General features: G+C 39.8%; 68 protein-coding genes (2 of these 68 only partly in view). 56 read left to right on the top strand and 12 right to left on the bottom strand.

The window, feature by feature from the left end:
• The 3 genes from IGL17_RS00490 to IGL17_RS00500 form a co-directional block, all read left to right on the top strand.
• On the top strand, nucleotides 1–980 hold the 3' portion of the coding sequence (locus IGL17_RS00490; protein ID WP_016618556.1) for an NADP-dependent oxidoreductase. Its footprint begins 37 nt before the window's first position; 980 of the gene's 1,017 nt are visible here — the last part of the coding sequence; its start codon lies off the left edge, out of view; the stop codon is at nucleotides 978–980.
• A 209-nt stretch (nucleotides 981–1,189) separates the two neighbouring features.
• Nucleotides 1,190–3,697, top strand: coding sequence for an EndoS/ChiA family endoglycosidase (locus IGL17_RS00495; protein WP_016618557.1), 2,508 nt, complete (start codon nucleotides 1,190–1,192; stop codon nucleotides 3,695–3,697).
• A gap of 427 nt (nucleotides 3,698–4,124) precedes the next feature.
• Nucleotides 4,125–5,393: a RidA family protein gene (locus IGL17_RS00500; RefSeq protein WP_016618558.1), complete on the top strand. Its 1,269-nt coding sequence runs from the start codon at nucleotides 4,125–4,127 to the stop codon at nucleotides 5,391–5,393.
• 49 nt (nucleotides 5,394–5,442) lie between these two features.
• Here the strand turns inward: IGL17_RS00500 and IGL17_RS00505 are convergent, their stop codons facing one another.
• The 7 genes from IGL17_RS00505 to coaA all read right to left on the bottom strand — a co-directional run bounded on the left by IGL17_RS00505 (nucleotide 5,443) and on the right by coaA (nucleotide 12,194).
• Nucleotides 5,443–5,886 (bottom strand): MepB family protein, encoded by a 444-nt coding sequence (locus IGL17_RS00505; protein WP_025193385.1) that lies wholly within the window; start codon nucleotides 5,884–5,886, stop codon nucleotides 5,443–5,445.
• A 14-nt stretch (nucleotides 5,887–5,900) separates the two neighbouring features.
• Nucleotides 5,901–6,446: an ATP:cob(I)alamin adenosyltransferase gene (locus IGL17_RS00510; RefSeq protein WP_002385445.1), complete on the bottom strand. Its 546-nt coding sequence runs from the start codon at nucleotides 6,444–6,446 to the stop codon at nucleotides 5,901–5,903.
• Between the two features lie 166 nt (nucleotides 6,447–6,612).
• Entirely contained in the window at nucleotides 6,613–6,990 is a 378-nt protein-coding gene (locus IGL17_RS00515) for a hypothetical protein (protein ID WP_016618560.1), read from the bottom strand.
• Between the two features lie 9 nt (nucleotides 6,991–6,999).
• The gene (locus IGL17_RS00520) at nucleotides 7,000–8,868 is read right to left on the bottom strand and encodes a C39 family peptidase (RefSeq protein ID WP_016618561.1); all 1,869 of its coding nucleotides are present in this window, start codon (nucleotides 8,866–8,868) and stop codon (nucleotides 7,000–7,002) included.
• A gap of 102 nt (nucleotides 8,869–8,970) precedes the next feature.
• The gene (locus tag IGL17_RS00525) at nucleotides 8,971–9,258 is read right to left on the bottom strand and encodes a hypothetical protein (protein ID WP_016618562.1); all 288 of its coding nucleotides are present in this window, start codon (nucleotides 9,256–9,258) and stop codon (nucleotides 8,971–8,973) included.
• A 138-nt stretch (nucleotides 9,259–9,396) separates the two neighbouring features.
• Nucleotides 9,397–10,959: a glutamine-hydrolyzing GMP synthase gene (gene guaA / locus IGL17_RS00530; RefSeq protein WP_002356158.1), complete on the bottom strand. Its 1,563-nt coding sequence runs from the start codon at nucleotides 10,957–10,959 to the stop codon at nucleotides 9,397–9,399.
• A 311-nt stretch (nucleotides 10,960–11,270) separates the two neighbouring features.
• Nucleotides 11,271–12,194 (bottom strand): type I pantothenate kinase, encoded by a 924-nt coding sequence (gene coaA, locus IGL17_RS00535; protein ID WP_002361524.1) that lies wholly within the window; start codon nucleotides 12,192–12,194, stop codon nucleotides 11,271–11,273.
• Nucleotides 12,195–12,348: 154 nt separating this feature from the next.
• Between coaA and IGL17_RS00540 the strand changes: the two genes are divergently transcribed.
• Nucleotides 12,349–12,936, top strand: a complete 588-nt coding sequence (locus tag IGL17_RS00540) for an SGNH/GDSL hydrolase family protein (RefSeq protein WP_002383835.1) — start codon at nucleotides 12,349–12,351, stop codon at nucleotides 12,934–12,936.
• 14 nt (nucleotides 12,937–12,950) lie between these two features.
• Nucleotides 12,951–13,559 carry a class I SAM-dependent methyltransferase gene (locus tag IGL17_RS00545; RefSeq protein ID WP_002356162.1) on the top strand — a complete coding sequence of 203 codons (609 nt, stop codon included), beginning with the start codon at nucleotides 12,951–12,953 and terminating at the stop codon, nucleotides 13,557–13,559.
• Between the two features lie 32 nt (nucleotides 13,560–13,591).
• Here IGL17_RS00545 and add read toward each other — a convergent pair whose 3' ends face one another.
• Entirely contained in the window at nucleotides 13,592–14,605 is a 1,014-nt protein-coding gene (add, locus tag IGL17_RS00550) for an adenosine deaminase (RefSeq protein ID WP_002368573.1), read from the bottom strand.
• Between the two features lie 158 nt (nucleotides 14,606–14,763).
• On the opposite strand from add, the gene IGL17_RS00555 reads away from it, so the two are divergent.
• The 12 genes from IGL17_RS00555 (at nucleotide 14,764) to deoD (ending at nucleotide 27,533) form a co-directional block, all read left to right on the top strand.
• Nucleotides 14,764–15,771: a substrate-binding domain-containing protein gene (locus tag IGL17_RS00555; RefSeq protein WP_002356164.1), complete on the top strand. Its 1,008-nt coding sequence runs from the start codon at nucleotides 14,764–14,766 to the stop codon at nucleotides 15,769–15,771.
• Nucleotides 15,772–15,911: 140 nt separating this feature from the next.
• On the top strand, nucleotides 15,912–17,213 hold the full coding sequence (locus tag IGL17_RS00560) for a pyrimidine-nucleoside phosphorylase (RefSeq protein WP_002356165.1): 1,302 nt from the start codon (nucleotides 15,912–15,914) through the stop codon (nucleotides 17,211–17,213).
• Between the two features lie 27 nt (nucleotides 17,214–17,240).
• Complete coding sequence (gene deoC / locus IGL17_RS00565; protein WP_002356166.1) at nucleotides 17,241–17,903, top strand: deoxyribose-phosphate aldolase; 663 nt, start codon at nucleotides 17,241–17,243, stop codon at nucleotides 17,901–17,903.
• Nucleotides 17,872–18,336 carry a cytidine deaminase gene (locus IGL17_RS00570; protein WP_002387503.1) on the top strand — a complete coding sequence of 155 codons (465 nt, stop codon included), beginning with the start codon at nucleotides 17,872–17,874 and terminating at the stop codon, nucleotides 18,334–18,336. The genes deoC and IGL17_RS00570 overlap by 32 nt, the downstream gene beginning before the upstream one ends.
• 95 nt (nucleotides 18,337–18,431) lie before the next feature.
• Nucleotides 18,432–19,505: a BMP family lipoprotein gene (locus IGL17_RS00575; protein ID WP_016618563.1), complete on the top strand. Its 1,074-nt coding sequence runs from the start codon at nucleotides 18,432–18,434 to the stop codon at nucleotides 19,503–19,505.
• Between the two features lie 53 nt (nucleotides 19,506–19,558).
• Nucleotides 19,559–20,644 carry a BMP family lipoprotein gene (locus IGL17_RS00580; RefSeq protein ID WP_002356169.1) on the top strand — a complete coding sequence of 362 codons (1,086 nt, stop codon included), beginning with the start codon at nucleotides 19,559–19,561 and terminating at the stop codon, nucleotides 20,642–20,644.
• 205 nt (nucleotides 20,645–20,849) lie between these two features.
• Nucleotides 20,850–22,418, top strand: coding sequence for an ABC transporter ATP-binding protein (locus IGL17_RS00585; protein WP_002383844.1), 1,569 nt, complete (start codon nucleotides 20,850–20,852; stop codon nucleotides 22,416–22,418).
• Complete coding sequence (locus tag IGL17_RS00590) at nucleotides 22,411–23,544, top strand: ABC transporter permease (protein ID WP_002356171.1); 1,134 nt, start codon at nucleotides 22,411–22,413, stop codon at nucleotides 23,542–23,544. The genes IGL17_RS00585 and IGL17_RS00590 overlap by 8 nt, the downstream gene beginning before the upstream one ends.
• Nucleotides 23,544–24,497: an ABC transporter permease gene (locus IGL17_RS00595; RefSeq protein ID WP_002356172.1), complete on the top strand. Its 954-nt coding sequence runs from the start codon at nucleotides 23,544–23,546 to the stop codon at nucleotides 24,495–24,497. Before IGL17_RS00590 ends, IGL17_RS00595 begins: the two co-directional genes overlap by 1 nt.
• 309 nt (nucleotides 24,498–24,806) lie before the next feature.
• Nucleotides 24,807–25,973 (top strand): phosphopentomutase, encoded by a 1,167-nt coding sequence (gene deoB, locus IGL17_RS00600; RefSeq protein ID WP_002356179.1) that lies wholly within the window; start codon nucleotides 24,807–24,809, stop codon nucleotides 25,971–25,973.
• A gap of 16 nt (nucleotides 25,974–25,989) precedes the next feature.
• Nucleotides 25,990–26,808 carry a purine-nucleoside phosphorylase gene (locus IGL17_RS00605; protein ID WP_016618566.1) on the top strand — a complete coding sequence of 273 codons (819 nt, stop codon included), beginning with the start codon at nucleotides 25,990–25,992 and terminating at the stop codon, nucleotides 26,806–26,808.
• Nucleotides 26,809–26,825: 17 nt separating this feature from the next.
• Nucleotides 26,826–27,533, top strand: coding sequence for a purine-nucleoside phosphorylase (deoD, locus tag IGL17_RS00610; protein WP_002356181.1), 708 nt, complete (start codon nucleotides 26,826–26,828; stop codon nucleotides 27,531–27,533).
• Between the two features lie 38 nt (nucleotides 27,534–27,571).
• On the opposite strand, the gene IGL17_RS00615 is transcribed toward deoD, so the two are convergent.
• Complete coding sequence (locus IGL17_RS00615) at nucleotides 27,572–28,510, bottom strand: iron-hydroxamate ABC transporter substrate-binding protein (protein WP_002361532.1); 939 nt, start codon at nucleotides 28,508–28,510, stop codon at nucleotides 27,572–27,574.
• A gap of 230 nt (nucleotides 28,511–28,740) precedes the next feature.
• Between IGL17_RS00615 and IGL17_RS00620 the strand changes: the two genes are divergently transcribed.
• The 4 genes from IGL17_RS00620 to IGL17_RS00635 all read left to right on the top strand — a co-directional run bounded on the left by IGL17_RS00620 (nucleotide 28,741) and on the right by IGL17_RS00635 (nucleotide 32,871).
• Nucleotides 28,741–29,547 carry an ABC transporter ATP-binding protein gene (locus tag IGL17_RS00620; protein ID WP_002356183.1) on the top strand — a complete coding sequence of 269 codons (807 nt, stop codon included), beginning with the start codon at nucleotides 28,741–28,743 and terminating at the stop codon, nucleotides 29,545–29,547.
• Nucleotides 29,544–30,554 carry a FecCD family ABC transporter permease gene (locus IGL17_RS00625; RefSeq protein ID WP_016618567.1) on the top strand — a complete coding sequence of 337 codons (1,011 nt, stop codon included), beginning with the start codon at nucleotides 29,544–29,546 and terminating at the stop codon, nucleotides 30,552–30,554. Before IGL17_RS00620 ends, IGL17_RS00625 begins: the two co-directional genes overlap by 4 nt.
• A complete protein-coding gene (locus tag IGL17_RS00630; protein ID WP_016618568.1) occupies nucleotides 30,551–31,555 on the top strand; it encodes a FecCD family ABC transporter permease in 1,005 nt (334 codons plus the stop codon). Before IGL17_RS00625 ends, IGL17_RS00630 begins: the two co-directional genes overlap by 4 nt.
• Nucleotides 31,556–31,668: 113 nt before the next feature.
• Nucleotides 31,669–32,871 carry an iron-containing alcohol dehydrogenase gene (locus IGL17_RS00635; RefSeq protein WP_002408242.1) on the top strand — a complete coding sequence of 401 codons (1,203 nt, stop codon included), beginning with the start codon at nucleotides 31,669–31,671 and terminating at the stop codon, nucleotides 32,869–32,871.
• A gap of 56 nt (nucleotides 32,872–32,927) precedes the next feature.
• Here the strand turns inward: IGL17_RS00635 and gpmA are convergent, their stop codons facing one another.
• From gpmA to rpiA, 3 genes are all read right to left on the bottom strand, one after another.
• Entirely contained in the window at nucleotides 32,928–33,614 is a 687-nt protein-coding gene (gene gpmA / locus IGL17_RS00640; RefSeq protein WP_002359343.1) for a 2,3-diphosphoglycerate-dependent phosphoglycerate mutase, read from the bottom strand.
• A 174-nt stretch (nucleotides 33,615–33,788) separates the two neighbouring features.
• Nucleotides 33,789–34,364, bottom strand: coding sequence for a recombinase family protein (locus tag IGL17_RS00645; RefSeq protein ID WP_002356188.1), 576 nt, complete (start codon nucleotides 34,362–34,364; stop codon nucleotides 33,789–33,791).
• 41 nt (nucleotides 34,365–34,405) lie between these two features.
• The gene (gene rpiA / locus IGL17_RS00650) at nucleotides 34,406–35,086 is read right to left on the bottom strand and encodes a ribose-5-phosphate isomerase RpiA (RefSeq protein ID WP_016616706.1); all 681 of its coding nucleotides are present in this window, start codon (nucleotides 35,084–35,086) and stop codon (nucleotides 34,406–34,408) included.
• Nucleotides 35,087–35,430: 344 nt separating this feature from the next.
• Here rpiA and rpsL point away from each other — a divergent pair, with 344 nt between their 5' ends.
• From rpsL to rplQ, 35 genes are all read left to right on the top strand, one after another.
• A complete protein-coding gene (gene rpsL, locus IGL17_RS00655; protein WP_002356190.1) occupies nucleotides 35,431–35,844 on the top strand; it encodes a 30S ribosomal protein S12 in 414 nt (137 codons plus the stop codon).
• Between the two features lie 55 nt (nucleotides 35,845–35,899).
• Nucleotides 35,900–36,370 carry a 30S ribosomal protein S7 gene (rpsG, locus tag IGL17_RS00660; protein ID WP_002356191.1) on the top strand — a complete coding sequence of 157 codons (471 nt, stop codon included), beginning with the start codon at nucleotides 35,900–35,902 and terminating at the stop codon, nucleotides 36,368–36,370.
• A gap of 83 nt (nucleotides 36,371–36,453) precedes the next feature.
• Nucleotides 36,454–38,535: an elongation factor G gene (fusA, locus tag IGL17_RS00665; protein ID WP_002356192.1), complete on the top strand. Its 2,082-nt coding sequence runs from the start codon at nucleotides 36,454–36,456 to the stop codon at nucleotides 38,533–38,535.
• A 150-nt stretch (nucleotides 38,536–38,685) separates the two neighbouring features.
• Nucleotides 38,686–39,873 (top strand): elongation factor Tu, encoded by a 1,188-nt coding sequence (gene tuf, locus IGL17_RS00670; RefSeq protein WP_002356194.1) that lies wholly within the window; start codon nucleotides 38,686–38,688, stop codon nucleotides 39,871–39,873.
• A gap of 181 nt (nucleotides 39,874–40,054) precedes the next feature.
• Nucleotides 40,055–40,879 carry a bifunctional hydroxymethylpyrimidine kinase/phosphomethylpyrimidine kinase gene (thiD, locus tag IGL17_RS00675; protein WP_010713619.1) on the top strand — a complete coding sequence of 275 codons (825 nt, stop codon included), beginning with the start codon at nucleotides 40,055–40,057 and terminating at the stop codon, nucleotides 40,877–40,879.
• 271 nt (nucleotides 40,880–41,150) lie between these two features.
• Entirely contained in the window at nucleotides 41,151–42,317 is a 1,167-nt protein-coding gene (locus IGL17_RS00680; protein ID WP_033624286.1) for an SAM-dependent methyltransferase, read from the top strand.
• Between the two features lie 348 nt (nucleotides 42,318–42,665).
• Nucleotides 42,666–42,974 (top strand): 30S ribosomal protein S10, encoded by a 309-nt coding sequence (gene rpsJ / locus IGL17_RS00685; RefSeq protein ID WP_002389727.1) that lies wholly within the window; start codon nucleotides 42,666–42,668, stop codon nucleotides 42,972–42,974.
• A 21-nt stretch (nucleotides 42,975–42,995) separates the two neighbouring features.
• Entirely contained in the window at nucleotides 42,996–43,625 is a 630-nt protein-coding gene (gene rplC, locus IGL17_RS00690; protein ID WP_002356199.1) for a 50S ribosomal protein L3, read from the top strand.
• Between the two features lie 25 nt (nucleotides 43,626–43,650).
• Entirely contained in the window at nucleotides 43,651–44,274 is a 624-nt protein-coding gene (gene rplD / locus IGL17_RS00695) for a 50S ribosomal protein L4 (RefSeq protein ID WP_002356200.1), read from the top strand.
• On the top strand, nucleotides 44,274–44,564 hold the full coding sequence (locus IGL17_RS00700) for a 50S ribosomal protein L23 (protein ID WP_002356203.1): 291 nt from the start codon (nucleotides 44,274–44,276) through the stop codon (nucleotides 44,562–44,564). Before rplD ends, IGL17_RS00700 begins: the two co-directional genes overlap by 1 nt.
• Nucleotides 44,565–44,603: 39 nt before the next feature.
• On the top strand, nucleotides 44,604–45,434 hold the full coding sequence (gene rplB, locus IGL17_RS00705; RefSeq protein WP_002356204.1) for a 50S ribosomal protein L2: 831 nt from the start codon (nucleotides 44,604–44,606) through the stop codon (nucleotides 45,432–45,434).
• A 42-nt stretch (nucleotides 45,435–45,476) separates the two neighbouring features.
• On the top strand, nucleotides 45,477–45,755 hold the full coding sequence (gene rpsS / locus IGL17_RS00710) for a 30S ribosomal protein S19 (protein WP_002356205.1): 279 nt from the start codon (nucleotides 45,477–45,479) through the stop codon (nucleotides 45,753–45,755).
• 21 nt (nucleotides 45,756–45,776) lie between these two features.
• Nucleotides 45,777–46,124: a 50S ribosomal protein L22 gene (gene rplV / locus IGL17_RS00715; RefSeq protein WP_002356206.1), complete on the top strand. Its 348-nt coding sequence runs from the start codon at nucleotides 45,777–45,779 to the stop codon at nucleotides 46,122–46,124.
• A 66-nt stretch (nucleotides 46,125–46,190) separates the two neighbouring features.
• The gene (rpsC, locus tag IGL17_RS00720) at nucleotides 46,191–46,847 is read left to right on the top strand and encodes a 30S ribosomal protein S3 (RefSeq protein WP_002356207.1); all 657 of its coding nucleotides are present in this window, start codon (nucleotides 46,191–46,193) and stop codon (nucleotides 46,845–46,847) included.
• Between the two features lie 2 nt (nucleotides 46,848–46,849).
• The gene (gene rplP / locus IGL17_RS00725; RefSeq protein WP_002356208.1) at nucleotides 46,850–47,284 is read left to right on the top strand and encodes a 50S ribosomal protein L16; all 435 of its coding nucleotides are present in this window, start codon (nucleotides 46,850–46,852) and stop codon (nucleotides 47,282–47,284) included.
• Complete coding sequence (gene rpmC / locus IGL17_RS00730) at nucleotides 47,274–47,462, top strand: 50S ribosomal protein L29 (protein ID WP_002383858.1); 189 nt, start codon at nucleotides 47,274–47,276, stop codon at nucleotides 47,460–47,462. Before rplP ends, rpmC begins: the two co-directional genes overlap by 11 nt.
• A gap of 23 nt (nucleotides 47,463–47,485) precedes the next feature.
• A complete protein-coding gene (gene rpsQ, locus IGL17_RS00735; protein ID WP_002359348.1) occupies nucleotides 47,486–47,752 on the top strand; it encodes a 30S ribosomal protein S17 in 267 nt (88 codons plus the stop codon).
• A 57-nt stretch (nucleotides 47,753–47,809) separates the two neighbouring features.
• On the top strand, nucleotides 47,810–48,178 hold the full coding sequence (gene rplN / locus IGL17_RS00740; protein ID WP_002356211.1) for a 50S ribosomal protein L14: 369 nt from the start codon (nucleotides 47,810–47,812) through the stop codon (nucleotides 48,176–48,178).
• A 35-nt stretch (nucleotides 48,179–48,213) separates the two neighbouring features.
• Nucleotides 48,214–48,525, top strand: coding sequence for a 50S ribosomal protein L24 (rplX, locus tag IGL17_RS00745; RefSeq protein ID WP_002356212.1), 312 nt, complete (start codon nucleotides 48,214–48,216; stop codon nucleotides 48,523–48,525).
• 25 nt (nucleotides 48,526–48,550) lie between these two features.
• Nucleotides 48,551–49,090, top strand: coding sequence for a 50S ribosomal protein L5 (rplE, locus tag IGL17_RS00750; RefSeq protein ID WP_002356213.1), 540 nt, complete (start codon nucleotides 48,551–48,553; stop codon nucleotides 49,088–49,090).
• Nucleotides 49,091–49,108: 18 nt separating this feature from the next.
• Nucleotides 49,109–49,294, top strand: a complete 186-nt coding sequence (locus IGL17_RS00755; protein WP_002356214.1) for a type Z 30S ribosomal protein S14 — start codon at nucleotides 49,109–49,111, stop codon at nucleotides 49,292–49,294.
• A gap of 35 nt (nucleotides 49,295–49,329) precedes the next feature.
• Nucleotides 49,330–49,728, top strand: coding sequence for a 30S ribosomal protein S8 (rpsH, locus tag IGL17_RS00760; protein ID WP_002356215.1), 399 nt, complete (start codon nucleotides 49,330–49,332; stop codon nucleotides 49,726–49,728).
• A 31-nt stretch (nucleotides 49,729–49,759) separates the two neighbouring features.
• A complete protein-coding gene (gene rplF / locus IGL17_RS00765) occupies nucleotides 49,760–50,296 on the top strand; it encodes a 50S ribosomal protein L6 (protein WP_002356217.1) in 537 nt (178 codons plus the stop codon).
• 160 nt (nucleotides 50,297–50,456) lie between these two features.
• Entirely contained in the window at nucleotides 50,457–50,813 is a 357-nt protein-coding gene (gene rplR / locus IGL17_RS00770) for a 50S ribosomal protein L18 (protein ID WP_002356218.1), read from the top strand.
• Between the two features lie 20 nt (nucleotides 50,814–50,833).
• Nucleotides 50,834–51,334 (top strand): 30S ribosomal protein S5, encoded by a 501-nt coding sequence (rpsE, locus tag IGL17_RS00775; RefSeq protein ID WP_002356219.1) that lies wholly within the window; start codon nucleotides 50,834–50,836, stop codon nucleotides 51,332–51,334.
• Between the two features lie 14 nt (nucleotides 51,335–51,348).
• Nucleotides 51,349–51,528, top strand: a complete 180-nt coding sequence (gene rpmD, locus IGL17_RS00780; RefSeq protein WP_002356220.1) for a 50S ribosomal protein L30 — start codon at nucleotides 51,349–51,351, stop codon at nucleotides 51,526–51,528.
• A gap of 47 nt (nucleotides 51,529–51,575) precedes the next feature.
• On the top strand, nucleotides 51,576–52,016 hold the full coding sequence (gene rplO, locus IGL17_RS00785) for a 50S ribosomal protein L15 (protein ID WP_002356221.1): 441 nt from the start codon (nucleotides 51,576–51,578) through the stop codon (nucleotides 52,014–52,016).
• A complete protein-coding gene (gene secY / locus IGL17_RS00790) occupies nucleotides 52,017–53,315 on the top strand; it encodes a preprotein translocase subunit SecY (RefSeq protein ID WP_010828464.1) in 1,299 nt (432 codons plus the stop codon).
• Between the two features lie 86 nt (nucleotides 53,316–53,401).
• The gene (locus tag IGL17_RS00795) at nucleotides 53,402–54,052 is read left to right on the top strand and encodes an adenylate kinase (RefSeq protein ID WP_002356223.1); all 651 of its coding nucleotides are present in this window, start codon (nucleotides 53,402–53,404) and stop codon (nucleotides 54,050–54,052) included.
• A gap of 210 nt (nucleotides 54,053–54,262) precedes the next feature.
• Nucleotides 54,263–54,481: a translation initiation factor IF-1 gene (gene infA, locus IGL17_RS00800; protein WP_002356224.1), complete on the top strand. Its 219-nt coding sequence runs from the start codon at nucleotides 54,263–54,265 to the stop codon at nucleotides 54,479–54,481.
• Between the two features lie 32 nt (nucleotides 54,482–54,513).
• A complete protein-coding gene (rpmJ, locus tag IGL17_RS00805) occupies nucleotides 54,514–54,630 on the top strand; it encodes a 50S ribosomal protein L36 (RefSeq protein WP_002288710.1) in 117 nt (38 codons plus the stop codon).
• A 19-nt stretch (nucleotides 54,631–54,649) separates the two neighbouring features.
• Nucleotides 54,650–55,015: a 30S ribosomal protein S13 gene (gene rpsM, locus IGL17_RS00810; RefSeq protein WP_002356225.1), complete on the top strand. Its 366-nt coding sequence runs from the start codon at nucleotides 54,650–54,652 to the stop codon at nucleotides 55,013–55,015.
• A gap of 27 nt (nucleotides 55,016–55,042) precedes the next feature.
• Entirely contained in the window at nucleotides 55,043–55,432 is a 390-nt protein-coding gene (gene rpsK, locus IGL17_RS00815; RefSeq protein WP_002356226.1) for a 30S ribosomal protein S11, read from the top strand.
• A gap of 80 nt (nucleotides 55,433–55,512) precedes the next feature.
• Nucleotides 55,513–56,451 (top strand): DNA-directed RNA polymerase subunit alpha, encoded by a 939-nt coding sequence (locus IGL17_RS00820; RefSeq protein WP_002356227.1) that lies wholly within the window; start codon nucleotides 55,513–55,515, stop codon nucleotides 56,449–56,451.
• A gap of 73 nt (nucleotides 56,452–56,524) precedes the next feature.
• A protein-coding gene (rplQ, locus tag IGL17_RS00825) for a 50S ribosomal protein L17 (protein WP_002356228.1) crosses the window boundary here: on the top strand, nucleotides 56,525–56,665 show its 5' end (the start). The gene runs 243 nt beyond the window's last position; the window shows 141 of its 384 coding nt (coding positions 1–141); it begins with the start codon at nucleotides 56,525–56,527; its stop codon lies off the right edge, out of view.

Below are 56,665 nucleotides of genomic sequence, written 5' to 3' on the forward strand. Positions count from 1 at the left end.
AAGAATTAGCAATCGAGGAGGTGCCCTTACCCACCATTCATGACAATGATGTTTTGGTCAAAATTATCGCTGCCAGTATCAACCCGATTGATTTAAAAACAAAAGATGGCAAAGTAAAGATGCTTTTAAATTATCAAATGCCACTGATTTTAGGCAGTGATTTTGCTGGGATTGTTGTCTCTGTTGGAAAAAATGTTCAAAATTTTAGGCTGGGCGATGCAGTTTACGGACGAGTACCCAAAAATCGCGTGGGAACTTTTGCTGAATATATTGCAGTGGATCAAGCGGCTGTAGCTATGAAGCCGAAAAATTTAACGTTTGAAGAAGCTGCGGCCATTCCGTTAGTCGGTTTGACAAGTTATCAAGCGCTACATGATATTATGAATGTACAGCCAGGCCAGAAAGTCCTGATTCAAGCAGGTTCAGGAGGGATTGGAACCATTGCGATTCAATTAGCAAAACTAGCGGGCGCTTACGTTGCCACCACAACGAGTAGTAAAAATAAAGAATGGGTTCAAGCGTTGGGAGCAGATGAAGTGATTGACTATCGGACACAAAATTTTGAAGAAGTTTTATCCGACTACGATTATGTGTTTGATACAATGGGCGGTACAATCTTAGAAAAAGCTTTCTCAGTGGTTAAACCTCAGGGAAAAGTCGTTACATTGTCAGGCATTCCCAACGAACGTTTTGCTAAAGAGTATGGCTTGCCGCTTTGGAAACAATGGGCCTTTAAAATAGCTACCCGCAAGATTCATCGATTGGAGCAAGCCACAGATGTTAGTTATCATTTTTTGTTTATGCGTCCAGATGGCGAGCAATTAGCTTTACTCACTGAGTTCATTGAACAGGGGAAATTACAGCCGATAATTGACCGAGTCGTTCCTTTTAGCCAAATTCAAGAAGCGGTGGATTATTCATTGACAGGACGAGCGCAAGGGAAAATTGTTGTGAAAATCGCCGATGTTAATCACGACTAAATAAAGGAGACATGCAAGAAAAATAGGCCTGTTTTTCTTGCATGTCTCAAAATTTACATTTAAACGCCGCCTAACGAAAGTGATTTTAGGCGGGAAAAGATTTTTATAGAAAATCCTCATTTTTCCAGTTTCTATTTTGCAAATTCGTTATTTTTTGTTATTCTATTGATGGTTGTGTATGCGCTTTCTTTTTAGGTGGATACACAAAAATGAACGGAGTGCAGAAAGGAATGGTGTTCAAAGTGGGGAACAATTTATCGACAAGAAAAGGAGAAAACAGAGAAACAATTGTCAGTTGGCTGGGTCTTTCGTTATTGGTTGGCTTGGCGTTTATCTTATTTAGTCTGTTTCATCAACCAATGATCAGCCAAGCCAATGAGCCGACCCAAGAGAAACATTTTATGGTTTATTATCGGGCCTGGCGTGACAAAACGATGCAAGGAGTTAATACAACATTGCCAGATGAAAATTGGCTAACGATGCACGATATTCCTTATGGTATTGACATTGTGAATGTCTTTAGTTATGTGCCAAAAGGACAAGAAGCACTTGCACAGCCATTTTATGACACGTTAAAAAATGAGTATGCGCCAGCATTACATGCACGAGGTGTTCGTTTAGTTCGAGGGATTGATTACAGCGAGCTATTAAAAGTTCCTTACGCAGGAACAACGCCTACAGAAGCAGAATTTGATGCTTATGCGAAAGAGTTGTTAACCAAATTTGTCGATGATTTAGGAATTGATGGGTTAGATATTGACATGGAAACTCGTCCAAGTGAAAAAGATATTGTTTTATCTAATGGGGTCATTCATGCATTATCAAAATACATTGGACCGAAGTCGGGAACGGATCGTCCATTTTTGTATGATACCAATGCAGAATATTTACCACCTTTACAAGATGTCAGTGACTGTTTCGATTTTCTCGCGTATCAACAGTATGGTAGCGATGACCAACGCACGCAACGAGCATTAAATAATTTAAGTCCGGTTCTCAATGGGGAACGATTTGTTCCAGGATTAACTTTCCCAGAAGAGCAAGATCGCAACCGCTGGTATGACACAAAAGAGCCGTATATGGAAAGTAACATGTATAAAGTAGCTCGTTATTCTTATGAAAATAAATTAGGGGGCATGTTCCTCTATGCCTTAGATCGCGATGGTCGCACCTATAATGAAGACGATTTAAATCAGATAAAACCTTCTAATTTGCTTTGGACAAAAACGGCCATTGCAGAGAGTAAAGGCGTTTCTCTTGCAGAGATGCAAGCGGCTGCGCAACACTATTTAAAACGAATTAGCTACGCCAACACAGACCTTGAAGCACAAAATAAAGCCGCAGAAGCAGTGACACAAGCAACAACGCTTTATGATGTGAATAAAGCTATTTTAGGTGGCGATTATGGCCAAGGGCTTTCAAATACCTATGATGCTGAGTTAGAAAAAGGCCTGTTAGCCATTGACTTAACCACTTTATATCGTGCGTTGGATCAAGCAGTTGCAGCCATTGAAAAGGCAGAAAGCTATACACCAGAAACGATTCAAGCACTACAAACAACAAAAGAGACAGTCGCAACAGAACTTGCGGGAAAAACGTATACAGCCGCGCAAGTGACTACTTGGCAAACGGAGGTCCAAACAGCTTTGGATAATTTAAAAGAGAAACAAACACAACCTTTAAAAAGTGTCTTTTCCATTGATGCAGGAAGAAAATATTTTTCCGTGGAGCAACTGGAAGAATTAGTGGCCAAAGCCAGTCAAAATGGGTACACAGATGTCCAATTAATTTTAGGAAATGATGGCTTACGGTTTATCTTGGATGATATGTCGGTCAATGTGAATGGTAAAAAATACAACCACAACCGGGTTTCAAAAGCAATCCAACGAGGCAACAACGCATATTACAATGATCCTAATGGCAACGCGTTAACACAAAAAGAAATGGATCGGTTGTTGGCTTTTGCGAAAGCGCGCAACATCAACATCATTCCCGTGATTAACAGTCCAGGACATATGGATGCCTTGTTAGTGGCCATGGAAAAACTAGCGATTAAAAATCCCGCTTTTGATGGCTCAAAACGAACAGTAGATTTAGGGAACCAAAAGGCAGTGAATTTCACAAAGGCGATTATCAGTAAGTACGTGGCTTATTTTTCCGCGCATAGTGAAATTTTCAATTTTGGTGGCGATGAGTATGCAAATGATGTCGACACAGGCGGTTGGGCAAAACTGCAATCTTCTGGGCGCTACAAAGATTTTGTCGCTTATGCGAATGATTTAGCTAAAATAATTAAAGATGCGGGCATGCAGCCAATGAGCTTCAATGATGGCATTTATTACAACAGCGACGATTCTTTCGGTACATTTGACCCAGAGATTATTATTTCTTATTGGACAGCCGGTTGGAGCGGATATGACGTAGCCAAACCTGAGTACTTTGTTCAAAAAGGACACAAAATTTTTAATACCAATGATGCGTGGTATTGGGTAGCTGGCAATGTTGATTCTGGCATTTATCAATATGACGATGCTTTAGCAAATATGTCGAAAAAAGCATTTACAGATGTGCCAGCAGGTAGCCCGAATCTTCCAATCATTGGAAGTATTCAATGTGTTTGGTATGATGACCCTCGTCGTGACTATGATTTTGAACGAATTTATACGCTAATGGATACGTTCTCGGAAAATTATCGTGAGTATATGGTGGTTAAATAAAACTAGTTAAAGCTAACGAGTTATCTATAAAGACTGATCCTGGGACAAAAATCACTTTGGATTTTTGTCCCAGGATCAAAACCTGATAAACGGCGGGAACAGAACCAACTCCTTCGGAAATAAGCCGAAATTCTCCAAAAATTAAAGAGCAATTTTCGGAAATTTCTTCTTATTTCTCGGAGCTAAACGGTTCTTTCCCGACCTCAGCCTTCTTTAACGGAAGAAGATTTGTTTGAGGGCCAACAATCAATTTAGGAATGCCTTATTGAAATGTTCCTGTTCTTATTGTAGACTGAAAGAAGTGGTGGTGGAAAGCTATCACCATTAATAGAAAAGCAGGAAAATAAAAAGGAGCTTGTTGGAAGTTTAATGCTTGAAAATGTAAGCGGAATCATTTTGTTGGAATGCTAAAAAAGGGAGTAGAGTTATGAGTAATGAAAATATCGTCTTAGCAAGAAATACAGAGCGTGCACCAAAGCATCCTCTCGCAACCCAAACAGTCGCATTTTCCCACTATAATCATTTGTCAGCACAGTTACCTGTTGAGCCAACCTCTGGACAATTGGTAGAAGGTGGCATTCGGGCCCAAGCGACACAATGTTTGAAAAATATCCAAGCGGTTGTTGAAAGTATCAACCATGTGATGAGTGACATTGTCAGAATGACCATTTTTGTCAAAGATATGCGGGATGCTGCCGCAGTTGAGGAGGTCTATGCGGCCTTTTTTACCCATTATTATCCAGCTAAAACAGTGGTCGCCGTCGCAGATTTGCCGTTAGGCGCTTCTGTTCAAATGGAGGCACTTGTTTCAAATGGGGAAGGAACTATCCCTAATGCACCTCAAGCTGGGGATTTAATTAAATTAACAAATCAGACTGTTCAGGCACCAATTGATGCTCTAGCTAGTCAAACGGTCGCGTTTTCTCACTATAACAATCTGTCTGCACAATTGCCTATAGATCCTCAAACGGGCAGAGTTGTGGCTGGCTGTGTTAAAACGCAAACAAAACAATGTTTGAAAAACATAAAAGCCATTTTAACCAGTATTGATGTGCCTTTTGATGATATTGTGAAGGTCAATATTTATTTAAAAGATTTATCTAAGCTAGAAGCTGTCAATCAAGTATATGCCGCTTTTTTCCCGGATTCAGGAATTGCGCGTACGGTCAATTACATGCCAGCACGAACAGTGATTGCTGTTGCTGATTTACCAATGGGCGCGGCGGTGCAAGTAGAAGCGGTGGTTTCTCATGGGGATGGTACGCCACCACAAGCGATTGAAGATCGACATGGATTAATTATTGAAGCAAATAATACAGATTACGCACCGAAGTGTCCATTTTCGACACAAACTGTTGCTTTTTCTCATTACAACCATCTATCAGCTCAGCTACCATTGGACCCTAAAACAAATGCGTTAGTCTCTGGCGGAATCAAGGAACAAACGACGCAATGCTTAGAAAACATCAAAGCGATTATTGAAAGTGTGGATCACAGCTTAGCTGATCTGGTGAAAGTGAATATTTTTGTGAAAGAGATTGAAGAGCTGGCGGCAGTAGATGACGTCTACCAAACGTACTTCCCTGAAGGCACGCCTGCCAGAAGAGTGATTGGTGTGACGGATTTACCAAAAGGTGCTCAGATTCAAATCGAAGCGATTGCTGGGAACGCAGAAGGTACGCCACCAATTGGTTAAACAGTAGAAGAAACAAACGTCAGCTGGCTTCTGAAGCCAGCTGACGTTTTTAGTATTTAGATAAATCAGTAAAGTAAGCTAGTTGCCATTTTTGTGTTTTTTTCGCGGTTTGATTAAGGGTTTGGCACCAAGAAGGATAAAAACGGGCCGCCATTTTGCCTTTTTGTTGGTGCGTTTTGAGAATTTTTTGTTGGATTAAACATTCTTTTGGCAGAAGAAAGAGACCTTGCTTTTCTTGATCAGCAATGACAATTGCTAACATTTCAGGGGCTTCCGTTGCATCAAAGGCTTCGTTCTGATTTTGTTGATTTTTTTCCCAGAAGGCTACAAAATAGCCTTCTTTTTTCGGCGTTTTTTTGGCTAAGCGACTGCGGATAAGTTGTTGCGATTCATTAACTTGGCATAAAAAGCCTTCATATTCGGCATTTTGTTGTTCTTCGGAAAGCAGCGTGATCGCGCCCACTGCTTTTTCAAGTATCGGTAATGAATTCATCATCTTCCTCCAAATTAAATAGAATAGTTGCGAGAAACAAAGGGAACTTCTTCACCATTTTCGAGCTGATTTAGGTACAAAGCTAACATGAAAAAGTAACCTGAGAGTAAGTTGACTACATCATACAGCTGCGGATCAATTTTTTTACCACCATAGTCCATGCGATAAAGTAAACGAACAATATCTTTGGCTTTGGCTCTTAAAATGTGTGCATAAGAGGAACAGATTGTGCCCATCGGTAAAACAAAAGGACGATTTTCTTCGTATGTCAGTTCATTCATAGCATTGACACGTTCCAAAAGCCAGGCTATTTCTTCCTCTGTGACTGTTAATTTTGTTCGAGTCGTTGGATTGACATGGTAGATTAACTCGCAAATTTTGGCTAGTTCTTCTGTTAGTGCAGGCTGTTCAGGGACGTCTAATTGTTGCACATATCCTCGTAGAAGACCTGTCATCGAGGCTAATTCATCAGTCATTAATTCAAAATCACATCGTAAATCTTCTGGTTTAGAAGATAGATACGGGTACGCTTCATACGGACTGCGGTACATTTTTTCCATTCAATTTCCCTACTTTCTAAAAATAAAAAGCCCTCAAAAAGAATGCACGAAAGCCAATCTTTTTGAGCGCCGTTGCTCGACTGTTCACAGTACACCATTGTACTTGCTAAGGTAATCATAGCCAAGAGTGAAGGGAGAGTCAAGGGGGAATCAATATGAGATAATTTTATTGATTTATTTTTTGTTTAATATAATCAATGACATCTTTCTTTTGTTCTTTAGCCTCTGATATATATTCCTTTAGTTCTTTATCCGTAATTGTTGAACTGTTAATTCCTTGTTCATACAATTGTCGTCTAGTTTTTGAAACATCATCTGTTGGATTCAATTCTCTATTCTTTAAATTCTCGGTTGTTTCAATTGTTATAGATGATGTAGAAGTTGGTGTTGTGTCCGGATTACTACTATCTTTTTTAGAAGACTGGGTAGTTTGCTGTTTAGTTGATACTTCAGTAGATGAAGCGTCGCTATTTTTTTCTCCAGTATTATTACTACATGCCGTTAAAAATAAGGCTAACAATAGTACAATAAGTTTTTTTTTCATTATATCCTCCTATAAAATAACGAAACATGGTCGGCCTTCTGTCCAATCAATTGGATCATTTGACGGGGTATTCCAAAGTGCTTGCGTTGACACCCAACCTGAGTAAAACTGGCGACCGTATGGATCATAGGTTAAAGTGTAACCATTTTTGTACTCATGAACGACAATAGCATGTCCAATCCCAACATTTTGATATAAAATAACGGGATATCCTTCAGAAAGATAGGCGTTTAATGTAGCTACATCATTAATAACTTTGATCGAACGGCCATATGATTGAGCTGTTATCACTAAATCAGTTGCAGAAGCGCCAAAGTATCTTTGATTTAACCCACCATAAGAAGCCATTCTTGTTGCAACACTGACAGGATTTACATTATAACCGTAAGAGCCTCTTAAAATCATAGATAAACTTGTTGGAACACATCCTGCTGCGCCAATGGTATAGTTTCCGATATAAGTATTAATCCATTGTGGGTCACGTTGAGAATAATAATAAGGTTTTTTCTTTAATCTTTCTGCACGTAATCTGTTTGCTATCTCTGCTGGTGTGCGAGCTTCATCGCCAACTAAAAAAGCTTTTCCAGATCCTTTAGGAGCCGCTTCACCCTTTCTAACTATTTTGATTTGAATAGCTTCCAATCGTTTAGATGCAGATTGACTCCCAGATGGTGCACCATTAGCTGCCCAATTCAACCAACCTTTATCTTGGATATGAACACGGTAATAGACATCATAATATCTGGAAACATCTCCAGATAGGTTTATTTTAATCGCTTCCAAACGTAATTTTTTCCCACTAGTACCAGATAACTCACCATTTTTTTTCTTCTCTTGCCAACCAATACTTTGAACATGTGTCGAATATTCTATATTTCCGGCTAAAGCAGCATCACTAAGATTGATTTTAATCGCTTCTAATCGTAGTTTTTTTCCACTAGTACCAGCGCTTTCACCATTTCTAACAAACCCTTGCCATCCGATTTCTTGCACGTGTGTTTGATAATTGACATTTGGTTTGATTTCATCTGGACGTTTTGCTTCATTTCCAATTAAAAAGGCTTTTCCATTTCCTTCAGGTGCCGCTTCGCCCTTCTTCACTAATTTAATTTGAATGGCTTCTAATCTTTTAGCGGCGCTTTGACTACCTGCGGACTCACTGTTTTTTGCCCAATTCAACCAACCTTTATCTTCTATATGCACACGATAATAAACATCATATGCGTTAGCTATTTCTCCAGTTAAGCGAATTTGAATCGCTTCGAGCCGCAAAGACTTTCCGCTTGTACCAGACAATTGATTATCTTTCACATATCCTTGCCACCCAATTTCTTGGACATGTGTTCTATATTCTACAGATCCAGCCAAATCTGAATTTGAAATATTCATTTTAATTCCTTCAAGACGTAAAGAGCGTCTGCTAGTCCCAGATATTTCCCCGTTTTTGACAACCCCTTGCCATCCGATGTCTTGGATATGTGTCTGATAATTAATATCAGGAACTTTTTCTTCTGCTTTTGCCGGTGCTACAGGTGTGTCCTCATTACTTTGTGATGTTTCCAAAGTAGTTTCAGTATCGTCGCTACTATTTTCTGTATCATTAACAGTTGTTACTTCTGATGTAGAAACTTCAGTGGTAGAATCGGAGGTTGAGGAAGTGGAAGTTGTTTCTGTTTCCTCTTGAGAATTTATGATGCTTGGATTCATTTCTTCAGTGACACCGCTACTCATTTGTTGCTCCGTTAGAGATGTTTCTGAAGCCACCGTTTCTTCAGTAGTTCCCTTAGAGCGTTCCAAAGCGTAAGCAGAAATAGGGGTAACGAGAAATCCCGACAATAAAACCGCTAACATAGAACTAGTTATAACACTTTTTTTCATTAATTTACTCCTTCATAGCTTATTTATTATTTATAGTATACGACAACGTCAAAGGCCAAACAAGAACGTCTTGTTTTTATAAGAACAATAGTGAAAAAGTGTCTATAAAATGACTGAAAAAATTACTAGAAGTAAACCAATCAATAAACTGACAAGACCAGAGATTTGACCCAATCGTTGTTGGGCAGAAGAAGGTTGATCGGTAACAGTGAGCAAACTTGAGAAAAAGTTCATTTTTTTCACGAGTATTAAATACGCAACAATAAGCAAAAGAATACCCGAAAAAAGGTACGAAAGGGGCTCAGAAATAAATTTTTGGGCACGAAGTAAAAAAATTCCTATGAAGAGGACAACAAAACCATTTAATTGATGAATTTTATTAATAGCCACTATTCTTATGATTAAATTATAGGACTTTGAGGGCGGTGGAGCAAAGGAAAAATGGAGAATGGTGGGAGGGAAGTGTGATAACACAAAAGAAAACCCGCTAGAAACACCTATAAAATAGGTTTTCTAGCGGGTTGATTGTTATTCCCACTCCACAGTTGCAGGTGGTTTTGAAGTAATATCGTACACGATACGGTTTACATGTGCAACTTCGTTCACGATGCGCACAGAGATTTTTTGTAAAACATCCCAAGGGATACGAGCAAAGTCAGCGGTCATGCCGTCGATAGAAGTCACAGCACGGATACCGACTGTGTAATCGTAGGTACGGCCGTCACCCATAACGCCTACTGAGCGGATGCCAGGTAAGACAGTAAAGTACTGCCAAATGTCACGATCTAAGCCAGCTGCTGCGATTTCTTCACGTAGGATAGCATCTGAATCACGAACAATTTGTAATTTATCTTCTGTAATTTCACCAAGCACACGAATACCTAATCCTGGTCCTGGGAATGGTTGGCGCCAAACGATTGCATCAGGCATGCCAAGTTCAGTTCCTAAGGCACGAACTTCGTCTTTGAATAATGTATTTAAAGGTTCAATTAATTCAAATTGCATGTCTTCAGGAAGACCACCAACGTTGTGATGTGATTTAATTGTTTGCGCAGTTTCTGTACCAGATTCGATGACGTCTGTGTAAAGAGTTCCTTGTGCTAGGAATGAAACGCCTTCTTCCCCAGCAAGTTTAGTTGCTTCGTCATCAAAAACATACACAAATTCGTTACCGATGATTTTACGTTTTTGTTCAGGGTCAGAAACGCCTGCTAATTTACTTAAGAAGCGTTCTTTCGCATCTACTTTAATAATGTTTAAGCCAAATTTACCGCCTAAACTTTCCATTACTTGTTCTGCTTCACCTTTACGTAATAATCCATGGTCAACGAAGATACAAGTTAATTGGTCGCCAATGGCTTTTTGTAAAAGCACGCCGACAACACTTGAGTCAACGCCACCTGATAAACCAAGTAAGACTTTTTTATCGCCTACTTGTTCACGGATTTTAGCGACTTCCATATCGATGAAGTTTTCCATGCTCCAGTCACCAGTACAGCCACACACATCAAAAGCAAAGTGACGTAATAAGTCGTTACCATATTCTGAATGACGAACTTCTGGGTGAAATTGTACGCCGTAGAATTTGCGGTTGGCATCTTCGATAGAAGCGATTGGACAGTCGTTGCTTGTCCCAACTTTTTCGAATCCAGGAGCGATTTCTGTTACTAAATCACCGTGGCTCATCCAAACGGTTTGTTTCGCAGGTGTTCCTTGGAATAATGTCGCATCACCAAGGATTTCTAATTCTGCTTTTCCGTATTCACGGTTTGCGGCAGGTTCTACTTTTCCGCCTAAGTTATGAGTCATTAATTGCATACCGTAGCAGATGCCAAGAATGGGAATTCCTAACTCATAAATTTCTGGATCAATGCTAAAAGCATCTTTGTCATACACGCTGTTTGGTCCACCTGAGAAGATGATTCCTTTAGGCGCGATTTTGCGAATTTCTTCTGCCGTAGTTCGGTGGCTTAATAACTCAGAGAATACGCCAAATTCACGAATACGACGAGTAATCAATTGGTTAAACTGACTACCAAAGTCTAAAACAATAATTTTTTCGACAGATGTCAAATCGGCAACGTTAGTCACGTCTATTACCCCTTATCCATTTAAATTTATCTAAAGAAAAGGCGGTTAAAAAGTGGTCAGCACCAAGAATTAAGAAAGGATTTTCAAAAATTGTTTTACGATTTTTAGAAAATTTTGGCTTAATTCCGCAGGGGCTACTTTCAAACAGCCGAGAATCAGGCGGTTAAAAAGTGGTTCACTTTTGCTCCGTACTCTTCTTTGTCTAGCTATACTTATTAAAACATTTTACTCCTTGAAAGTCATGCATTCTGCTGAAAATTTTCAAGGATATTTCTACAAAAGATACAGGATATTTCTTAGCTCGTCAACCCTTAATATTTACGTAGATAGATTTGGTCAATCAAATGATTTTCCGTTTTATGCAAAATAATGTCCGCACGTCCGCGCGTTGGCAAGATATATTCCTCCAAGTTCGGCAAGTTCACGGTTTTCCAAACATTCCGTGCCATGGCGAAAGCATCTTCTCGTTTGCCAATTGCATATTGGTAATAATAATTATTAGGATCTAAGAAAGCCGTATCTAATAAGGCCCCAAAACGTTCTAGGTACCATTTTTCAATTAAGGCTGGATCGGCATCCACAAAAATAGAAAAATCAAAAAAATCACTCACATAAATTTGTTGATTGGCGGGTAACTGTAAGGTGTTAATGCCTTCAACAATCAGAATATCTGGTTGTTGAATCAACTCATATTCGCCTTCGATAACATCGTAGACACTGTGAGAATAGACGGGTGCTTTAATTTCGTCTTTGCCGCTTTTGACTTCGTTTAAGAAATTAATTAGCTTTTCCATGTCATAACTTTCAGGAAACCCTTTTCGGTCCATCATTCCCTGTTCTTCTAACACTTTATTGGGATACAAAAATCCATCCGTTGTAATGAGTTGAACGTTTCTTCGTTTAAACGTTCGGGCCAGAATTCTTTGCAAAAGACGAGCGGTGGTGCTTTTACCAACGGCGACACTGCCGGCAATTCCAATGATGAATGGTGGTACAGAGACATATTCATGTAGGAATAATCCTTTGCTAAGTGTTAGCGATTCAAATTCTTTCATGTATAAATGGATAAGATGCGTTAAGGGTACATAAATTTCTTGTACATCTTTTAGTGAAATTTGGTCGTTCACACTTTTAATGTTATCCAATTCTGCTTCGGTTAACGGTGCTTTGCCGTCATGATAAAACCCATGCCATTCTTCTCTGGAAATTGGGTAGTAATTCATTTTATCGTCCATTGTTCCTCCACCAAACCCTGTTCAATCTTTGTACATTTTACCATAATTTCACAAGGGAAACACAGGATTTTACAAAAGAATTCCCTTCTTCGCCAATTTATGATGAAAATGGTATCATGAAAAGAGAAAACTGTTAGAAAAGAGGGGAAAAGCCATGAGAAAAATTGTATTATTTGGTGATAGCATTACTGCTGGTTATTTAGAGGAAGCCGTCTCACCTGTTCTTGTTGACTTAGTGAAACGGGATATTGCTGCGATGGGTCTAGAAGAAGTGGCCGTTATTAATGCTGGAATGCCTGGCGATACAACAGAGGATGGTTTAAAACGATTAAATAAAGAAGTACTAATTGAGAAACCTGATGAGGTGGTGATTTTCTTTGGCGCCAATGATGCGTCACTGGATCGAAATATAACAGTAGCCACGTTTAGAGAAAACCTTGAAACAATGATTCACGAAATTGGTTCAGAAAAGGTGATTTTAATTACACCACCATATGCGGATAGTGGCAGACGTCCAGAACGTCCACAAACGCGTATCAAGGAATTGGTCAAGGTTGCACAAGAAGTCGGAGCGGCACATAACTTGCCAGTTATTGATTTGTATAAAGCGATGACTGTTTATCCTGGAACGGATGAATTTTTACAAGCAGATGGTTTGCATTTTTCACAAGTGGGCTATGAATTATTAGGTGCCTTGATTGTTCGAGAAATAAAAGGTAGACTAAAACCAAAACAAGCATAGATAGGAAGAACAAAATGGCGAATCATTATTATACAGAAAATCCAGAATTAGCACATGATTTAGAAAGCTGGTCTTTTCCATTACGTGGTCGGACCTTTCAGTTTACGACCGATAGTGGGGTCTTCTCAAGAGGAACAGTGGATTATGGTTCTCGTGTGTTGATTGATGCCTTTGAATGGGAAAATTTACCAGCAGGCCGTTTGTTAGATGTTGGTTGTGGCTATGGACCAATTGGGTTGTCCTTAGCAGCGGCGACTGGTCGACTGGTGGAAATGGTGGATGTCAACCAACGGGCAGTTGGGCTAGCTCAAATGAACGCCCAACGCAACCAAATTACTACTGTGGATATCCATTCTTCCAATGTGTATGAAACCTTAAACGAAACGACCTACGCGGCGATTGTTAGCAATCCGCCCATTCGTGCAGGCAAAAAAGTTGTCCATGGCATTTTAACAGGGGCTTTTCCGTTGTTGAAAGTTGGTGGCACACTAACGGTGGTTATTCAAAAGAAACAAGGTGCACCTAGTGCAGAAAAGAAAATGGCTGAAGTATTTGGCAATGTTGAAATTGTGACAAAAGACAAAGGCTATTATATTTTACGAAGTGTTAAAGAAGCAGAGTAAAAAAGAACCGCCACTTTAGTGGAGGTTCTTTTTTAGAATAGATATGCTTGATCAATTTTTTGGTTCAACAGTTTTTTTTCGTCTGGCGATAAAAAAGCACCTGCAAGCGCATTTTTAGTGAGTTGCTTCATTTCGTCATAACTTAATTGATACCAAGTGGCCAATTTCATGAATTCTTTCGTTAACGTAGTATCTGAAACAGTGCGATTATCGGTATTGATGCAGACGGCTAAGCCAGCCTCTATAAATTGTTGAAAAGGGTATTCAGCCAATGTTTTGACGGTGCCTGTTTGGAAGTTGCTAGTTGGACACATTTCTAAAAGAACCTTTTTTTCTTTTAAGAGCGCCAAATATTCGGGTGTATCTTTCAAAGCAATACCGTGACCAATCCGAGTGGCACCTAAAGTGACAGCATCAGCGACATTTTTGCCACAGCCGCATTCCCCAGCGTGGAGTGTTAATGGAATTGACAATTGGTTGGCTAAAGCTAATACGTCTTCAAATGTGTATGGAGGAAAATCGACTTCATTGCCAGCTAAATCAAATCCGACAACGCCTGTTTCTCTGAAATCATGCGCTAAGTGAACGATTTTTTCTATGGCTTGTTGTTGGTCATGTCGCATGCCGCATAACAGTGCATTGCTTTTTACACCAAAATCTTCTTCGCCTTGTTTTAAGCCAGTTAAAACAGCAGTCACGATTTCAGGTAACCGTAAGCCTTTTTCTGTATGTTGGGAAGGCGCAAAACGCACCTCTATGTAAGCCACGCCATCTTCTGCAGCTTGGCTAATCACGTCATACGCCGCTGCTTGCAAAGCTTCGGCCGTTTGTAGACAGGTTAGCACGAAGTCGAACCGAGTTAAATAATCATTCAAATCGGTGCATTTTTCAGGGGCAACCACTAACTCTTTCAAGGCTTGTTCGTCTTGGGGTAATGGAATGTTTTGTTTTTCAGCAATGGTGCGTAAAGTGGTTGGTCGAATCGACCCATCTAAGTGACAGTGCAGCTCGATTTTTGGTAATTGACGGACACGGGATTCTTCCATGAAAAAATAGCCTCCATTTTCTTTTGTTTTTTAATCTTTTTAGTCTATTTCTTTTGTCTTTTTTTTGTTAAAATGTAAAAGATTCGATAAGTATTTTGAAGACTGTAACACGTCTACAAATGTCTGTCAATGCAAAAGGAGACGTTGGGAGGGGCGCGATGAAACTAACGATTAAAGAAATTGCTGATATGGCTGGTGTTTCTGTCACAACCGTCTCACAAATTCTGAATAATAAAGGGAGTCGTTTCAGTGAAAAAACCCGCAACAAGGTGTTGGCGGTAGTCGCTGAAAATCATTACAAACCAGATTACTTTGCTTCGAATGTAATCAACCGTCATTCCAAAACCATTGGTATGATTGTGCCAGATGTGACGGATTTCTTTTTCTCAAAAGTGATTGAAGGTGTAGAAACATATTTAAATTCGTTAGGCTACATGATTTTGTTATGCAATTCAAAGCATGATTCCGAGCAAGCGATGCAATATGTTAGCGAGTTGATTCATCGGTCGGTGGATGGCATTATTTTTGCCACGCCGAATGTTTTGCCAGAAAATCATATTTTAAAAGACCGACGAGAACATCCGATTCCTGTCATTCTTGTCGATCGTGGGATTAATCCACGAGATAGTGGACGATTAATCGTTAAAGAGTACGAAGGTGCTTATCAAGCGGTCCATCATTTGATTCAACAAGGGCATCAGCATATTGGCATGTTGCGTGAAAGTGCCGGCTATTATCGTTTGACGGAACGAGTGACGGCGTATCAGCATGCGTTACAGGACAACAATTTACCTTTTCGTCCGCATTATGTTTGTGCTGGGGAATTGAACTTGCATGGCGGCTATGCTGCGGCGAAAGAAGTTTTGAAAAATGAAGAAATCACAGCAATTTTTTGTGGCAATGATGAAATGGCGATGGGAGCTTATCAAGCCATTGAAGAAGCGGGCAAGAAAATTCCTGACGATATTTCGGTGGTTGGTTTTGATGGCTTGGAAATTTCCGAATATTTGGTGCCGAGTTTAACAACCGTCTATCAGCCGAGTTTTGATATTGGCTATTATGCAGCAAAATTTTTGGTGGAAGCTATTGCAGATCCAACAGGGAAAGTTCCAAATAAAGTTTTTGATGCGACGTTTATTGCTAGAAAAAGCACAAAACCGATTTAAAAAACAGCTTAGAAATGGAATGTTCGTGTTGTTTGCGTTTTCACAAGAAAAAAATAATAGTAAACTGGTTTACTAAATGGTTTAAAGCTGAACGATTTTGTTGTATAATACATTATCGGGAAATCGGAGGGAACGAATTCATGAGAATGGTAGACATTATTGAAAAGAAACGTGACGGGCATCAACTAACAAGCGAAGAAATTCAATTTATTATCAACGGATACACAGATGGTTCAATTCCAGATTATCAGGTAAGTGCCTTTTTAATGGCTGTTTTTTACCAAGATATGACAGACGAAGAAATTACACAAATGACGTTAGCAATGGTCCATTCAGGCGAAATTGTGGATCTTTCTTCTATAGAAGGAATCAAAGTCGACAAGCATTCTACAGGTGGCGTAGGCGACACTACGACGCTTATTTTAGCGCCATTAGTTGCTAGTGTCGGGGTCAATGTAGCAAAAATGTCTGGTCGTGGCTTAGGCTACACGGGCGGTACGTTGGATAAATTAGAAGCGATTCCTGGTTTTAAAGTTGAATTGACAGAAGAACGTTTTATTCAATTGGTGAACGATACAAAAGTGGCAGTGATTGGTCAGTCAGGTGATCTAGCACCAGCAGATAAAAAACTTTATGCGTTACGTGATGTGACCGCCACTGTTGACTCAATTCCATTAATTGCAAGTTCCATTATGAGTAAAAAAATTGCCGCAGGGGCAGATGCGATTGTCTTAGACGTGACTACTGGTGAAGGGGCCTTTATGAAAGACCTAGCAAGTGCTCGTCGATTAGCGGAAACAATGGTTCGCATTGGAAAACTGGCAAATCGCCAAACGATGGCAGTAATTTCAGACATGTCACAACCTTTAGGGGAGGCCATCGGAAATAGCTTAGAAATCGTTGAAGCAATCGAGACCTTGCAAGGAAATGGGCCAGAAGATTTAGTGGAGATGTGCTATGTCTTAGGAAGTCAGATGGTCGTTTTAGCTAAAAAAGCCGAGACGTTAGACGAAGCACGGGCTTTATTAGAAGAAGCTTTAACAAGCGGTCGAGCGCTCGCAAAATTTAAAGAAATGATTGAAAATCAAGGCGGCGACAGTTCCGTTGTTGACCAGCCAGAAAAATTATTAACCGCAACTTATCAATTTGATTTACCTGCCAAAGAAACAGGCGTGGTACAAAAAATCGTTGCCAATGAAATTGGCGTTGCCGCAATGTTGCTGGGCGCTGGTCGGGCTACGAAAGAAGATACGATTGATTTTGCAGTTGGCTTGAAACTTCACAAAAAAGTAGGGAGCCCAGTTGAAAAAGGCGAATCATTACTAACCATTTATGCCAATCGTGAAGACGTGACAGAAGTCGAACAATTGCTTTATAAAAACATTGAAATTGGACCAACCGGCGAAGAGCCTATTTTGATTCACGATATTATTACGGAATAAAACAAAAAGAAAAGAGGAATTCTCATCATGGAATTAAACCGCATGATTGACCACACTATTTTGAAACCAGAAGCGACAGAAGCCGCTGTCCAAAAAATTATTGACGAAGCTAAGGAGTACAACTTCTTCTCTGTATGTATCAATCCTTGTTGGGTCGCTTTTGCTAGCGAGCAATTAGCTGATACCGACGTCGCTGTGTGTACCGTTATTGGCTTTCCTTTGGGGGCGAATACACCAGAAGTTAAAGCATACGAAGCAGCTGATGCAATTAAAAATGGTGCGAATGAAGTGGATATGGTGATTAATATTGGTGCATTAAAATCACAACAATACGATTACGTACGTCAAGACATTCAAGGCGTAGTAGATGCAGCCAAAGGAAAAGCGTTAGTCAAAGTGATTATTGAAACAGCATTATTAACAGACGAAGAAAAAGTTAAAGCTTGTGAATTAGCCAAAGAAGCAGGTGCCGATTTCGTTAAAACATCTACTGGCTTCTCAACAGGCGGCGCTAAAGTAGCAGACATTCGTTTAATGCGTGAGACAGTTGGTCCTGACATGGGCGTTAAGGCTTCTGGTGGCGTGCATAATGCAGAAGAAGCGCTAGCAATGATTGAAGCGGGGGCAACACGTATCGGTGCAAGTACGGGTGTAGCAATTGTTTCTGGCGCAACTGGCGAAGGGTATTAATTCGTATTTCAAATTAAACGAAGGTGTGGCGAAAAAGATGACAGTAAAACAAGAATGGCTTGATTGTGCCGTAGAAGCATTGGCACACGCCTATGTACCGTATTCTAACTTTCCTGTGGGCGCTTGCTTAGTGACTGCAGACGGGAAAATGTATCAAGGAGTCAACATTGAAAATGCCTCCTTTGGTTTAACAAATTGTGCAGAAAGAACGGCGATTTTTAAAGCCATTTCAGAAGATGAACGGACCTTCCAACATTTAGTTGTAGCAGGTAATACAGAGGCACCCATTTCTCCATGTGGCGCTTGTCGTCAAGTAATGGCTGAATTCTTTGATCCACAAATGCCAGTCACGCTAGTTGGTAAAGATGGCGCGACTAAAACAATGACAGTTGAGGCATTATTGCCCTATTCATTTACAGATAAAGATTTTTAAAAAAAGGACATAAGGTTTCGTTGGGCTCAAAGTAGATTTCAATAGCATAAATGCGAATGAAATAATAGATAAAATAGTAGGGGGCTTTTCGGAAAGTGAAACAAGCAAAATTTTTAGGTCTAGGATTGGCAGCAGTTGCCTTAACCATTGGGTTAGCTGCATGTGGTGGCAATAGCAAAAAGAACGCCAACACAAAAGGTGATTCACAACATAGTGTCGTAATGGTCACAGATACAGCCGGCATTGATGACAAATCTTTTAACCAATCTGCGTGGGAAGGAATGCAAGAGTGGGGCAAAGAGCACAAACTTCCAGAAGGACCTCAAGGGTATGCGTATATTCAATCAAATGAAGCATCTGATTATACATCAAACATTGACCAAGCCATTTCAAGTCAATTTAAAACGATTTTTGGCATTGGGTATTTACTAAAAAATGCAGTAGTAGATGCAGCGGACGCCAACCCAGAAACGAATTTCGTTCTAATCGACGATACAGTTAATGGGAAAAACAACGTCGCTTCTGCAACATTTAGAGATAATGAATCTGCGTATTTAGCAGGTGTGGCAGCAGCTAACACTACGAAAACCAACAAAGTAGGATTTATCGGCGGGGTTGAAGGACCTGTTATTGGCCGTTTCCAAGCTGGTTTTGAAAAAGGTGTAGCAGATGCTGGCAAAAAATTAGGAAAAGATATTCAAATTACGTCTACTTATGCAGGGACATTTGCAGACGCTTCAAAAGGACGGGCCTTAGCTTCTTCTATGTATCAAGCAGGTGCCGACATTATTTATCACGCAGCGGCGACTACAGGACAAGGAATCTTCCAAGAAGCCAAAGCGCTAAATGAAACAGGTTCAAAAGATAAAGTTTGGGTGATTGGTGTTGACCGTGACCAAAACGAAGACGGTAAATATACAACCAAAGATGGCAAGGATGATAACTTAACGTTAGCTTCAACCATTAAAGGGGTAAATATTGCTGTGAAAAAAATCTCTGATCTTGCATTAGAAGATAAATTCCCTGGCGGCGAACATTTAACTTATGGATTGAAAGATGGCGGTGTTGATTTAACAACAGAAGCCCTAAGCGATCAAGCCAAAACGGCAGTTAAAGAAGCCAAAGAACAAATCATCTCTGGTGACGTAAAAGTCCCAGACCAACCTTAGAAACAACTTAGTTGTTTAAATACATTAAACTATTTTTAGGAGGCTTTACAGAAATGAAAAAAGCAAAATTATTCGGTTTTAGTTTGATTGCATTAGGTTTATCAGTTTCACTTGCAGCATGTGGTGGTGGCAAAGGCAAAACCGCTGAAAGCGGCGGTGGCAAAGGGGATGCAGCGCATAGTGCTGTAATCATTACAGATACAGGCGGCGTGGATGACAAGTCGTTCAACCAATCTTCTTGGGAAGGATTGCAAGCTTGGGGTAAAGAACATGATTTACCAGAAGGTTCAAAAGGGTATGCATATATTCAATCGAATGATGCAGCTGACTATACAACAAATATTGACCAAGCGGTATCAAGTAAATTCAACACAATCTTTGGTATTGGCTACTTGCTAAAAGATGCAATTTCTTCTGCAGCAGATGCCAACCCTGATACAAACTTTGTTTTAATCGATGATCAAATCGATGGCAAAAAGAATGTCGTTTCTGCAACATTTAGAGATAATGAAGCAGCTTACTTAGCCGGTGTTGCTGCTGCAAACGAAACAAAAACGAACAAAGTCGGTTTTGTTGGTGGTGAAGAAGGGGTCGTAATTGACCGTTTCCAAGCTGGTTTTGAAAAAGGTGTGGCTGATGCTGCGAAAGAATTAGGTAAAGAAATTACTGTTGATACAAAATATGCGGCTTCATTTGCTGATCCTGCCAAAGGGAAAGCTTTAGCTGCTGCAATGTACCAAAACGGCGTTGATATCATCTTCCATGCTTCTGGTGCGACTGGACAAGGGGTCTTCCAAGAAGCAAAAGACTTGAATGAATCAGGTTCTGGCGACAAAGTTTGGGTAATCGGTGTTGACCGCGATCAAGATGCTGATGGCAAGTACAAAACAAAAGACGGCAAAGAAGACAACTTCACGTTAACTTCAACGCTTAAAGGTGTCGGCACAGCGGTTCAAGATATTGCCAACCGTGCGTTAGAAGACAAATTCCCTGGTGGCGAACATTTAGTTTATGGATTAAAAGATGGTGGCGTTGACTTAACAGACGGCTATTTAAACGACAAAACAAAAGAAGCTGTTAAAACAGCAAAAGATAAAGTAATCTCAGGTGACGTAAAAGTCCCAGAAAAACCAGAATAATTTAAGCTCCTAAATGAAAAAAGAAGGGCTCATTATTGTTCCTTCTAAAAATGAAGTGGTCCTTGGCAGCGACGGCTGCCAAGGAAACCCTTTATGATGTTTGGATTTTTAACTAAATAGTTGAGGTTTTTCAACTACTTAGTTAAGGGTCAAAATTACCCTCTAAAGTATTGCCAATATAATTTTGTTAGGAAGTGAATAGACCTTGTCTCAAGAAGAAAACGTAATTGAGATGCGTAAAATCACCAAAGAATTTGGGACGTTCAAAGCCAACGACCAAATTGATTTACAAGTAAAACCTGGTGAAATCCACGCACTGCTAGGTGAAAATGGTGCAGGCAAGTCGACCTTGATGAATATCTTATCAGGGCTATTGGAACCGACCTCAGGTGAGATTTATATGAATGGCGAAAAAGTCAACATTACAAGTCCTACTGCAGCCAATCGTTTAGGAATCGGAATGGTCCATCAGCATTTTATGTTAGTTGAAGCCTTTACTGTGACTGAAAATATTATCTTAGGTAGTGAACCTACCCATGGCGGTATTTTAGACCGGAAAAAAGCGAAAAAAGAGATTGAAGAAGTGTCTAAGCAATACGGGTTGGATGTAAATCCCAATGCCTATATTCGCGATATTTCTGTAGGTATGCAACAACGGGTTGAAATTTTAAAGACCTTATATCGTGGTGCGAACGTTTTAATTTTTGACGAACCAACCGCAGTATTAACGCCACAAGAAATTGATGAATTAATGATTATTTTGAAAGAACTAACCGATGAAGGCAAATCGATCATTTTAATTACACATAAGTTAGATGAAATTAAAAAAGTGGCGGACCGTTGTACGGTCATTCGCCGGGGGCAAAGTATTGGCACCGTCAATGTGAAAGACGTTTCTTCGCAACAGTTAGCCGATATGATGGTGGGCCGTTCTGTTTCTTTCAAAACAGAGAAAAAACCAGCGCAACCGAAAGAAACAATTTTATCAATTAAAGATTTAGTAGTGAAAGAAAGCCGCGGCTTAGATGCGGTGAAAAATCTTAGCTTAGATGTCCGAGCAGGGGAAGTTGTTGGGATTGCGGGGATTGATGGCAATGGACAAACAGAATTAATCCAAGCCTTAGCAGGATTAACGAAAGTCGAAAAAGGCTCCATTCATTTGAATGAAAAAGAGATTACTAATCGCAAACCTCGTGAAATTACGGAAATGGGTGTCGCCCACGTTCCTGAAGACCGACATAAATATGGCTTGGTATTAGAGATGACATTGGCTGAAAATATTGGCCTACAAACGTATTACCAAAAACCATACAGTTCAACAGGTATTTTAAACTATCGAATGATTAACAAACATGCCCGTGAATTAATTGAAGAATATGATGTACGGACTCCTAATGAATTAGTACCAGCTCGGGCGCTTTCAGGTGGGAATCAGCAAAAAGCGATTATTGCCCGAGAAGTTGACCGCGATCCAGATTTGTTGATTGTTTCTCAACCAACACGCGGTTTAGATGTCGGAGCTATTGAATACATTCATCGTCGACTAATTGAACAAAGAGATAAAAATAAAGCTGTTTTATTAGTAAGTTTTGAATTAGACGAAATTTTAAACGTTTCTGATCGTATCGCTGTTATTCATGCGGGGGAAATCGTCGGAATTGTTGATCCGAAAGAAACGACAGAAAATGAATTGGGCTTGTTAATGGCTGGCTACTCATTGGAAGAAGCCCGTGCTGAGTTATCAAAAGTAGAGGCAGGTGAAACTGTTGAATAATCGTTCTGAAAAAATAAGAAATATTTTAGTCCCTGTGTTATCTGTTATTATGGGTTTCCTCTTAGGGGCAATTATTATGGTTATCTTTGGCTATGACCCAGTGGCTGGGTATCAAGCGATGTTTGAAACAGCTTTCCAAGGAAAGAAAAGTATTGGTGAGATTTTTGTAACCGCAGCACCGTTGATTTTTACCGCTTTAGGATTCTCGGTGGCAAATTCGGCTGGATTCTTTAATATCGGGCTTTCTGGACAAGCCTTATGTGGTTGGGTGGCTAGTATTTGGGTCGCTTTATCCATGCCTGATGCACCCCGGATGATTGCGTTGCCGGTGGCGATTATTGTTGGCGCGGTTGCAGGAGCTTTAGCAGCAGCCATTCCAGGTTTCTTGCGTGCCTATTTTGGGACGAGTGAAGTTATTGTTACAATTATGTTGAATTATATTTTATTGTACACAGGAAATCATATTGCTAATAATGTCATGAAACCAAGTATTATGGCGAACAAAGGGATCACCAAAATGATTGGTGCGAATGCATCATTACGCTCACCGTTTTTAACAAGTATCAGTGATGGCTCTCGTTTGAACATCGGCATTTTCTTGGCCTTCATTTTCCTTATCCTTGTGTGGTTCTTGATGAAAAAAACAACGCTTGGTTTTGAAATTCGGTCGGTGGGGTTAAACCCATTTGCTTCTGAATATGCTGGAATGAGCAGCAAGCGAACGATTATTTTATCCATGATGATTTCAGGAACGCTGGCTGGTTTAGGTGGTGCGGTCCAAGGATTGGGGACTTTCCAAAACTTCTTTATTCAAAACACATCGTTGAGCATTGGGTTCGATGGTATGGCCGTGTCTCTATTAGGAGCAGGTAGCTCAATCGGGATTTTACTTTCCGCATTACTGTTTGGAATGTTAAAACTTGGTGGACAAGGAATGCCGTTGATAGCTGGTGTACCAACCGAATTAGTTGATGTTGTTATTGCAGCGATTATTTTCTTTGTGGGAATTAGTTATTTAATTCGTTTCTTGTTAGCAAAAGCGTCTGGTAGTAAAAAAGAAGTAGCGATTGTAGAAACAATTGAAGCGGCGCCAGACAAAAACAATCAAGAGGGGGGAGACATCTAATGGATTTAGCAACAATTTCCTCAATCATCACGCAAACATTAGTGTATGCAACTCCGCTCATCTTGACAGCATTAGGCGGAACGTTCTCAGAACGAAGTGGTGTGGTTAATGTTGGTTTGGAAGGTATTATGGTAATGGGCGCTTTCAGTTCGGTCGTTTTTAACTTGACGTTTGCTGATACATTTGGCGCGGCGACACCATGGATTGCTTGTTTAGTAGGAGGCGTTGTCGGGATTGTCTTTTCTCTCTTACATGCCGTTGCAACTATTAACTTACGAGCAGATCATATTATCAGTGGTACTGTCATTAACTTGATGGCACCGGCGCTAGGGGTTTTCCTAGTAAAAGTTATTTATCAAAAAGGACAAACAGATATGATTACACAATCATTTGGCTATTTTTCTTTCCCAGGATTGTCAAAAATTCCAGTGATTGGTGAACTATTCTTTGCAAAAACCTCTTTACCAGCTTTCGTAGCAATTTTGATTGCGATTTTAGCTTGGTTTGTCATTTATAAAACACGTTTTGGCTTACGGTTACGTTCTGTGGGGGAACATCCACAAGCTGCAGATACATTGGGAATTAATGTCTACTTAATGCGTTATTCTGGCGTCTTGTTATCCGGCTTCTTAGGCGGTATGGGCGGAGCTGTCTTTGCTCAAAGTATTGCGGGTCGTTTTGGGATTACCACAATTGCAGGACAAGGGTTTATTTCAATGGCCGCAATGATCTTTGGTAAATGGAATCCACTTGGGGCAATGGGCGCAGCCTTATTCTTTGGTTTTGCACAAAACTTGAGTATTGCTGGGGAAAACCTACCAATTATTTCAGAAATTCCAAAAGTTTATCTACAAGCAGCACCATACGTATTGACCATTTTAGTCCTAGTTGTGTTCTTTGGAAAATCATCGGGACCAAAAGCGAACGGGAAAAATTACGTCAAAACGAAATAAGAAAAAGACCTTCGTCAATCTATGACGAAGGTCTTTTTTCTTAACGATAATTAAGCGCGTAACTCGTGAACATCAGTAAAAAGAAGAGCATGATGATACTCTTCTTTTAACGGACCTTAAGAACCGCTAAAATCGAAGGAATCAGTGAAAATTTTAATGCTCTTTCAGGCAATAATAGCGGATTCATGGTATAATTGAAGAGCTGAGAATAAATAGATTATTCTGTTTGATTCTCGAGACTATTTAAAAGGCTAGCGTAAAATAATTGTCATTCTTGACGTATTTACGACCTTAGAGGAGGAAGCAAGTGTGTTTAAACGTGTTCATTTAATCGTACTAGATTCAGTCGGTATTGGTGAAGCACCAGATGCTGAAAAATTTGGAGATGTCGGCAGTGATACACTGGGTCATATTGCCAAAGAAGCGGGACTAACCATTCCTCATTTAGAAAAACTTGGATTGGGAACTATTGCTCCTTTAACAGGTGTCAAAGCAGTGGCAGACCACGATGGCTATGCCACCAAATTAGAAGAAATTTCTGTTGGAAAAGATACTATGACCGGTCACTGGGAAATTATGGGCTTGAACATCAAAAAACCTTTTCGAGTATTCCCAAACGGCTTTCCTGAAGAATTACTGAAACAAATTGAAGATTTTTCTGGGCGAAAAGTTGTTTGTAACAAACCATATAGCGGGACAGCAGTCATTGATGATTACGGCGAACATCAAATGAAAACAGGGGATTTAATCGTTTATACTTCAGCGGACCCTGTTTTACAAATTGCGGCGCATGAAGACATTATTCCATTAGAAGAATTGTATAAAATTTGTCAATATGTTCGTGACATTACGAAAGACGAACCTTATATGATTGGTCGGATTATCGCTCGCCCGTATGTTGGTGAACCAGGTAATTTCACTCGAACCAGTAACCGTCATGACTATGCTTTAGATCCTTTTGGCCATACTGTTTTAGATTCGTTGAAAGAAAACGGCAATGATGTGATCGCTGTTGGGAAAATTAACGACATCTTTAATGGACAAGGAATTACTGAAGCTATCCGCACGAAGAGCAATATGGATGGGGTGGATCAATTATTAACGGTCATGAACAAAGATTTCACAGGTTTAAGTTTTACTAACTTAGTGGATTTCGATGCGCTGTATGGCCACCGTCGTGATGTAAAGGGCTATGCAAAAGCCATCGAAGATTTTGATGGTCGTTTGCCAGAGATTATGGCAGCTATGGCCGAAGATGATTTGCTTTTAATTACAGCAGATCACGGGAATGACCCAACTTTCCCAGGAACAGACCACACACGTGAATATGTACCTTTATTGGCTTATAGTAAAAAAATGACAAAACAAGGCAGCTTGCCACAAGGATTTTATTCAGATATTTCAGCAACGATTGCTGAAAACTTTGAAGTTCCTGCAACGGAAAACGGTCAAAGCTTTTTAAATCAATTACAATAATTCGAGGAGGCAACACATGACAACGTTAACGAACCATTTAAACGAAACAACTGAGTTTTTGAAAGAAAAAGGGGTGCAACAAGCAGACTTCGGTCTAATCTTAGGTTCTGGGTTAGGTGAATTAGCTAATGAAATAACCGATGCGATTGCTATTCCTTTCTCTGAAATTCCCCATTTTTCTGTTTCAACAGTCGTTGGACATGCTGGACAATTAGTTTACGGAACGCTTTCTGGAAAAAAAGTTTTGGCGATGCAAGGACGTTTTCATTATTATGAAGGACATTCGATGCAAACGGTCACTTATCCCGTTCGTGTGATGGCTGCTTTAGGCATTCATTCAATGATTGTAACCAACGCAGCTGGTGGCGTAAATGAAACATATACACCGGGGAATTTGATGTTAATCAATGACCACATTAATTTTACAGGCGATAATCCGTTAATTGGTGAAAATGATGAAGAAATCGGGCCGCGTTTTCCAGATATGAGTCATGCTTACACGCAAGAATATCGGGAAGTGGCAAAAAAAGTGGCTGCGGAACAAAATATTGATTTAAAAGAAGGCGTGTATATGGGCTTTTCTGGCCCGACATATGAAACGCCTGCAGAAATTCGGATGTCACGGACGATGGGTGCGGATGCAGTTGGCATGTCAACTGTTTCGGAGGTCATTGTAGCTGTGCATAGTGGCATGAAAGTACTAGGCATCTCTTGTATTACGAATTTAGCAGCTGGTATGCAAAGTAGCTTAAATCATGTAGAAGTAGTTGAAACAACTGAACGCGTTAAAGGACAATTCAAAGAGTTAGTGAAAGCAACACTAGCAGCTTTATAAAAAAGGAGTAAACCAGAATGAGTGTGCATATCGAAGCAAAACCAGGTGAAATTGCCGATAAAATTTTACTACCAGGGGATCCCCTCCGAGCAAAATATATTGCGGAAACTTTTTTAGAGAATCCTGTCTGCTATAATCAAGTTCGTGGGATGTTAGGTTACACAGGAACGTATAAGGGACAGCGTGTTTCGGTTCAAGGGACAGGGATGGGGATGCCTTCAGCAGGTATTTATGCCCATGAGTTAATTAACTCTTACAATGTGAAGAAGTTAATTCGTGTTGGTACGTGTGGTTCTATTTCAGAAAAAGTCAACGTTCGTGAATTAGTTATCGCACAAGCAGCAGCGACACCTTCTTCCGCGATTCGCAATGATTTTCCTAAATATGATTTTCCACAAATTGCGAGCTTTGATCTTTTACTCAAATCTTACGAAATTGCTAAAGCAAAAGGCTTTACTACCCATGTTGGTAACGTATTGTCAGATGATGTTTTTTACAAAGATAGCTTAGATGATGTCTTTCGTTTAGGTCGATACGGGGTATTAGCGATTGAAATGGAAGCGGCAATGTTATATTATTTAGCAGCAAAATTTGATGTAGAAGCATTGGCGATTATGACGGTGAGTGATAGCTTGGTGACAGGCGAAGAAACAACGGCAGAAGAACGCCAAACGACGTTTAATGAAATGATTGAAGTTGGTTTAGAAACGGCAATTGCTAATTAAAAAATGCTTGGATGATTATTTTCATCCAAGCATTTTTTTTAATTTAAGAGCGCTTTTTTTACATCTTCAACAATTTGAGTATTCGCAATAGGTCCGTTGTATAACCAACTACTTTTTTTATCATAGGTATGAACTTGGTTATTTTTCACAGCAGGTAAGTTCTTCCAAATTGCTTCTTGGAAAAGAGGTGCTGATTCATCGCTGTTTACAAGGAAAATGTGGTCTGCGTCAAGCTCAGCTAATTTTTCTAAAGAAACTTGATTCCAATCCGCAGTAGCGTTTTTAGAAATTTCTTCCACTAATTTTGGAACTTGGAGGCCTAAGTCCTGATAGAGCACGGTTCCGCTTGAGCGATTATCGCTAACCATAAAGACTTGGTTGTTGGTTACCCATAAGACTGCCGCAGATTTGCCAGCATCTTTTTTGCCAAGGTCTTCTTGGACGCCTTTGGTTAAGGTATCATAATCTTCTAACACTTTTTTCGCTTGTTCTTTTTTATCTAAAACAGTAGCAATATCTTCCAATTGATCACGCCAGGTGACATTTTCGCCGTTTTTGACTACATAAGTTGGCGCAATTTTACTGTATTCTTTGTATTTACCGCCTTCAACTAGAGCAGATGAACTGATTAATAATAAGTCAGGTTCAAATTTTAAAACCGCTTCATATGGCAAGTCATAGGAAATAGTGGGGACATCTTTCAATTCTTTCGCTAAATAATCTTGAATGCTGCCTTGTCCAACTGTCCATTGTGCCACTGGTTTTTCTCCTAATGCAACTAGATAATCTTCTAAATAACTCGCAATAATCCGTTTGGGTTTCGCAGGGACGGTTACTTTATTGCCTAAGGTATCTGTTACTTCATGTGTTTTGTCAGCGTTGTTGGCTTCTTTATTCGTATTACCACAAGCTGCGAGTAAGAATGAACCAAGAAGAAGGGTTGTACCAATTAGGACCGTCTTTTTTAAAAGTTTCATTGTGTAACTCCTTTATTTTTAGTTGATAACGATTCTCATTATCAGTTAAAAACGACCGTTTGTCAATCATCGCTTGCTTTTTTGAGCAAATAAGTTGCATTTTTTAGATAATTCGTTTTTTTGATTGGAAGAAACATTGCTTTTTAAGGAAGGGTCTTTTATAATCAAGGAACAATGAGTGAGAACGATTCTCAATAAATGTAAAATAACGACAGAAAAATTAAAGAGGAATGGTTATGAATTATTTAGAGGCAGAGGACTTAACTACAGGATATGGTCGTCAAGTGATTAGTGAAGCGCTGAACTGTTCATTTGAAGCGGGAACTATTACAAGTATTATTGGACCAAATGGTTGTGGCAAATCGACCTTGTTAAAAACACTTGCGCGTATTTTGCCAGCCGAGAAAGGCAAGGTGTTCATTAAGAACCAAGAACTTCAACATTTTTCTTCAAAAGAAGTGGCGCAAGAATTAGCGATCTTATCACAAACGCCAGAAAATACAATCGATTTATCTGTTTTTGACCTCGTCTCTTTTGGGCGGTATCCATATCAATCGGGCTGGAAAAGTGTCACCACAGAAGATCAAGAGTACATACAATGGGCATTAGAATTAACAGGCTTAACTGAGTTAGCTAGAGAGTCTGTGGCAATTTTATCAGGTGGACAACGTCAACGGGTTTGGATTGCTATGGCGCTAGTGCAGGATACAGATATTTTAATTTTAGATGAACCGACCACCTATTTGGATCCAGCGCATCAGCTAGAAATTTTAAATGTGTTAAAACGAATTAATCAAGAACATCAGAAAACTATCGTGATGACGATTCATGATATTAATTTAGCTTCTCGTTTTTCTGATCGCGTGATTGCGATGAAAGAGGGAAAGATTATCAATGAGGGAACACCGCAAGAAGTGATTACTGTTACTGGTTTAGCAGATGTTTTCGCTATTCAAGCAGAAATTAGTTATCATAGTCAGACACAGCGGCCACTAGTGCTTTCTTATGAGTTGATGGAAATGGAGCTGGATGGATGAAAGGCATAAGCGGATTTTATAGACACCAATGGCAAGTGTTACTTGTCTGTCTTTTTTTGCTAATGGGGACAATGCTTCTGTCGCTGATGTTTGGTGCGACGTCGGTTTCGATTCAAACGATTATTGATTCATTTACGCACTTCGATGCGACCAATCAAGCGCATCAAGTCATCCAAACGGTTCGGTTGCCGCGGATTTTAGGGGCCGCTTTTGTGGGGGCGAGTTTAGCGGTGAGTGGGGCGTTAGCGCAAGGGATTACGCAAAACCCATTGGCAGATTCTGGCTTGCTGGGTATCAATGCTGGGGCTGGCTTGGGCTTAGCGCTTGTTTTTGCTTTCCTCCCTCAGGCAAGTTATTGGTGGCTTTTAGTTGTTTCTTTTCTTGGTGCTGGCGTGAGTGTGGCACTGATTTATTATCTTTCTAATCATTCAATTCGAGGAGCAAGCCCCATGCGTCTGACCTTGGTGGGAGCTGGTATTAGTGCCCTTTTTTTATCATTTAGTCAATTCTTAGCCATTCAGTTCAATTTGAGTCAAGAGTTAACGTTTTGGTTTCTTGGCGGTGTCAGCGTTATTTCTTGGGCACAATTAAAAATAGTCGTCCCTATCTTTCTGGGCGCATTTGCATTAGCAGTTCTGATTAGTCCGTCGGTGACTATTTTACGGTTTGGCGATGATGCAACAATTGGTTTGGGGCGAAATCCGCAGCGTATTCGGTTGTTTGCCAGTATAACGATTTTGCTTTTATCAGGATTGTCTGTGGCGCTGGTTGGCTCGGTCAGTTTTGTTGGTTTGGTGGTGCCTCATGTGATGCGAACAGTTTCTGGAGAAAATTACCGGAGCTTGATTCCGTTCTCGGCGTTAGGCGGTGCGCTCCTCGTTTTGGTGGCAGATTTAATCGCTCGAATGGTGAATCCGCCTTTTGAAACACCATTTGGGATTATCACGGCCTTAATTGGCATCCCATTCTTTCTTTATTTATTTCGTAAAGGAGGGCAACTAGGATGACACAGAAAAAAGTGTCCCGTTGGGTGGCTGTCTTAATAGTTGGGATTATCCTAACTGCTTGTATCAGTTTAACGCAAGGGGAATTATCTGTTTCCTTCATGGATTTAAAAGCCCTTCTTTTGGGACAGGGAAGTCAGGCCAAACAACTGTTAGTTTGGGATTTTCGGTTACCACGGATTGTGCTTGCGGTCCTAGCGGGCGCAGCTTTAGGCTTAAGCGGCGCTATTCTTCAAGGGATTACTCGGAATCCGTTAGCAGATACTGGGATTTTAGGCATTAATGCGGGTGCGGGTTTGGCAGTGATTTTGTTTATTAGTTTTGTTGAGACGACAAGTATCACAACGTTTGCACTTCCACTCGTGGCCTTAGTTGGCGGCTTGCTAGCGGCTGTTGGGATTTTGGTAATCGCGTATCATCATCGTTTAGGATTGACGCCAGTTCGAATGGTCTTAGCGGGTGTCATTTTGAGTACGGGTATTTCAGCACTCACCTTATTAATTACATCAAAAATTGACACTGAAAAGTACCGTTTTGTTACAATGTGGCAAGCAGGCAGTATCTGGGGCAGTAATTGGTTCTTTGTGGGCGCTTTGTTGCCTTGGCTAGTCATCGGGTTCTTTTTTGCGATGAAGCGTCATCGTCTGTTGGATATTTTACAATTGGGGGACGAAACAGCTATTTCTGTAGGTGTTGCTGTGAAAAAAGAACGAATCGTTTCGTTGCTGTTAGCGGTGATGTTGGCGGCATCAGCGATTTCCGTTACAGGGGGAATTAATTTTTTAGGTTTACTTGCGCCACATATTGCTCGCAAATGTGGTTTTACGCAACAAAAACAGGTATTGCCATTGGCGGCGTTGTTTGGGAGTTTACTTTTGTTGGTTAGTGATACGATTGGTCGGCTATTGCCTGGCAATGGAGAAATGCCTGCAGGGATTATTGTTGCGATCATCGGTGCGCCTTATTTTCTTTATTTGTTAATCAAAACAAGCGATTCGTTATAAAAAAGAATCAAAAGCTGGGTCAATTGGTCGTTGTGAAAGCAACTGTCATTTGCTCGGCTTTTTTATTGGCGGATTTTTGAAAAAATAGTATGATAAATGCGTAAGAGCATTGAATGGAGGATGAAAGAATGGAAAACTTTAATTTTTATGTACCAACAGACATCCGTTTTGGGAAAGATCGTTTAGACGAATTACCTGCTGTGTTAGATCAATTTGGCAAAAATGTCTTACTTGTTTATGGTGGCGGTAGTATCAAACGTAATGGCTTGTACCAACAAATTACTGATTTGGCCCAAAAAAACGGGCATACACTGATTGAGTTGAGCGGTGTCGAACCAAACCCGCGCATTGAAACCGTTAGAAAAGGAATTGAGTTGTGTAAAGAAAACCAAGTCGATGTTATTTTAGCAGTTGGCGGTGGTTCAACCATTGACTGTTCCAAAGCAATAGCTGCGGGCTTTTATTCGGAAGAAGATATCTGGACAGTCATTGCGGCCAGAAAAGGGTATACTGGTCCTGCTTTACCAATCGTGACCATCTTGACTTTAGCAGCAACAGGTAGTGAAATGAACGCAGGTGCTGTCATTTCTAACTTAGAAACCAATCAAAAATTAGGCTTTGGTGGTCCGAATATGATTCCAAAAGTTTCGTTCTTGGATCCAACGAATACTTTTACGGTTCCTCAAAATCAAACAGCAGCTGGCTCAGCGGATATTTTCAGTCATTTGATTGAAAACTATTTTAGTATTTCGACAGGCACGGACGTCCAAGATTTTGTGTCAGAAGGCTTAATGCGAACGGTTATCAAAAATTGTCCTATTGCTTTAGAAAATCCAGAAGATTATGATGCACGTGCTAATTTAATGTGGGCAAGTAGTTTAGCCTTAAATGGTTTAACAGGGCGCGGCAAACAAGGTGTTTGGTCTTGTCACCCAATGGAACATGAATTAAGTGCGTTTTATGACATTACGCATGGGATTGGCTTAGCAATTTTAACGCCTCGTTGGATGAATTACGTTTTGTCTGAACAAACCGTAGGCAAGTTTGCGCAATTTGCTCGAAATGTTTGGGGAATAGTCGAACAAGAAGAGGAAGTAGCAGCGAAAAAAGGTATTCAAGCATTATATGATTACTTTGTGGCTTGTGGCATTCCAATGACATTACCAGAAGTTGGCATCGAAGCAGATAAATTTGAAGAAATGGCACAACAAGCTGTGGCCCATAGTGCAATTGCCGAAAAGGCTTATGTACCATTGGATGCAGCGGATATAGTAGCGATTTATAAAGATTGTTTAACCGAAAGTCAATTTATTTAATCCATAAAAAAGCGGTTTGCCTTGGCAAACCGCTTTTGTTAATAAGAAACAAGTTCTTATAAGTAGTATTTTTCTTTCACAGTTAAATCATCGTTTAATTCATAAACTAATGGTTTACCTGTTGGGATTTCAAGATCCATAATATCTTCATCAGAAATGCCTTCGATGTGTTTAGCTAAAGCACGTAATGAATTACCATGAGCCGCTACTAAGACAGTTTTGTTGTCTTTTAAAGCTGGCGCAATTTCATCTTGCCAGAATGGTAATGCACGTTCCAAAGTAACTTTCAAGTTTTCGCCACCAGGAATATCGCGTTGGTCTAACATTGCATAACGACGGTCGTTTGCTGCAGAACCTTCATCTGTTGCTTCCATTAATGGAGGAAGAGTATCGTAAGAACGACGCCAGATGTGGACTTGTTCGTCTCCATATTTTTCAGCAGTTTCTTTTTTGTTTAGTCCTTGTAATTTACCATAATGACGTTCGTTTAAGCGCCAAGATTTGATTTGAGGTACCCATAATTGATCTGAGTATTCTAGTAAATAGTTACAAGTTTTGATGGCACGAGTTAAAACAGAAGTATAAGCAACGTCGAATTCGATGCCTGCTTCTTTAATTTTACGGCCGCCTTCTTTTGCTTCTTCAACACCTTCAGGTGCTAAATCTACGTCAGCCCATCCAGTAAATTGGTTTAAGGCATTCCATTCGCTAAGTCCATGACGAGAAAAAACTAATTTTGGCATGTATAAGCTCTCCTTTGAGTTTAGTTTTCTGAAAATAAGATTTCCACGTTTATTGTACACCGTTTTGCGCAAGATTTCCAATGGAAAATAGTAAAAAAACGTGAAAGTTGCTGAAAAATTAGAGTGAAATCGAATCAAAAAAGAAGCCCCATCTGAAGGACTTCTTTTTTATTCTTAGGAATACAGCCGCTCGACATCTGTCTCAGGTAAATTGATGTACTTATAACAAGTGCCCACCGAAACGCCGCACTTATTAGAAATAAATTGGATTGTTTCTTTGTTTTCATAATATAATGCACGGATTTTGCGGACGGTACGTCCATCAATTTTTGGACGTCCACCTACTTTTCCGTTTTCACGAGCTTTGTGGAGCCCGACGAGTGTTCGTTCTTTAATTAGTGCACATTCCATCGCAGATAAGCTCTCCATTAATTGGAAATAGGCTTCACCTGTTGGAAGGTGAGTATCAATTCCTTCTGAAATGCTGACAAAATCAACTTGTTTTTCCTTTAACATTTTCATAAAGTCTGTTAATTGGCGGGTTGTTTTACCTAAATGGTGCAATTTACAAACAATAAGTGTATCCCCAGCAGAAAGAAGTTTTTCGACTTCGTCTAAGACACTGATCTCCGCTTGAGGATCAAATGTCTCTTGGAAAATATCATCACAACCAAACGATTGGAGAGTGGTTAGTTGATTTTTTAAATCGTCTTCAATAATAGTTGTGCGTGCATAACCAATTCGTTTCATATATTATCCTTCCTATATAAATAATCTTTTTTCACACATTCTTAACGTGCGGGAACATGTAAGGTTTTCGGTCCAGCTTCATAACCGACGATTACCATAGAAACCATATTTAAAAATAAGCCGTGTTCAACGACGCCAACCAAGTTGTCTAAATAAGAACCTAAAGCTTCTGGATCTGTAATTTTTTCTAAATGCAAATCGATGATATGGTGGCCTCCATCTGTTATTAATGTTTCGCCAGCAGCGTTTAAACGAAGTGTTGGGTGATAGCCTTTTTCTTCAAATAAATGCACTAGTTGGCGGCTGCCATAAGGAACAACCTCAACTGGAAGTGGGAAAGCTCCTAAATCGTCCACCATTTTTGATTTATCCACAATCCAAATACATTTCTTTGAATAAGTGGCCACAATTTTTTCAAAAAGTAAGGCAGCCCCACCGCCTTTGATTCCTTGAAAATCAGCGCTGATTTCATCGGCGCCATCAATCGTAAGATCCACATACGGAACCTCATCAATACTTTTTAAAGGAATGCCCAAGGCCAAGGCTTGTTTCTCTGTTTCTTTTGAAGTAGTAACCCCCACGATTGACAATCCTTCTTCTTTTATGCGACGACCAATTTCGTCTACCATAAATTTTGCTGTTGAGCCAGTACCCAAACCGACAATCATGCCGTCTTCTACATATTTTGCAGCTTCGATTCCTACCATTTGTTTCAGATTCATCGCTGTTTTCCGCCCCCTTCAATAGTCAAAGATATTGTACCGTTAATTAACTAAAAAAGATAGAAAGTTTTTGAAAAAGTCATAAAAATTTTTAAAGGAAAAGTGCGTTTAAATAGAAGGAAAAGCTTTTTTTCGAAAGGCGAAAGAAGAGGGTTGACAGCTGATACTTATCGTGGTATCCTAACAAAGGTGCTTTATCTACAGGTTCCTTATAGGGACGTGCTGACTGTCTATCAAAGCATATTTGATAAAGAGTGCAGAGATTGCATTATTTTTTATCGCGAAAAAAGAACCACCTGGATGTGTGGAACTAGAAGCGAAGTAAGGAAGGAGGAGAACAAGGAATGCCTACAATTAACCAATTAGTACGTAAACCTCGTAAATCTAAAGTAGAAAAATCTGATTCACCAGCCTTAAACAAAGGATATAACAGTTTTAAGAAAACTCAAACAAACGTTAACTCTCCGCAAAAACGTGGAGTTTGTACACGTGTGGGTACGATGACACCTAAAAAACCGAACTCAGCTTTACGTAAATATGCCCGTGTTCGTTTGTCAAACTTAATCGAAGTTACAGCTTATATCCCAGGTATCGGTCACAACTTACAAGAACACAGCGTGGTATTATTACGTGGTGGACGTGTAAAAGACTTACCAGGGGTACGTTACCATATCGTTCGTGGTGCGCTTGATACTGCCGGTGTTAACGACCGTAAACAAAGCCGCTCTAAATACGGTACAAAACGTCCTAAAGCTTAATTATAATAAGACAATAACAACTTGAAAAATCATATTTCGGAAGGAGGAGTTACGGATGCCTCGTAAAGGTCCTGTTGCAAAACGTGATGTTTTACCAGATCCAATTTATAACTCAAAATTAGTAACTCGCTTAATCAACCGTGTAATGGTTGACGGTAAACGCGGGATTGCTGCTAACATTATCTATAATTCATTTGATATCATCAAAGAATCTACAGGTAACGATCCATTGGAAGTTTTTGAACAAGCAATGAAAAACGTTATGCCTGTTCTTGAAGTTAAAGCACGTCGTGTTGGGGGTTCTAACTACCAAGTACCAGTTGAAGTTCGTCCAGAACGTCGTACAACTTTAGGTTTACGTTGGGTAGTTAACTACGCACGTCTACGTGGTGAACACACAATGGAAGAACGTCTAGCGAAAGAAATCATGGATGCTGCTAACAACACTGGCGCTTCTGTTAAAAAACGCGAAGACACACACAAAATGGCAGACGCAAACCGCGCATTTGCTCATTATCGTTGGTAAGATCCTCTCTGTCTGTCGCGTAAAGTGGCAGCAGAAAGTCAATTTACAATCGATTTAAATAAAGAGAGGAGTAAACATACAAAATGGCAAGAGAATTTTCACTTGAAAAAACTCGTAACATTGGTATCATGGCCCACGTTGATGCTGGTAAAACAACAACAACTGAGCGTATCTTGTACTACACTGGTAAAATCCATAAAATCGGTGAAACCCATGAAGGTGCTTCACAAATGGACTGGATGGAACAAGAACAAGAACGTGGTATCACGATTACATCCGCTGCGACAACTGCACAGTGGAAAGGCTACCGTGTAAATATCATCGATACTCCAGGACACGTGGACTTCACAATTGAAGTACAACGTTCTCTACGCGTATTAGATGGTGCGGTAACAGTTCTTGACTCTCAATCAGGTGTAGAACCTCAAACAGAAACTGTTTGGCGTCAAGCGACTGAATATAAAGTTCCTCGTATTGTATTCTGTAACAAAATGGATAAAATCGGTGCGGACTTCTTCTATTCAGTAGAATCATTACATGATCGTTTACAAGCAAACGCTCATCCAATTCAAATTCCAATCGGAGCTGAAGAAGACTTCACTGGAATCATTGACTTGATTAAAATGAAAGCTGAAATCTACACAAATGATTTGGGAACAGATATTCAAGAAACTGATATTCCTGAAGATTATTTAGAAAAAGCGCAAGAATGGCGCGAAAAATTAGTTGAAGCTGTTGCTGAAACTGACGAAGACTTAATGATGAAATATCTTGAAGGTGAAGAAATCACTGAAGAAGAATTAGTCGCTGGTATCCGTCAAGCAACAATCAACGTTGAGTTCTTCCCTGTATTAGCTGGTTCAGCATTCAAGAATAAAGGGGTTCAATTAATGTTGGACGCTGTTCTTGATTACTTACCATCTCCATTAGATATCGATGCTATCAAAGGGATCGATACTAAAACAGACGAAGAAACAACTCGTCCAGCTGATGACGAAGCACCTTTCGCTTCATTAGCATTTAAAGTTATGACTGACCCATTCGTAGGTCGTTTAACTTTCTTCCGTGTTTATTCTGGTGTCCTTGAAAGTGGTTCATACGTATTGAACGCTTCAAAAGGCAAAAAAGAACGTATCGGTCGTATCCTACAAATGCACGCCAACACTCGTCAAGAAATTGACAAAGTGTACTCTGGTGATATCGCTGCTGCTGTTGGTCTAAAAGACACAACAACTGGTGATACATTATGTGCATTAGATGCACCAGTTATTCTTGAATCTATTGAATTCCCTGATCCAGTTATCCAAGTCGCTGTTGAACCTAAATCAAAAGCTGACCAAGATAAAATGGGCGTGGCTCTACAAAAACTTGCTGAAGAAGATCCATCATTCCGCGTTGAAACAAACGTTGAAACTGGTGAAACAGTTATCTCTGGTATGGGTGAATTGCACTTAGACGTTTTAGTAGACCGTATGAAACGTGAATTCAAAGTTGAAGCTAACGTAGGTGCTCCTCAAGTATCTTACCGCGAAACATTCCGTGCTGCGACTAAAGCAGAAGGTAAATTCGTTCGTCAGTCTGGTGGTAAAGGACAATACGGTCACGTATGGGTTGAATTTACACCAAATGAAGAAGGTAAAGGCTTCGAGTTTGAAAACGCAATTGTCGGTGGTGTGGTTCCTCGTGAATACATCCCAGCAGTTGAAAAAGGGTTAGAAGACTCTATGAACAACGGTGTTCTTGCTGGTTATCCATTAGTTGATATCAAAGCAAAACTTTACGATGGTTCATACCACGATGTCGATTCAAATGAAACGGCCTTCCGTGTAGCTGCTTCTATGGCATTGAAAGCTGCGGCTAAAAATGCAAACCCAGTTATTTTAGAACCAATGATGAAAGTTACAATTACTGTTCCTGAAGATTACTTAGGTGATATCATGGGACACGTAACAAGTCGTCGTGGACGTGTTGAAGGTATGGAAGCACACGGTAACTCTCAAATCGTTAATGCGATGGTACCTTTAGCTGAAATGTTTGGTTATGCTACAACATTACGTTCAGCAACACAAGGACGCGGTACATTTATGATGGTATTTGACCACTATGAAGACGTACCTAAGTCTGTTCAAGAAGAAATCATCAAGAAAAACGGCGGCAACGCATAATTTTTCTTGAGAATAAAAGGTTTGTTTTTAGAACTATCCTTTTTTCAAGATTTCGTGTAAAATAGCTTATGATGATCAGACGATTTTTAGTAACGTCTATCACATATAAAACAAACAATAAAATTTATATTTTTAGGAGGAACATTCAAAATGGCAAAAGAAAAATTTGACCGTTCTAAATCCCATGTTAACATTGGTACTATCGGACACGTTGACCATGGTAAAACTACATTAACAGCTGCAATTGCTACTGTATTATCAAAACACGGTGGCGGGGAAGCACAAAGCTACGATTCTATCGATAACGCTCCAGAAGAAAAAGAACGTGGAATCACAATCAACACTTCTCATATCGAATATGAAACTGAAACTCGTCACTATGCACACGTTGACTGCCCAGGACACGCGGACTACGTTAAAAACATGATCACTGGTGCTGCTCAAATGGACGGAGCTATCTTAGTAGTTTCTGCTGCTGATGGTCCTATGCCTCAAACACGTGAACATATCTTATTATCACGTAACGTTGGTGTACCATACATCGTTGTATTCTTAAACAAAATGGATATGGTTGATGACGAAGAATTATTAGAATTAGTAGAAATGGAAGTTCGTGACTTATTATCAGAATACGATTTCCCAGGCGATGATGTTCCAGTTATCGCAGGTTCTGCTTTGAAAGCTTTAGAAGGCGACGAGTCTTATGAAGAAAAAATCTTAGAATTAATGGCTGCAGTTGATGAATATATCCCAACTCCAGAACGTGATACTGACAAACCATTCATGATGCCAGTCGAAGACGTATTCTCAATCACTGGACGTGGTACTGTTGCTACAGGCCGTGTTGAACGTGGTGAAGTTCGCGTTGGTGACGAAGTTGAAATCGTTGGTATTAAAGACGAAACATCTAAAACAACTGTTACAGGTGTTGAAATGTTCCGTAAATTATTAGACTACGCTGAAGCAGGCGACAACATCGGTGCTTTATTACGTGGTGTAGCACGTGAAGATATCGAACGTGGACAAGTATTAGCTAAACCAGCTACAATCACTCCACACACAAAATTCAAAGCTGAAGTATACGTATTATCAAAAGAAGAAGGCGGACGTCACACTCCATTCTTCACTAACTACCGTCCTCAATTCTACTTCCGTACAACAGACGTTACTGGTGTTGTAGAATTGCCAGAAGGTACTGAAATGGTAATGCCTGGTGATAACGTTGCTATGGACGTTGAATTAATTCACCCAATCGCTATCGAAGACGGAACTCGTTTCTCTATTCGTGAAGGCGGACGTACTGTAGGTTCAGGCGTTGTTACTGAAATCGTTAAATAATTAACTTTTTAACTATAGCTTTAACCAGCGTGAAAAACTGGGGTATTCGGACGTAAGACCAGAGAATTTATTCTCTGGTCTTTTTTTTGTTTAGGAATTGGCTGGCTAAAAAATAAGCCAATTGGCTGTTTTAGCAGACTTGTTTCTTCCGTATACTTGGAGAAAAAGGTTAGGTGATTTAATGGAAAAAGTATTGACGATTGCAGGCTCCGATTCAACTGGAGGGGCAGGGATTCAAGCAGATTTAAAAACATTTGAAGAGTATGGAGTTTTTGGATTTTCAAGTTTAACCTCGATTGTGACGATGGATCCTACGACAGGCTGGTCACATGAAGTAACTGAATTGCCAGAAACGCTCTTAGAAAAACAATTGATTTCGGTTTTTGCAGGCGGTCCAGTAGCGGCCTTGAAAACAGGGATGATGGGCAATGAACAAAATATTAAAATGGCTAGCAAATACATTAAACAAGAAAAAATTCAAAAAGTCGTGATTGACCCAGTCATTGCTTGTAAGGGAACGGCACAAATTCTGCAACCCAAAAGTGTGGAAGGCCTAAAAAACGATTTACTGCCATTAGCATTAGTTGCTACGCCTAATTTAATTGAAGCGGGCATCTTATCTGGTTTAGGCGAAATTTCTTCAGTGGCGGAGATGGAAGAAGCGGCAAAACGAATTGTACAAATGGGAGCCAAACATGTCGTGGTTAAAGGGGGACATCGCTTAGCTGGTGAAAAAGCACTGGACTTATTTTACGATGGTCACACCGCGCATCTTTTGGAAAATGAATTATATCCAACTGATTATAATCATGGTGCAGGTTGTACTTTTTCAGCGGCAATCACAGCTGGCTTGGCGAAAGGTTATTCGGTGTTAGAAGCAGTAACTTTAGCGAAAAAATTTGTAGCAGCGGCGATTAAACACGGTATTCAAGTTAATCCTTATGTGGGGCACGTATGGCATGGCGCATACACTCATGCGGAACAACGGATGTGTAAGAAAGCATAATATTTAGAACTAGAGGAGTCTGTCAAGGACTGGCTCTAGTTTTTTTGTGATAAAGAATAACAATAGTAGGTATTACGTTAAAAGAATGTTCAAATTTTTAAAAGAGGAGTAGAATAGAACTGTAATTGCAAAAAAAGAAGCGGAACATAGAAGGGGTGTTAACTTTTCTGTGCTTCAGTTTAGAACGGACTGTGGTGTTTGTTTTGACGAACTACCGGAAAGCGACTTCTTTTTGTTTTGGCTTCAAATGGTATTTAATGGAGGGTATGCAATGTTAGAAAAAGAAACGTACAGTCAACTGTTTAAATGGTCTTTTTCAAAAAAGACACAAGTCACATACTGGGATGGTACCGTCAAAGAGTATGGGCAAGGGTCGGAGGATCCGGTTTTTAAAATTGTATTCAATGAAAAAATTCCTGTGAAGGATTTACTGAATAACGCTTCGTTAACTTTAGGGGAAGCCTACATGGATCGCAAAATTGAAATCGAAGGCGATATCCAAGCACTGATTTATGATGTGTATAACCAAAAGGATAGCTTTTTACACAATGCTAAATTTATTAAATGGCTTCCTAAAGAAAGTCATTCAAAAAAACGCTCGCAAGAGGATATTCACAGCCATTACGATCTAGGAAATGATTTTTACAAAAAATGGCTTGACCAAACAATGACGTATTCATGTGCTTATTTTAAAACGCCTGAAGATACATTAGAACAAGCGCAAGTGAATAAAGTGCATCATATTTTAGATAAATTGTTTATCAAAGAGGGCGACACTTTACTGGATATTGGCTGCGGCTGGGGCACGTTAATTTTAACTGCGGTGAAAGAATATGGAGCCAAAGCAACTGGGATTACATTAAGTGAAGAGCAATTTCATCATATTCGCCATATTATAGAAAAAGAAGGTCTACAAGATCGAATGACTGTCAAATTGATGGATTATCGTGATTTAAAAGGAGAGTCTTTTGACCATATTACGAGTGTTGGGATGTTTGAACATGTCGGTGCGGAAAATCTACATGAATATTTTGACGTCGTTCAACGAAACTTAGCGCCTAAAGGTACGGCGTTGATTCATGGGATCAGTCGCCAACAAGGTGGGGCTAAAAATGCTTGGATTAATCGCTATATTTTCCCTGGTGGCTATATTCCTGGTGTCACTGAGCTAGTCGGCCATATGACAGAAAATGATTTGCAAGTGATTGACTTGGAAAGTTTGCGCAGAGATTATCAATTGACGTTGGAACATTGGACAAAAAACTTCCATAATATAGAAACAGAAATTGTTGACGAAAAAGGGGAGCGCTTCTATCGAATGTGGGACTTATATTTGCAAGCATGTGCAGCCTCATTCCAAGCAAGCAATATTGATGTTATTCAATATTTATTGGTTCATCCAGATAACAATGATATTCCAATGCGCCGGATTGGTTAATAGAATAAAAAAGAAAGAATTTGAGATTCTGGTAAAAAAGGAATCCCAAATTCTTTTTTTATAAAAATAGGATGAAAAGAATTGAAAAACAAAACAAATGCTTTTCAAAACAAGAAAAAATTCTTTCGAAAAAACGCAGAAAATCCTTGCTAACACTATCCTTTCATAGTATAATCAAAAAGGTGCTGTTTACAGGAGTGTAAAAAGCATTGGTAGATCAACGATTTGATTTGCCGGCTGTGAAGCGAGAGGTTGCGACACGCTCGGACGCTTTGCCATGAACGAGCATGCCGGATAAATTTTCGTGGAGCTATGTCTACTTTTAAAATAGGCGAAGGAGGGAACAAGATGGCAAAACAAAAAATTCGTATCCGTTTAAAAGCGTATGAACACCGTATTTTAGATCAATCAGCGGATAAAATTGTGGAAACAGCAAAAAGAACTGGAGCTGACGTATCAGGTCCGATTCCATTACCAACAGAACGCTCACTTTACACAGTTATTCGTGCGACTCATAAATACAAAGATTCTCGCGAACAATTCGAAATGCGTACTCACAAACGTCTAATTGACATTGTGAACCCAACACCAAAAACAGTTGACGCTCTAATGAAGCTTGACTTACCGTCTGGTGTTAATATTGAAATCAAACTATAAAATTAAGATGGAGGTGTACTCATGACCAAAGGAATCTTAGGGAAAAAAGTGGGAATGACACAAATCTTTACTGAGTCTGGTGAATTAATTCCAGTAACAGTAGTTGAAGCTACGCCAAACGTAGTTTTACAAGTAAAAACTGTTGAAACTGACGGATACGAAGCTATCCAAGTTGGTTACCAAGACAAACGTGAAGTTTTATCAAACAAACCTGCGAAAGGTCATGTTGCAAAAGCAAACACGGCTCCTAAGCGCTTCATTAAAGAATTCAAGAATGTTGAGCTAGGAGAATATGAAGTAGGTAAAGAAATCAAAGTAGATGTTTTCCAAGCAGGAGACGTTGTTGATGTTACAGGTACTACGAAAGGTAAAGGATTCCAAGGGGCAATCAAACGTCACGGCCAAAGCCGCGGACCTATGTCTCATGGTTCTCGTTATCACCGTCGTCCTGGGTCAATGGGTCCAGTAGCGCCTAACCGTGTATTTAAAAATAAACGACTAGCCGGCCGTATGGGTGGCGACCGCGTAACAATTCAAAACCTTGAAGTTGTTAAAGTGGACGTAGAAAGAAATGTTATCTTAATCAAAGGAAACATTCCTGGAGCGAAAAAATCTTTAATCACAATCAAATCAGCTGTGAAAGCTAAATAAGTGTAGGGAAAGGAGGAACTAAGGAATGCCGAATGTAGCATTATTCAAACAAGATGGAACTCAAAACGGTGAAATCACTTTAAATGAAGAAATCTTCGGAATCGAACCTAATGAAAGTGTTGTCTATGATGCAATCATCATGCAACGTGCTTCATTAAGACAAGGAACACACGCAGTTAAAAATCGTAGCGCTGTTCGTGGCGGTGGCCGCAAACCATGGCGTCAAAAAGGAACTGGTCGTGCTCGTCAAGGTTCAATCCGTTCACCACAATGGCGTGGAGGTGGCGTAGTCTTTGGACCAACACCGCGTTCATACAGCTACAAACTTCCTAAAAAAGTTCGTCGCTTAGCAATGAAATCTGTATTATCAGACAAAGTTGCTGAAAATAACTTGGTAGCAGTAGAAGGTTTAAGCTTCGATGCACCAAAAACAAAAGAATTCAAACAAGTTCTTGCTAACTTGTCTATCGATACTAAAGTATTAGTTGTTTTAGAAAATGGTAACGACTTTGCAGCTTTATCAGCTCGTAACTTACCAAACGTTTCTGTAGTAACTTCTGATAACGTTAGTGTGTTAGATGTTGTGTCAGCTAACAAAGTCTTGGCAACACAAACAGCTCTTACTCAAATTGAGGAGGTGCTTGCATAATGGAATTACTAGACGTAATCAAACGCCCAGTGATCACTGAAAAATCCATGTTAGCTATGGACGAAAAGAAATATACTTTCGAAGTGGACACTCGCGCAAACAAAACTTTAGTAAAACAAGCTGTTGAATCAGCATTCGATGTTAAAGTAGCAAACGTAAACATCTTAAACGTGCGTCCAAAATTCAAACGCATGGGTAAATATGCAGGTTATACAAAAAAACGTCGCAAAGCGATCGTTACATTAACTGAAGATTCAAAAGAAATTCAATTATTTGAAGCTGCTGAATAAGCAGTCCTGAACAATATCAACGTAGGAGGGAAATAAGACGTGGCGATTAAAAAGTACAAACCTACCACAAATGGCCGTCGTAACATGACAAGTTCTGATTTCGCTGAAATCACAACTTCAACACCAGAAAAATCATTGTTACAGCCATTAAAAAACAATGCCGGTCGTAACAACAACGGTCGCATTACGGTTCGTCACCAAGGTGGCGGTCACAAACGTCAATACCGTGTGATTGACTTCAAACGTAATAAAGATAACGTCGCAGCGGTTGTTAAAACGATCGAGTACGATCCAAACCGTTCTGCTAACATCGCGTTAGTTCATTACGAAGACGGGGTTAAGGCATACATCTTAGCACCAAAAGGATTAGAAGTAGGCATGCGCCTAGTATCTGGTCCAGAAGCAGATATTAAAGTAGGTAACGCATTACCATTGGAAAACATTCCAGTTGGTACAGTTATCCACAACATTGAAATGAAACCTGGTAAAGGTGGACAATTAATCCGTTCAGCTGGAACAAGCGCGCAAGTACTTGGTAAAGAAGGCAAATACGTATTAATCCGCTTAAACTCTGGCGAAGTTCGTATGATCTTAGCAACTTGCCGTGCAACAATCGGTTCAGTTGGTAACGAACAACACGAATTAATCAACATTGGTAAAGCTGGCCGCTCTCGTTGGATGCGTAAACGCCCAACTGTTCGTGGTAGCGTAATGAACCCTAACGATCACCCACACGGTGGTGGTGAAGGTAAAACACCAATTGGACGTAAAGCGCCAGTATCTCCATGGGGTCAACCGGCAATTGGATACAAAACACGTAATAAAAAAGCTAAATCAGACAAACTTATCGTTCGTCGTCGTACTAAATAATTTTTTTGACCATGTGTCGTACATTTTGAGAGGAGGTTCACCATGGGTCGTAGTTTAAAAAAAGGACCTTTCGTCGATGATCATTTGATGAAAAAGGTCGAAGCACAACAAGGTGCCGAAAAGAAAAAAGTAATTAAAACTTGGTCTCGCCGCTCTACAATTTTTCCATCATTCGTAGGTTTCACAATCGCTGTATATGATGGACGGAAACATGTCCCTGTTTACATTCAAGAAGACATGGTAGGACATAAATTAGGTGAATTTGCACCAACTAGAACTTATCGTGGCCACGTTGCTGACGATAAAAAAACTAAACGCTAATTTTGAGGGGAGGATATGCAAATGTCAGAACAAATTACATCAGCTAAAGCAACTGCAAAAACAGTTCGCACTTCACCTCGTAAAGCACGTTTAGTAATCGATCTTATCAGAGGGAAAAGCGTTGCGGATGCAATTTCAATCTTGAAATTCACACCGAACAAGTCTGCTGGAATCATTGAAAAAGTTTTAATGTCAGCAGTTGCTAACGCAGAAAACAACTTTGACTTAGACGTTGAAAGCTTAGTCGTATCTGAAGCATTTGTTAACGAAGGACCAACAATGAAACGTTTCCGTCCTCGTGCAAAAGGTTCAGCTTCACCAATCAACAAACGTACTAGTCACATCACAGTAGTTGTAACAGAGAAATAAGTCTCATGAAATAGGCTGTTTTCTTTATGAAAACAGAGCTTAAACATTTAAGAGGAGGGACAATCAGTGGGTCAAAAAGTACATCCAATTGGAATGCGTGTAGGCATCATCCGCGACTGGGATGCGAAATGGTATGCTGAAAAAGAGTATGCTGAATTCTTACACGAAGATTTAAGAATCCGTAAATTTATCGCAACAAAACTTGCTGATGCTGCTGTATCTACAATTGAAATCGAACGCGCTGCAAACCGTGTTAACATTTCAATTCACACAGCTAAACCAGGTATGGTTATCGGTAAAGGCGGATCTGAAGTCGAAAACCTAAGAAAAGAATTAAACAAATTAACTGGCAAACGAGTTCACATCAACATCGTTGAAATCAAAAAACCAGATTTAGATGCAAAATTAGTAGGCGAAGGAATTGCACGTCAATTAGAAAACCGTGTTGCTTTCCGTCGTGCTCAAAAACAAGCCATCCAACGCGCAATGCGTGCTGGCGCTAAAGGAATCAAAACTCAAGTATCAGGTCGTCTAAACGGTGCGGATATCGCTCGTTCAGAAGGATACTCTGAAGGAACTGTACCACTTCACACATTACGTGCGGACATTGATTACGCATGGGAAGAAGCGGACACTACTTACGGAAAACTAGGAGTTAAAGTGTGGATCTATCGTGGAGAAATTCTTCCAACGAAAAAAAACACTGAGAAAGGAGGGAAATAATCATGTTAGTACCTAAACGTGTAAAACACCGTCGTGAATTCCGCGGAAAAATGCGCGGTGAAGCTAAAGGCGGAAAAGAAGTAGCATTTGGTGAATGGGGTTTACAAGCAACTGAATCTCACTGGATTACTAACCGTCAAATCGAAGCAGCCCGTATTGCAATGACTCGTTACATGAAACGTGGCGGGAAAGTATGGATTAAAATTTTCCCTCACAAGTCTTACACAAGTAAAGCTATCGGCGTACGTATGGGTAAAGGTAAAGGGGCACCAGAAGGCTGGGTATCACCAGTTAAACGTGGTAAAATCATGTTTGAAATCGCAGGCGTTCCTGAAGAAGTAGCTCGTGAAGCTCTTCGTCTTGCATCTCACAAATTGCCGGTAAAAACTAAGATCGTAAAACGTGAGGAAATGGGTGGTGAATCGAATGAAGGTTAAAGAAATCAGAGAATTAACCACTGCCGAAATGCTAGATAAAGAAAAACAATTAAAAGAAGAATTGTTCAACTTAAGATTCCAATTAGCAACAGGTCAATTAGAAAACACTGCACGTATTAAAGAAGTACGTCAATCGATTGCACGCATCAAAACAGTATTGCGTGAACAAGCTAACTAATAGTGGAAGGAGGCCAAACGCGTATGACTGAAGAAAGAAATCAACGTAAAGTTTACCAAGGTCGCGTGGTATCAGACAAAATGGATAAAACAATCACAGTTGTCGTTGAAACAAAGAAAAACCACCCTATCTATGGCAAACGTATGAAATATTCTAAAAAATATAAAGCGCATGATGAAAACAACACAGCGAAAGTTGGAGACATCGTAAAAATCATGGAAACTCGTCCATTATCAGCTACAAAACGTTTCCGTTTACTAGAGGTAGTCGAAGAAGCAGTTATTATCTAATAAAACGAGAATTTCCTAATAGATTGAAGCACAAAATCTGAAAGGGGGATACACATCGTGATCCAACAAGAAAGTCGTTTAAGAGTCGCTGACAATTCTGGCGCACGTGAAATTTTAACGATCAAAGTCCTAGGCGGATCTGGTCGTAAAACTGCTAACATCGGTGACGTTATTGTTGCTACTGTCAAACAAGCAACGCCAGGTGGGGTTGTTAAAAAAGGTGAAGTAGTTAAAGCCGTTATCGTTCGTACAAAATCTGGCGCTCGTCGTGCTGACGGTTCTTACATCAAATTTGATGAAAATGCTGCGGTAATTATCCGTGACGATAAAAGCCCACGCGGAACACGTATCTTCGGACCAGTTGCACGTGAATTACGTGAAAACAACTTCATGAAGATCGTTTCTCTAGCACCAGAAGTATTATAATCTCGAGCCCACGTTAAAGGAGGTGCGAAACAGTAATGTTTGTTAAAAAAGGCGATAAAGTAAAAGTTATCACTGGTAAAGATAAAAACAAAGAAGGCGTTGTCTTAGCAGCGTTTCCTAAACAAGATAAAGTTATCGTTGAAGGTGTCAACGTCGTTAAAAAACACCAAAAACCAAACCAAGCAGCCCCACAAGGTGGAATCCTTGAAGTGGAAGCGCCAATTCATGTTTCTAATGTAATGGTGATTGATCCTTCAAACGGAGAAGCTACTAAAGTTGCGTTTAAAGAAGTCGACGGCAAAAAAGTCCGCGTTTCTAAAAAAACAGGTGAAGTTTTAGATAAATAAAAATTGCGGAAGGAGGGCTTACTGAATGAACCGCCTGAAAGAAAAATATATTAAAGAAGTAACACCATCATTGGTGGAAAAATTTAATTACAGCTCAGTTATGCAAACACCTAAAGTTGATAAAATCGTTATCAACATGGGTGTGGGTGATGCAGTATCAAATGCTAAAAACTTAGACAAAGCTGTTGAAGAATTAGCATTAATCACTGGTCAAAAACCACTTATCACAAAAGCTAAAAAATCTATCGCTGGATTCCGTTTACGTGAAGGAATGCCAATCGGTGCGAAAGTAACGCTACGCGGCGAAAGAATGTACGAATTTTTAGATAAATTAGTAACAGTTTCTTTACCTCGTGTACGTGACTTCCACGGTGTCAGCAAAAAAGCTTTCGATGGTCGTGGTAACTATACTTTAGGTATTAAAGAACAATTAATCTTCCCAGAAGTTGATTATGATTTAGTAGATAAAGTACGCGGTATGGACATCGTAATTGTTACAACAGCGAACACTGACGAAGAGTCTCGCGAATTGTTGGCACAATTAGGTATGCCATTCCAAAAATAATATAAGGAGGCGAACTACGTGGCTAAAAAATCAATGATTGCTAAAAACAAACGTCCTGCTAAACATTCAACACAAGCTTATACTCGTTGTGAACGTTGTGGACGTCCACATTCAGTTTATCGTAAATTTCATCTTTGCCGTATTTGCTTCCGCGAACTTGCCTATAAAGGTCAAATTCCCGGCGTGAAGAAAGCTAGCTGGTAAACAAGTAAACTCGCATAAAGGAGGTAAATAGTTCAATGGTCATGACAGATCCAATTGCAGATTTTCTAACTCGCATTCGTAATGCGAACATGGTTAAACATGAAACTTTAGAAGTACCTGCTTCAAAAATCAAACGTGATATCGCAGAAATCCTGAAACGTGAAGGATTTATCCGCGACGTAGAATACATCGAAGATGACAAACAAGGCGTAATCCGTGTTTTCCTAAAATATGGTAAAAACGAAGAACGTGTTATCACAAACTTAAAACGTATTTCTAAACCAGGTTTACGTGCATACGTAAAAGCTGACGAAGTACCAAAAGTATTAAACGGTCTAGGAATTGCAATCATCTCTACATCAGAGGGTGTAATTACTGACAAAGAAGCTAGAGCGAAAAATATCGGCGGCGAAGTAATCGCCTACGTATGGTAATTCTAAAAAATACACAAGGAGGTGTCTCTAAGTGAGCCGTATTGGTAATAAAGTTGTTGTTCTTCCTGCTGGTGTTGAAATCAAGCAAGACGGAAACAACATTACAGTTAAAGGACCTAAAGGTGAATTAACACGCGAATTTTCTTCTGATATCAAAATGAACATCGAAGGAAACGAAGTGACATTCACTCGTCCAAACGATTCAAAAGAAATGAAAACAATCCACGGAACAACTCGTGCAAACTTCAACAACATGGTTGTTGGTGTTTCTGAAGGTTTCCAAAAAGCACTTGAACTTATCGGGGTCGGATACCGTGCCCAAGTACAAGGCAACAAATTAACTTTAAACGTTGGTTATTCTCATCCTGTCGAAATGACAGCACCAGAAGGCGTAACATTTGAAGTACCTGCGAACACACAAGTTATCGTTAAAGGCATCAACAAAGAAGTTGTTGGTGAATTAGCTGCTAACATCCGTGGCGTTCGTCCTCCAGAACCTTATAAAGGCAAAGGGATTCGCTATGTTGGTGAATTTGTACGCCGTAAAGAAGGTAAAACTGGTAAATAATAACAGCTGTGTAGAAAACAGAAGTCAACAACAAGCAACTGTCATTTTATGGGATTTTTCCAATAAAATGCTTTTGTCTTGTCTGCCAGCTTCTCTTTTCCGTAATCTGCTGACTGCTTGAAATATTAGTAGTAAACATTAAATCAAAGAGGTGAAAATTGTGATTACAAAACCAGATAAAAACAAAACACGTCAAAAGAGACATCGTCGTGTACGTAACAAAATCTCTGGTACTGCTGAGTGCCCACGCTTGAACATTTTCCGTTCTAACAAAAACATCTACGCGCAAGTCATTGATGACGTAGCGGGTGTGACGCTAGCAAGTGCCTCTGCCTTGGATAAAGAAATTTCAGGTGGAACAAAAACAGAAACAGCTGCAGCTGTTGGTAAACTAGTTGCTGAACGTGCCGCTGAAAAAGGCATCAAAAAAGTAGTCTTCGACCGTGGTGGATACCTTTACCATGGCCGCGTGCAAGCTTTAGCTGAAGCTGCTCGTGAAAATGGACTAGAATTTTAGGAGAAGGAGGAACACCATTCATGGTTTATATTGATCCAAAACATTTGGAATTAGAAGACCGCGTTGTAGCAATCAACCGTGTAACAAAAGTTGTTAAAGGTGGACGTCGTTTACGTTTCGCAGCTTTAGTTGTTGTCGGTGACAAAAACGGACACGTTGGTTTCGGTACTGGTAAAGCACAAGAAGTACCTGAAGCTATCCGTAAAGCAATCGAAGACGCGAAGAAAAACTTAGTTGAAGTGCCTATGGTTGGTTCTACTATCCCGCACGAAGTAATTGGCGTATTCGGTGGCGGCCGTATCCTTATGAAACCTGCAGTAGAAGGTTCTGGGGTAGCTGCTGGTGGACCAGTTCGTGCCGTATTGGAATTAGCTGGTGTAGCAGATATTACATCTAAATCACTAGGTTCAAACACACCTATTAACGTTGTTCGCGCAACTGTTGAAGGTCTAAAACAATTAAAACGTGCCGAAGAAGTGGCAGCACTTCGCGGTAAATCTGTAGAAGAAATTATCGGTTAAGGAGGACAAAAATAATGGCTGAATTAAAAATTACTTTAAAACGCAGTGTTATCGGACGTCCTCAAAACCAACGTGCTACAGTTAAAGCGTTAGGTTTAGGTAAAGTGAATAGTACTGTTACAAAACCTGCCAATGAAGCAATCAAAGGTATGGTTAACACTATTTCACATTTAGTGGACGTAGAAGAAGTTTAAGATTTATAGATTTGTAATAGAAGATTGCTTAAGGAGGTGCCAAACCTATGAAACTTCATGAATTAAAACCTGCTGAGGGCTCACGCCAAGTACGTAACCGTGTTGGACGTGGTACTTCATCTGGTAATGGTAAAACAGCTGGCCGTGGACAAAAAGGGCAAAAAGCCCGTTCAGGCGGTGGTGTTCGTTTAGGATTTGAAGGGGGTCAAACTCCATTATTCCGTCGTTTACCAAAACGTGGGTTTACAAACATTAATCGTAAAGATTACGCTGTTGTGAACTTAGATACTTTAAACCGTTTTGAAGATGGAACAGAAGTAACTCCTGTTGTCCTAAAAGAAGCAGGAATCGTTAAAAACGAAAAAGCGGGAATCAAAGTTCTTGCAGATGGTGAGTTAACGAAAAAATTAACTGTGAAAGCAGCTAAATTCTCGAAATCAGCACAAGAAGCTATCGAAGCTGCTGGTGGTTCAATCGAGGTGATCTAATTGTTCAAGCTATTAAAGAACGCCTTTAAAGTCAAAGACATTAGATCAAAAATCTTATTTACAGTTTTAATCTTGTTTGTATTTCGCCTAGGTGCGCACATTACTGTGCCCGGGGTGAATGCAAAGGGATTGTCTGATTTAAGTAGCTTACCCTTTTTGAATATGTTGAATATGGTGAGTGGTAGTGCCATGCAAAACTTCTCTATCTTCTCGATGGGGGTTTCGCCATACATTACAGCCTCTATTATTATTCAACTATTGCAAATGGATATTGTACCTAGATTTGTAGAATGGTCAAAACAAGGGGAAGTTGGGCGTAAGAAATTAAATCAAGCTACAAGATATCTAACGATTGTCTTGGGTGTGGCTCAGTCAATGGGGATCACTGCTGGTTTTAATAGCTTAAGTCAAACTGGGATTGTCAACAATCCAACCTTAGGTACCTTTGTGATGATTGCAGTTATTTTAACTGCTGGGACGATGTTTGTGACTTGGATGGGTGAACAAATTACAGAAAAAGGAATCGGAAATGGTGTTTCAATGATTATCTTTGCCGGGATTATTTCTCGTTTGCCAGAAGCAGTCAAAGAAATCTATGAAGATTACTTCGTCAATATCGAGTCTTCTCGTATTTGGCAATCTGTTATTTTCATTGCAATCTTAGTTATTGCTATTTTGGTGATTGTTACAGTCGTAACGTTCTTCCAACAAGCAGAACGTAAGATTCCAATCCAATATACAAAACGTGTTTCTGGTGCACCAACAAGTAGTTATTTACCGTTAAAAGTAAATGCTGCTGGGGTTATTCCAGTTATCTTTGCCAGCTCGTTAATTGCAACACCAAATGCCATTTTACAAGCTTTCTCATCAAAATTCGCTGGTGAAAATTGGTATGACATTATGACAAAAATCTTCAGTTATAACACAGTTCCAGGGGCAATCATCTATACTGTCCTAATCGTTGCGTTTACGTTCTTCTATGCATTTGTTCAAGTAAACCCTGAGAAATTAGCGGAAAACTTACAAAAACAAGGAAGCTACATTCCAAGCGTGCGACCAGGTAAAGGTACAGAAGAATATGTATCTGGCGTGTTAATGAGATTAAGTGTTGTCGGCTCAATTTTCCTAGGACTTGTTGCTTTACTTCCAATCATTGCGCAAATGGTTTGGAACTTACCTCAATCAATCGGTTTAGGTGGAACAAGTTTACTAATCGTTATCGGGGTTGCATTAGAAACAACGAAACAATTAGAAGGATTAATGATGAAACGTCAATATGTCGGCTTTATCAATAAGTAAGAATCGAGTGTTGAGGTTTTACCTCAGCACCATTCTCACATATGGCTAGCTTCATAAGCCGGTCTTTAAAATTAGGAGGAGAATATATGAACCTCATTTTAATGGGATTACCTGGAGCAGGTAAAGGCACCCAAGCAGAAAAAATCATTGATACGTATGGCATTCCACATATTTCTACTGGAGATATGTTCCGTGCAGCAATGAAAAATGAAACTGCCTTGGGCCTAGAAGCGAAATCTTATATCGATAAAGGTGAACTGGTTCCTGACGAAGTAACAAACGGAATTGTTAAAGAACGCCTTGCTGAACCAGACACAGACAAAGGATTCCTATTAGATGGTTTCCCACGTACACTGGATCAAGCAAAAGCATTAGATACAATGCTTAAAGAATTAAACAAAAAAATTGATGCTGTCATTGACATCCATGTAGAAGAAGATGTATTAATCGAGCGTTTAGCTGGACGATTCATCTGTCGCACATGTGGCGCAACGTATCATAAATTATTCAACCCGCCAAAAGTTGAAGGCACTTGTGATCGCTGCGGCGGACATGAATTCTACCAAAGAGAAGATGATAAGCCCGAAACGGTTAAAAATCGTTTGGCAGTCAACATTGAAAGTAGCGCACCAATCTTAGCTTTCTATAAAGAACAAGGCTTGATGCATACAATCGATGGCAATCGCGAAATCGATACTGTTTTTTCTGATGTGAAAAAAATCATTGACGAAAACTAATTTCCAATTGCCCGCAGTTTAACCCTGTTGTTGTATTCAGTTTCTCTTGCCAAAACATAACTAAATATGGTAGAATATATCAGTCCGACTTCTACAGTTTTGTGACATCAAAATGAATAACGAAGTTAGTTGAGAATTTCTAGGTGGGAGCTGGAGTTTCCGCCGTTTTATCGTGTGAAAACGCGAAACAAGTACAAGGAGGTACTGTGCGTGGCAAAAGAAGATATGATTGAAGTCGAAGGTACAGTCGTCGAAACTTTGCCGAATGCAATGTTTAAAGTCGAACTAGAAAATGGACACCAAGTTCTTGCTACTGTTTCAGGTAAAATCCGTATGCACTACATCCGTATCTTACCTGGTGACAAAGTAACAGTTGAATTATCACCGTATGATTTAACGCGTGGCCGTATTACTTATCGCTTTAAATAATTGTACTCCGTAAAACCACAGGAGGTATTATCATGAAAGTAAGACCATCAGTAAAACCAATGTGTGAACATTGTAAAGTAATTCGCCGTAAAGGACGTGTTATGGTTATTTGCCCAGCAAATCCAAAACATAAACAACGTCAAGGATAATTAGGAGGTGTAACGAATAATGGCTCGTATTGCAGGAGTAGACATCCCTCGTGACAAACGTGTAGTAGTTTCTCTTACTTACATTTATGGTATTGGTAACACTACAGCTAAAAAAGTTTTAGCAAACGTTGGCGTATCTGAAGATGTTCGTGTACGTGATTTAACAAACGAACAAACAGATGCGATTCGTGCGGAAATTGATAAGTTAAAAGTTGAAGGGGATCTTCGTCGTGAAGTGAACTTAAACATCAAACGCTTGATGGAAATCGGTTCATACCGTGGAATCCGTCACCGTCGTGGATTACCAACTCGTGGACAAAACACGAAAAATAATGCACGTACTCGTAAAGGCCCTACTAAAACAGTAGCAGGCAAGAAAAAATAATTCCTAAGTGAAGGAGGTTAGAACTTCATGGCAGCAAAAAAAGTTAGTCGTAAACGCCGTGTCAAAAAGAATATAGAATCAGGTGTAGCACATATCCATTCTACATTCAACAATACAATCGTAATGATTACTGATACACATGGTAATGCATTAGCATGGTCATCAGCAGGATCATTAGGCTTTAAAGGAAGCAAAAAATCAACTCCTTTTGCCGCTCAAATGGCTGCAGAAGCCGCAACTAAAGTGGCAATGGAACATGGACTTAAAACTGTAGACGTAACAGTTAAAGGACCTGGTTCTGGACGTGAAGCAGCAATTCGTTCATTACAAGCAACAGGTTTAGAAGTGACTGCAATTCGTGACGTGACTCCAGTTCCTCATAATGGATGCCGCCCTCCAAAACGCCGTCGTGTTTAATGAGCGCCACTCATTCTGAGTTTGAATTAGGAACGTCATTGAACAAGACACTTTTCGTTTTGAAAGGGGTATAGATAAGAATGATTGAATTTGAAAAACCAAGAATCGAAAAAATTGATGAAAATAGAGATTATGGTAAGTTCGTCGTTGAACCATTAGAACGCGGTTACGGAACTACTTTAGGTAACTCTCTACGTCGTATTTTATTGTCTTCTTTACCAGGAGCTGCAATTACGAATATTCAAATCGATGGTGTTTTACACGAATTCTCAACCATTCCAGGTGTACGAGAAGACGTAACACAAATTATTTTGAATATTAAAGGCTTAGCATTGAAATTATATGCTGAAGAAGAGAAAACCCTTGAGATCGATATTACAGGACCCGCTACCGTGACTGCCGGCGATATTATCGTGGACAGTGATGTTGAGATCCTAAATAAAGATTTAGTTATCTGTAGTGTTGCTGAAGGAGCTACTTTCCATGCTCGCTTAACAGTGAAACCTGGTCGTGGCTATGTTCAAGCAGACGAAAACAAAAAAGAAGATATGCCAATCGGTGTACTTCCAGTTGATTCCATCTACACACCCGTTCGTCGTGTTAACTACCAAGTAGAAAATACACGTGTTGGTCGTCGTGATGATTTCGACAAATTAACAATGGAAATATGGACAGATGGTTCAATCATTCCTCAAGAAGCACTAAGTTTAGCTGCGAAAATCATGACTGAGCATTTAGATATCTTTGTAAACCTTACTGACGAAGCGAAAAACGCTGAAATCATGGTGGAAAAAGAAGAAACTCAAAAAGAGAAAATGCTAGAAATGACGATTGAAGAACTTGATTTATCAGTTCGTTCATATAACTGTTTAAAACGTGCAGGCATTAATACTGTACAAGAACTTACAAACAAATCTGAACCAGAAATGATCAAAGTACGTAATTTAGGTCGTAAATCTCTTGAAGAAGTAAAACTTAAATTGCATGATCTAGGATTAGGATTACGTAAGGACGATTAAGACTTTTACGAAGTTTCCAGTCCTGCTTAACAGCAGTGGCTCGTGAGAACAGAAACGAAGGAGGGAACCCAACGTGAGTTACCGTAAATTAGGACGCACATCAAGCCAACGTAAAGCTATGCTACGTGATATTACAACTGATTTAATCATCAACGAACGCATCGTAACTACTGAAGCTCGTGCGAAAGAAGTACGTTCAACTGTAGAAAAAATG

This window comes from Enterococcus sp. AZ088 (assembly GCF_051714845.1).
Taxonomy (GTDB): domain Bacteria; phylum Bacillota; class Bacilli; order Lactobacillales; family Enterococcaceae; genus Enterococcus; species Enterococcus faecalis.

Coding starts and splice junctions, on each gene's coding strand:
- IGL17_RS00495 (WP_016618557.1), top strand. CDS start 1,190: ATGAACGGAGTGCAGAAAGGAATGGTGTTCAAAGTGGGGAACAATTTA.
- IGL17_RS00500 (WP_016618558.1), top strand. CDS start 4,125: ATGAGTAATGAAAATATCGTCTTAGCAAGAAATACAGAGCGTGCACCA.
- IGL17_RS00505 (WP_025193385.1), bottom strand. CDS start 5,886: ATGAATTCATTACCGATACTTGAAAAAGCAGTGGGCGCGATCACGCTG.
- IGL17_RS00510 (WP_002385445.1), bottom strand. CDS start 6,446: ATGGAAAAAATGTACCGCAGTCCGTATGAAGCGTACCCGTATCTATCT.
- IGL17_RS00515 (WP_016618560.1), bottom strand. CDS start 6,990: ATGAAAAAAAAACTTATTGTACTATTGTTAGCCTTATTTTTAACGGCA.
- IGL17_RS00520 (WP_016618561.1), bottom strand. CDS start 8,868: ATGAAAAAAAGTGTTATAACTAGTTCTATGTTAGCGGTTTTATTGTCG.
- coaA (WP_002361524.1), bottom strand. CDS start 12,194: ATGGACGATAAAATGAATTACTACCCAATTTCCAGAGAAGAATGGCAT.
- IGL17_RS00540 (WP_002383835.1), top strand. CDS start 12,349: ATGAGAAAAATTGTATTATTTGGTGATAGCATTACTGCTGGTTATTTA.
- IGL17_RS00545 (WP_002356162.1), top strand. CDS start 12,951: ATGGCGAATCATTATTATACAGAAAATCCAGAATTAGCACATGATTTA.
- add (WP_002368573.1), bottom strand. CDS start 14,605: ATGGAAGAATCCCGTGTCCGTCAATTACCAAAAATCGAGCTGCACTGT.
- IGL17_RS00555 (WP_002356164.1), top strand. CDS start 14,764: ATGAAACTAACGATTAAAGAAATTGCTGATATGGCTGGTGTTTCTGTC.
- IGL17_RS00560 (WP_002356165.1), top strand. CDS start 15,912: ATGAGAATGGTAGACATTATTGAAAAGAAACGTGACGGGCATCAACTA.
- deoC (WP_002356166.1), top strand. CDS start 17,241: ATGGAATTAAACCGCATGATTGACCACACTATTTTGAAACCAGAAGCG.
- IGL17_RS00580 (WP_002356169.1), top strand. CDS start 19,559: ATGAAAAAAGCAAAATTATTCGGTTTTAGTTTGATTGCATTAGGTTTA.
- IGL17_RS00595 (WP_002356172.1), top strand. CDS start 23,544: ATGGATTTAGCAACAATTTCCTCAATCATCACGCAAACATTAGTGTAT.
- IGL17_RS00605 (WP_016618566.1), top strand. CDS start 25,990: ATGACAACGTTAACGAACCATTTAAACGAAACAACTGAGTTTTTGAAA.
- deoD (WP_002356181.1), top strand. CDS start 26,826: ATGAGTGTGCATATCGAAGCAAAACCAGGTGAAATTGCCGATAAAATT.
- IGL17_RS00615 (WP_002361532.1), bottom strand. CDS start 28,510: ATGAAACTTTTAAAAAAGACGGTCCTAATTGGTACAACCCTTCTTCTT.
- IGL17_RS00620 (WP_002356183.1), top strand. CDS start 28,741: ATGGTTATGAATTATTTAGAGGCAGAGGACTTAACTACAGGATATGGT.
- IGL17_RS00625 (WP_016618567.1), top strand. CDS start 29,544: ATGAAAGGCATAAGCGGATTTTATAGACACCAATGGCAAGTGTTACTT.
- IGL17_RS00630 (WP_016618568.1), top strand. CDS start 30,551: ATGACACAGAAAAAAGTGTCCCGTTGGGTGGCTGTCTTAATAGTTGGG.
- IGL17_RS00635 (WP_002408242.1), top strand. CDS start 31,669: ATGGAGGATGAAAGAATGGAAAACTTTAATTTTTATGTACCAACAGAC.
- gpmA (WP_002359343.1), bottom strand. CDS start 33,614: ATGCCAAAATTAGTTTTTTCTCGTCATGGACTTAGCGAATGGAATGCC.
- IGL17_RS00645 (WP_002356188.1), bottom strand. CDS start 34,364: ATGAAACGAATTGGTTATGCACGCACAACTATTATTGAAGACGATTTA.
- rpiA (WP_016616706.1), bottom strand. CDS start 35,086: ATGAATCTGAAACAAATGGTAGGAATCGAAGCTGCAAAATATGTAGAA.
- rpsL (WP_002356190.1), top strand. CDS start 35,431: ATGCCTACAATTAACCAATTAGTACGTAAACCTCGTAAATCTAAAGTA.
- rpsG (WP_002356191.1), top strand. CDS start 35,900: ATGCCTCGTAAAGGTCCTGTTGCAAAACGTGATGTTTTACCAGATCCA.
- fusA (WP_002356192.1), top strand. CDS start 36,454: ATGGCAAGAGAATTTTCACTTGAAAAAACTCGTAACATTGGTATCATG.
- tuf (WP_002356194.1), top strand. CDS start 38,686: ATGGCAAAAGAAAAATTTGACCGTTCTAAATCCCATGTTAACATTGGT.
- thiD (WP_010713619.1), top strand. CDS start 40,055: ATGGAAAAAGTATTGACGATTGCAGGCTCCGATTCAACTGGAGGGGCA.
- IGL17_RS00680 (WP_033624286.1), top strand. CDS start 41,151: ATGTTAGAAAAAGAAACGTACAGTCAACTGTTTAAATGGTCTTTTTCA.
- rpsJ (WP_002389727.1), top strand. CDS start 42,666: ATGGCAAAACAAAAAATTCGTATCCGTTTAAAAGCGTATGAACACCGT.
- rplC (WP_002356199.1), top strand. CDS start 42,996: ATGACCAAAGGAATCTTAGGGAAAAAAGTGGGAATGACACAAATCTTT.
- rplD (WP_002356200.1), top strand. CDS start 43,651: ATGCCGAATGTAGCATTATTCAAACAAGATGGAACTCAAAACGGTGAA.
- IGL17_RS00700 (WP_002356203.1), top strand. CDS start 44,274: ATGGAATTACTAGACGTAATCAAACGCCCAGTGATCACTGAAAAATCC.
- rpsS (WP_002356205.1), top strand. CDS start 45,477: ATGGGTCGTAGTTTAAAAAAAGGACCTTTCGTCGATGATCATTTGATG.
- rplV (WP_002356206.1), top strand. CDS start 45,777: ATGTCAGAACAAATTACATCAGCTAAAGCAACTGCAAAAACAGTTCGC.
- rplP (WP_002356208.1), top strand. CDS start 46,850: ATGTTAGTACCTAAACGTGTAAAACACCGTCGTGAATTCCGCGGAAAA.
- rpmC (WP_002383858.1), top strand. CDS start 47,274: ATGAAGGTTAAAGAAATCAGAGAATTAACCACTGCCGAAATGCTAGAT.
- rpsQ (WP_002359348.1), top strand. CDS start 47,486: ATGACTGAAGAAAGAAATCAACGTAAAGTTTACCAAGGTCGCGTGGTA.
- rplX (WP_002356212.1), top strand. CDS start 48,214: ATGTTTGTTAAAAAAGGCGATAAAGTAAAAGTTATCACTGGTAAAGAT.
- rplE (WP_002356213.1), top strand. CDS start 48,551: ATGAACCGCCTGAAAGAAAAATATATTAAAGAAGTAACACCATCATTG.
- rpsH (WP_002356215.1), top strand. CDS start 49,330: ATGGTCATGACAGATCCAATTGCAGATTTTCTAACTCGCATTCGTAAT.
- rpsE (WP_002356219.1), top strand. CDS start 50,834: ATGGTTTATATTGATCCAAAACATTTGGAATTAGAAGACCGCGTTGTA.
- rpmD (WP_002356220.1), top strand. CDS start 51,349: ATGGCTGAATTAAAAATTACTTTAAAACGCAGTGTTATCGGACGTCCT.
- rplO (WP_002356221.1), top strand. CDS start 51,576: ATGAAACTTCATGAATTAAAACCTGCTGAGGGCTCACGCCAAGTACGT.
- IGL17_RS00795 (WP_002356223.1), top strand. CDS start 53,402: ATGAACCTCATTTTAATGGGATTACCTGGAGCAGGTAAAGGCACCCAA.
- rpmJ (WP_002288710.1), top strand. CDS start 54,514: ATGAAAGTAAGACCATCAGTAAAACCAATGTGTGAACATTGTAAAGTA.
- rpsM (WP_002356225.1), top strand. CDS start 54,650: ATGGCTCGTATTGCAGGAGTAGACATCCCTCGTGACAAACGTGTAGTA.
- rpsK (WP_002356226.1), top strand. CDS start 55,043: ATGGCAGCAAAAAAAGTTAGTCGTAAACGCCGTGTCAAAAAGAATATA.
- IGL17_RS00820 (WP_002356227.1), top strand. CDS start 55,513: ATGATTGAATTTGAAAAACCAAGAATCGAAAAAATTGATGAAAATAGA.